Origin of the sequence: Corynebacterium sp. ACRPE (assembly GCF_022347435.1) — a bacterium.
Lineage (GTDB): Bacteria > Actinomycetota > Actinomycetes > Mycobacteriales > Mycobacteriaceae > Corynebacterium > Corynebacterium tuberculostearicum_D.
Genome location: NZ_JAKRNA010000001.1, coordinates 228,491 through 269,399 on the forward strand (window position 1 = coordinate 228,491; position 40,909 = coordinate 269,399).

At 58.8% G+C, this 40,909-nt stretch carries 38 protein-coding genes, 1 tRNA gene and 1 pseudogene (1 of these 40 only partly in view); 19 read left to right on the plus strand and 21 right to left on the minus strand.

Going from position 1 to position 40,909, the window contains the following annotated elements; translation table 11 throughout:
• The 7 genes from MHY13_RS01090 to MHY13_RS01120 all read right to left on the minus strand — a co-directional run.
• Positions 1 to 1,287, minus strand: partial view of a hypothetical protein gene (locus MHY13_RS01090; RefSeq protein ID WP_239280132.1) — the 5' portion only. It extends 585 nt beyond the left edge of the window; only the first 1,287 of its 1,872 coding nucleotides appear in the window; it begins with the start codon at positions 1,285 to 1,287; its stop codon lies beyond the left edge, outside the window.
• A gap of 13 nt (positions 1,288 to 1,300) precedes the next feature.
• The gene (locus MHY13_RS01095; protein ID WP_204609650.1) at positions 1,301 to 2,029 is read right to left on the minus strand and encodes a DUF3558 family protein; all 729 of its coding nucleotides are present in this window, start codon (positions 2,027 to 2,029) and stop codon (positions 1,301 to 1,303) included.
• Positions 2,030 to 2,393: 364 nt separating this feature from the next.
• Entirely contained in the window at positions 2,394 to 3,164 is a 771-nt protein-coding gene (locus MHY13_RS01100; RefSeq protein ID WP_204609652.1) for a Bax inhibitor-1/YccA family protein, read from the minus strand.
• Positions 3,165 to 3,339: 175 nt separating this feature from the next.
• Positions 3,340 to 3,416: transfer RNA gene (locus MHY13_RS01105), tRNA-Leu, on the minus strand.
• Positions 3,417 to 3,456: 40 nt separating this feature from the next.
• Entirely contained in the window at positions 3,457 to 4,422 is a 966-nt protein-coding gene (locus MHY13_RS01110; RefSeq protein WP_239280134.1) for a Ppx/GppA phosphatase family protein, read from the minus strand.
• Between the two features lie 10 nt (positions 4,423 to 4,432).
• Positions 4,433 to 4,981: a DUF501 domain-containing protein gene (locus MHY13_RS01115; protein WP_204609656.1), complete on the minus strand. Its 549-nt coding sequence runs from the start codon at positions 4,979 to 4,981 to the stop codon at positions 4,433 to 4,435.
• A gap of 8 nt (positions 4,982 to 4,989) precedes the next feature.
• Entirely contained in the window at positions 4,990 to 5,550 is a 561-nt protein-coding gene (locus MHY13_RS01120; protein ID WP_239280136.1) for a septum formation initiator family protein, read from the minus strand.
• Positions 5,551 to 5,648: 98 nt separating this feature from the next.
• Between MHY13_RS01120 and MHY13_RS01125 the strand changes: the two genes are divergently transcribed.
• The 3 genes from MHY13_RS01125 to MHY13_RS01135 all read left to right on the plus strand — a co-directional run bounded on the left by MHY13_RS01125 (position 5,649) and on the right by MHY13_RS01135 (position 8,091).
• The gene (locus MHY13_RS01125) at positions 5,649 to 6,179 is read left to right on the plus strand and encodes a ribonuclease (RefSeq protein WP_204609660.1); all 531 of its coding nucleotides are present in this window, start codon (positions 5,649 to 5,651) and stop codon (positions 6,177 to 6,179) included.
• A 35-nt stretch (positions 6,180 to 6,214) separates the two neighbouring features.
• Positions 6,215 to 6,799 carry a hypothetical protein gene (locus MHY13_RS01130; RefSeq protein WP_239280138.1) on the plus strand — a complete coding sequence of 195 codons (585 nt, stop codon included), beginning with the start codon at positions 6,215 to 6,217 and terminating at the stop codon, positions 6,797 to 6,799.
• Positions 6,800 to 6,915: 116 nt separating this feature from the next.
• Entirely contained in the window at positions 6,916 to 8,091 is a 1,176-nt protein-coding gene (locus MHY13_RS01135) for an HNH endonuclease signature motif containing protein (RefSeq protein WP_204609664.1), read from the plus strand.
• Here the strand turns inward: MHY13_RS01135 and eno are convergent.
• From eno to MHY13_RS01150, 3 genes are all read right to left on the minus strand, one after another.
• The gene (gene eno / locus MHY13_RS01140; RefSeq protein ID WP_239192666.1) at positions 8,081 to 9,358 is read right to left on the minus strand and encodes a phosphopyruvate hydratase; all 1,278 of its coding nucleotides are present in this window, start codon (positions 9,356 to 9,358) and stop codon (positions 8,081 to 8,083) included. The two genes, MHY13_RS01135 and eno, sit on opposite strands and share 11 nt — an antisense overlap.
• Before the next feature lie 90 nt (positions 9,359 to 9,448).
• Positions 9,449 to 10,210 (minus strand): lytic transglycosylase domain-containing protein, encoded by a 762-nt coding sequence (locus MHY13_RS01145; RefSeq protein ID WP_049379128.1) that lies wholly within the window; start codon positions 10,208 to 10,210, stop codon positions 9,449 to 9,451.
• Positions 10,211 to 10,221: 11 nt separating this feature from the next.
• On the minus strand, positions 10,222 to 10,809 hold the full coding sequence (locus tag MHY13_RS01150; protein ID WP_239280140.1) for a MazG nucleotide pyrophosphohydrolase domain-containing protein: 588 nt from the start codon (positions 10,807 to 10,809) through the stop codon (positions 10,222 to 10,224).
• 57 nt (positions 10,810 to 10,866) lie between these two features.
• On the opposite strand from MHY13_RS01150, the gene MHY13_RS01155 reads away from it, so the two are divergent.
• The gene (locus MHY13_RS01155) at positions 10,867 to 12,342 is read left to right on the plus strand and encodes an amino acid permease (RefSeq protein ID WP_239280142.1); all 1,476 of its coding nucleotides are present in this window, start codon (positions 10,867 to 10,869) and stop codon (positions 12,340 to 12,342) included.
• Here MHY13_RS01155 and mfd read toward each other — a convergent pair whose 3' ends face one another.
• From mfd to MHY13_RS01170, 3 genes are all read right to left on the minus strand, one after another.
• The gene (gene mfd / locus MHY13_RS01160) at positions 12,343 to 15,981 is read right to left on the minus strand and encodes a transcription-repair coupling factor (protein ID WP_239280144.1); all 3,639 of its coding nucleotides are present in this window, start codon (positions 15,979 to 15,981) and stop codon (positions 12,343 to 12,345) included. It lies immediately after the preceding gene.
• Positions 15,982 to 16,587 carry a TetR/AcrR family transcriptional regulator gene (locus MHY13_RS01165; protein WP_239192679.1) on the minus strand — a complete coding sequence of 202 codons (606 nt, stop codon included), beginning with the start codon at positions 16,585 to 16,587 and terminating at the stop codon, positions 15,982 to 15,984.
• A gap of 158 nt (positions 16,588 to 16,745) precedes the next feature.
• The gene (locus tag MHY13_RS01170; protein WP_239280146.1) at positions 16,746 to 17,462 is read right to left on the minus strand and encodes a trimeric intracellular cation channel family protein; all 717 of its coding nucleotides are present in this window, start codon (positions 17,460 to 17,462) and stop codon (positions 16,746 to 16,748) included.
• A 122-nt stretch (positions 17,463 to 17,584) separates the two neighbouring features.
• Here MHY13_RS01170 and MHY13_RS01175 point away from each other — a divergent pair, with 122 nt between their 5' ends.
• The 11 genes from MHY13_RS01175 (at position 17,585) to MHY13_RS01225 (ending at position 28,786) form a co-directional block, all read left to right on the plus strand.
• Complete coding sequence (locus tag MHY13_RS01175; RefSeq protein ID WP_204609677.1) at positions 17,585 to 18,781, plus strand: MFS transporter; 1,197 nt, start codon at positions 17,585 to 17,587, stop codon at positions 18,779 to 18,781.
• A gap of 67 nt (positions 18,782 to 18,848) precedes the next feature.
• Positions 18,849 to 20,294 carry a bifunctional UDP-N-acetylglucosamine diphosphorylase/glucosamine-1-phosphate N-acetyltransferase GlmU gene (gene glmU, locus MHY13_RS01180; RefSeq protein WP_204609679.1) on the plus strand — a complete coding sequence of 482 codons (1,446 nt, stop codon included), beginning with the start codon at positions 18,849 to 18,851 and terminating at the stop codon, positions 20,292 to 20,294.
• Between the two features lie 15 nt (positions 20,295 to 20,309).
• Complete coding sequence (locus MHY13_RS01185) at positions 20,310 to 21,284, plus strand: ribose-phosphate diphosphokinase (protein ID WP_239280148.1); 975 nt, start codon at positions 20,310 to 20,312, stop codon at positions 21,282 to 21,284.
• A 255-nt stretch (positions 21,285 to 21,539) separates the two neighbouring features.
• Positions 21,540 to 22,190, plus strand: coding sequence for a 50S ribosomal protein L25/general stress protein Ctc (locus tag MHY13_RS01190; RefSeq protein ID WP_239280150.1), 651 nt, complete (start codon positions 21,540 to 21,542; stop codon positions 22,188 to 22,190).
• Between the two features lie 92 nt (positions 22,191 to 22,282).
• Positions 22,283 to 22,813 carry an aminoacyl-tRNA hydrolase gene (pth, locus tag MHY13_RS01195; protein ID WP_239280152.1) on the plus strand — a complete coding sequence of 177 codons (531 nt, stop codon included), beginning with the start codon at positions 22,283 to 22,285 and terminating at the stop codon, positions 22,811 to 22,813.
• Positions 22,814 to 22,818: 5 nt separating this feature from the next.
• Complete coding sequence (locus MHY13_RS01200) at positions 22,819 to 23,679, plus strand: fumarylacetoacetate hydrolase family protein (protein WP_239280154.1); 861 nt, start codon at positions 22,819 to 22,821, stop codon at positions 23,677 to 23,679.
• Between the two features lie 76 nt (positions 23,680 to 23,755).
• Positions 23,756 to 24,643, plus strand: a complete 888-nt coding sequence (ppk2, locus tag MHY13_RS01205) for a polyphosphate kinase 2 (RefSeq protein ID WP_150851573.1) — start codon at positions 23,756 to 23,758, stop codon at positions 24,641 to 24,643.
• 29 nt (positions 24,644 to 24,672) lie between these two features.
• Positions 24,673 to 25,833 carry a sensor histidine kinase gene (locus MHY13_RS01210; protein ID WP_239280164.1) on the plus strand — a complete coding sequence of 387 codons (1,161 nt, stop codon included), beginning with the start codon at positions 24,673 to 24,675 and terminating at the stop codon, positions 25,831 to 25,833.
• Positions 25,834 to 25,843: 10 nt separating this feature from the next.
• The gene (locus MHY13_RS01215) at positions 25,844 to 26,503 is read left to right on the plus strand and encodes a response regulator transcription factor (RefSeq protein WP_239280166.1); all 660 of its coding nucleotides are present in this window, start codon (positions 25,844 to 25,846) and stop codon (positions 26,501 to 26,503) included.
• Between the two features lie 86 nt (positions 26,504 to 26,589).
• A complete protein-coding gene (locus MHY13_RS01220) occupies positions 26,590 to 27,303 on the plus strand; it encodes an ATP-binding cassette domain-containing protein (protein WP_239280168.1) in 714 nt (237 codons plus the stop codon).
• Positions 27,296 to 28,786: a hypothetical protein gene (locus MHY13_RS01225; protein ID WP_239280170.1), complete on the plus strand. Its 1,491-nt coding sequence runs from the start codon at positions 27,296 to 27,298 to the stop codon at positions 28,784 to 28,786. Before MHY13_RS01220 ends, MHY13_RS01225 begins: the two co-directional genes overlap by 8 nt.
• A gap of 134 nt (positions 28,787 to 28,920) precedes the next feature.
• Here the strand turns inward: MHY13_RS01225 and MHY13_RS01230 are convergent, their stop codons facing one another.
• Together MHY13_RS01230 and MHY13_RS01235 are read right to left on the minus strand one after the other, a co-directional pair.
• Positions 28,921 to 30,384 (minus strand): glyceraldehyde-3-phosphate dehydrogenase, encoded by a 1,464-nt coding sequence (locus tag MHY13_RS01230; protein ID WP_204609698.1) that lies wholly within the window; start codon positions 30,382 to 30,384, stop codon positions 28,921 to 28,923.
• 55 nt (positions 30,385 to 30,439) lie between these two features.
• Positions 30,440 to 31,423: a nitronate monooxygenase gene (locus MHY13_RS01235; RefSeq protein ID WP_239192704.1), complete on the minus strand. Its 984-nt coding sequence runs from the start codon at positions 31,421 to 31,423 to the stop codon at positions 30,440 to 30,442.
• A 35-nt stretch (positions 31,424 to 31,458) separates the two neighbouring features.
• On the opposite strand from MHY13_RS01235, the gene pth (MHY13_RS01240) reads away from it, so the two are divergent.
• The gene (gene pth / locus MHY13_RS01240) at positions 31,459 to 32,106 is read left to right on the plus strand and encodes an aminoacyl-tRNA hydrolase (RefSeq protein WP_239192708.1); all 648 of its coding nucleotides are present in this window, start codon (positions 31,459 to 31,461) and stop codon (positions 32,104 to 32,106) included.
• Here the strand turns inward: pth (MHY13_RS01240) and MHY13_RS01245 are convergent.
• Entirely contained in the window at positions 32,103 to 32,795 is a 693-nt protein-coding gene (locus tag MHY13_RS01245) for a TrkA family potassium uptake protein (protein ID WP_239280172.1), read from the minus strand. The two genes, pth (MHY13_RS01240) and MHY13_RS01245, sit on opposite strands and share 4 nt — an antisense overlap.
• On the minus strand, positions 32,788 to 34,140 hold the full coding sequence (locus MHY13_RS01250; RefSeq protein ID WP_239280174.1) for a potassium transporter TrkG: 1,353 nt from the start codon (positions 34,138 to 34,140) through the stop codon (positions 32,788 to 32,790). The genes MHY13_RS01245 and MHY13_RS01250 overlap by 8 nt, the downstream gene beginning before the upstream one ends.
• Before the next feature lie 81 nt (positions 34,141 to 34,221).
• Here MHY13_RS01250 and MHY13_RS01255 point away from each other — a divergent pair, with 81 nt between their 5' ends.
• Positions 34,222 to 35,058 (plus strand): SDR family NAD(P)-dependent oxidoreductase, encoded by an 837-nt coding sequence (locus tag MHY13_RS01255; protein ID WP_204609708.1) that lies wholly within the window; start codon positions 34,222 to 34,224, stop codon positions 35,056 to 35,058.
• A gap of 24 nt (positions 35,059 to 35,082) precedes the next feature.
• Positions 35,083 to 36,717, plus strand: a complete 1,635-nt coding sequence (locus tag MHY13_RS01260) for a peptide chain release factor 3 (RefSeq protein ID WP_179386259.1) — start codon at positions 35,083 to 35,085, stop codon at positions 36,715 to 36,717.
• Positions 36,718 to 36,789: 72 nt separating this feature from the next.
• Here the strand turns inward: MHY13_RS01260 and MHY13_RS01265 are convergent, their stop codons facing one another.
• Complete coding sequence (locus MHY13_RS01265) at positions 36,790 to 38,355, minus strand: TrkA C-terminal domain-containing protein (RefSeq protein ID WP_204609710.1); 1,566 nt, start codon at positions 38,353 to 38,355, stop codon at positions 36,790 to 36,792.
• 151 nt (positions 38,356 to 38,506) lie between these two features.
• Positions 38,507 to 39,376, minus strand: a complete 870-nt coding sequence (locus MHY13_RS01270) for a patatin family protein (protein WP_204609712.1) — start codon at positions 39,374 to 39,376, stop codon at positions 38,507 to 38,509.
• Positions 39,377 to 39,401: 25 nt separating this feature from the next.
• On the opposite strand from MHY13_RS01270, the gene MHY13_RS01275 reads away from it, so the two are divergent.
• Entirely contained in the window at positions 39,402 to 39,743 is a 342-nt protein-coding gene (locus MHY13_RS01275; protein WP_239280176.1) for a hypothetical protein, read from the plus strand.
• Positions 39,744 to 39,940: 197 nt separating this feature from the next.
• Here MHY13_RS01275 and MHY13_RS01280 read toward each other — a convergent pair.
• Together MHY13_RS01280 and MHY13_RS01285 are read right to left on the minus strand one after the other, a co-directional pair.
• Positions 39,941 to 40,418: pseudogene (locus tag MHY13_RS01280) on the minus strand (gluconokinase).
• A gap of 108 nt (positions 40,419 to 40,526) precedes the next feature.
• On the minus strand, positions 40,527 to 40,730 hold the full coding sequence (locus MHY13_RS01285) for a hypothetical protein (RefSeq protein ID WP_239280178.1): 204 nt from the start codon (positions 40,728 to 40,730) through the stop codon (positions 40,527 to 40,529).
• Positions 40,731 to 40,909 lie beyond the last annotated feature (179 nt).

The window sequence follows — 40,909 nt, forward strand, 5'->3', positions numbered from 1 at the left end:
GGATTGCGCTGTAGCTACCGGTGCCATCGCACCGCTGCTATTAAGTGCGCCTGCATGTGCTCCTGCGGCAACCGGATGCGCTGTACCACCAGGAACCTGCCCCATCGCCCCGTTAGCCGAAGCGACACTCGGCACGGACGCCCCTTGGGTGGACACCTCATTCCCACCGATGGCTACTTGGTCTCCCAGACCAAGCCTTTCCAGCGCATTCCTGCCGCTAGTATGCATCTGCTGGTGAAAATCATTAATTTCTTGTGGGCTCATCCCCACTGCTTCTAGCCCGTCCACATTGCCATTGACGACGTCGAAGTTCCCCGGCCCCAAATCACCGCGCGCTATCGCTTCCGCAATCTTCTTTGGCCATACCACGGCATCGGTGGTGTAGCGCTGCCCATCACCGTCAACTCCGGCAAGGCCCGCGTCGACACCGCCGCCTCCCGACGCCGGCGATTGTTCCATCAAAGCGTGCTGGTACGGCATTGCTTCTACCGCGAAGCGCTGCAGGTCAGGTTGCAACGCGGCCAATGCGGCCTTTTCCGCAATTTCGCGCTCGACCGGTTCTGGAATGGCCATCACTTCCATCGCCATGGCCATCGCAGTTGGCTGCATGCCCATCAGCTTGGCATGGAATCCGGTCAACTTCTCCCCCATGACCTTGGCATTTGCAACAAAGTGGCTTCCCGACGCCGCCACTTCCCTAATCTTGGCCGCCGCCCTCGACGTGGCTTCGCTGTCGTTCTCGCCTTCCAAAGACCCGGCTGCTTCCTGCAACCCGCTAACGATATCGTCGACTTCCGACGCCAACGAGCTCCACCGCGCATTCGCCTCCGACACATTCCAAATCTGCGTCGACATCAGGTCGGTAGCAAGCTTCACAATGTCCGTACCGACATTCACCACCGGCATGGAAAACCCAAATGGGCTGTACCCCGGCTCCGGCTGGTTCATAATCGGCATCGACTCAATGCCGATATCTCCACCCGCATCCGCGATCTCCATTCCCCGACTATTCGCGTCCTCCTGCGACTGAAACCCTCGGGCCTCCCGCCCCAAAGAATCAGACAGCCACTCGACCTGTGCCGCGAAATTCAATAGCGATTGCTTGGCTGATCCTGGGTCACTGTCCAACACACGTTCATGGACATCTCCTACGTGATCAATTCCTGGTACCGATGAAAAACTTGCATCTAACGGGCTATTGACATTGCTCCTTAACTCCTGTGATCTACGAAAAAGATCCCCGATGCTGCTCGTAGTTCTGCGAATGTTTGAAATGCTTACGCGCATTACTCCCCCAATTTTAGCTAAGCTGATTTATTAATGAGTCTGTAAGATTGCACCGCTCTTCAGTGGTTGACTGGCTACCAATATCATTTACGCTGACGATTACGGTTCCCCGTTCAGTTAACACGTATCCGTCACACTGGGTTCCTCCGAAAATTTCCGATCTATAGATCTGTATTTGTTTCCCTTCCACCCCATGACTTTTTTGCTGCAGTTCCTCATTCAAATTCAACGCATCTATTGAATCCGAATCACTGGCCATCGAGACAAGAACACCCGCCGAAAAGTTTGACCCACTCGATTCAAAGTTGCAGAAAGTGCTCCCCGAATCCCTACGATAATCAAGTGGCCTTGGCTTCAACCCAATACCTTCTATTTTGTTACTCGGAATCTCCGTACACGGATCAAAAAGCTCGAAGCTCGGGTCTGCCGGATCGAATTCCCCCAGTGGCGGTAGGACGCCGGAAGTGTCTTCCGACCCCGTGGCGCCGGCCTCCCCCGGTTGGCCGGCGCCGCCCGCATTCTCCCCGCCATTGGTGTGTGCCGTTTCCCCCTGATTGTCGTGCACATCATCCCCCGCGTCCCCGTTGGTTCCCCCTGCACCGTCGGTCGAACTAATGCCGCCAGCCTCGTCCACCTTGGTGGTCTCCTCTGACGCGCTCCTCGTACCGATGTCCGCAACGCAGCTGCTCAGCATAACGGTGCTGCCGACCATCAACGTTGCTACGGTGACCTGACGCTTCACAACAATCCTTCGCGCACTCACTTCCTGACGAGAGGAACAGGAAAAGTGAAACAGAGAACTTTTCACTTCATATTTCCCGTTCCGGTACACAGCATGCATGAGGCACCCAGATTTTTCTACGCAACCGCAAAGATTAACGGCAATTTAACAAAATTATTTGTCCCATATGTCACACCCATCACGTCTAAAGGGCGAAATTTCCTGCTCATGAGCTGTATCATCTCTTGGAGTGGTTTGGTAGACCAAATGAAGGTTAAACCCTCACTTTATCCCCCAGCACTACCCCAGAAATTACACGTTTGTAAGCGAATTTTCGGCAACAAAAAGGCCCACACCGAAGTGCGGGCCAATACAAAAGAGTCAGTTAGTCTCGCTGGAAGTAGCTCAGCAGACGGAGAATTTCAGTGTAGAGCCAGACCAAGGTCACAGCGAGGCCCAGAGCAACACCCCACGCGTTCTTAGCGGGAGCACCAGCGCGGATCATGCGGTCAGCCTGATCAAAGTCGGTCAGGAAGGACAGGGCACCAAGAACGATGCAGACCAGCGAGAAGATGATGGCAATCGGACCACCATCGCGCAACGGATTGAAATCAAAGAAAATCGCGCCCAAGAAGTTAACAAGCGCCATGACAGCAACGCCAGCGATCAAGCCGAAAAGGATCTTGGTGAACTTCGGGGTCACCTTCACTGCGCCAGTCTTATACACAATCAGCATGCCGATAAAGACACCGATGGTGCCGACAATCGCTTGACCAATGATGGCCATGCCGCCCTCGCCCTGGAAGTTGACATTGGCGAACATCAAGGAGAAGCCGCCGACAAATAGGCCTTCAAATACGGCATAAATCAGGGTGACTGCAGCAGAACCCCACTTCTTACCAAAAGAGGCAACGAGCACGGTAATGAAGCCACCGATACCACCGACCAGAGTCAAGGCCATGGCGATACCTGGGCTCACTAGCATTCCCAAGGCGAAGTTGATGGCTGCGGCGACAATGATGACGCCGAGGGTAATGCCCGTCTTGGTCACTACATCATCCACGGTCATGGGACGAGTAGATGCGTCCGCATAACCAGGATTTTGGCGGCTACTATTTTCGGTCAGAGAACTCATTACCGGATTGCTTGAACGCACGGTTGTCCTTTCTAAGAGAGGTGCAAATTAGCTATCTCACCTCATTCAACGAAACACCACCCCATAAAGTTCCACATTCTTACCATTTAGCTAGAAGTTTTGTGTGAAGCTTCCGCATAAATGCTGTGGAGACATGCTGACGACGCTTCCAAGAAAGACGTCTCGAGACTTCACATGGTGCCCCCAGTGGGACTCGAACCCACACTGAATCGATTTTAAGTCGACTGCCTCTGCCGATTGGGCTATGGGGGCAAGGCCAAGGAATATTTTAGGCCACCTCACCCCGCGGGAGTTAACGAGGGGTACCCTCCGCAGCCAGACCAGCGATAATGCCATCGAGAATGTCCTTTTCACTGATGAAAAAGCTGCGCGCATCGCAATTGCGCTCGATAAGCTGCATGATGCCTTCGACGGCTACGGCCCCACCGCCGATGACATCGGCACGGCCAGGGTGAATGACGGGGTTGAGGACGCGGACGTCGGAAGGCAGGCTAATAAGCTGCTGCAAAAGCACGCGCAGGGCATCGAAGCGGAGCTCAGACCCGTGAATGGCATCAGCGTCATAGCGCTCAAGTCCCTGAGCCAATGCAGAAAGAGTGGTAAAAGTGCCTGCGCAACCGACGATGGTACGGGCCTTAGAAATAGGTACTATCTTCTCTACTTCCGCCGTGCGCTCGCCGACGTACTCAGAAGCTATCTCAATCTCCGACTCGGTAGGCGGATCGGTACGCATGATGCGTTCGGTTAGCCTGACGCATCCCATGCGAGCCGAGTGGGTGCCCAAGATTTCGCCATCTGCGGTGCCTACGACGAACTCGGTCGAACCGCCACCCAAATCGATAACGCAGAATGGCCCCCGGTCTGGCTCCACATCGGCCACGGCGCCATTAAAGGACAACAAAGCCTCTTCCTCGCCCGAGACGACCTCAGCCTGTGCGCCAGGCTGAATTTGACCAAGCAACTCAGCGGTCATGTCGAAGAATTCCTGCTGGTTCTTGGCATCGCGAGTAGCGGAGGTAGCGACCATCCGCACGCGGGTGACCTTCTCAAACTTCATCTGACGTACGTAGCCTTCCAAGGCCACGCGGGCGCGGTCTAGGGCTGCAGGGGCGATTTCTCCAGTGGCATCGACTCCCTCTCCCAAGCGGATGATTTCCATGGTGCGGGTAATATCGCGAACTTTGCCGTCATCCTGAATTTCAGAGATGAGCAAGCGAATCGAATTGGTACCGCAATCAATCGCAGCAACGCGAGTCATAGCAGCCCTCCTATTCCGCGTTAGAGAAATCGAACTGGGCCAGGTCAATCCCCAGATCCTCTACGCTGGGCCAATCTTGCGGGATGGCAGAGCCTCGAAGCTTGCCATGGTCAGCGGCCATGGCAACCGCTTCAGTTCCCAACCGGAAATGCTGTGGGCCTTCAGCAAGCGCATACGCGATGAGCACATGCAGACATTTGACCCGATCGGGCATCCCGCCACCGGAGAAATCAGTGCCAAGGTCTTCGATGTCATTGCGCTTGGCCAAAAAGTATTCGTGGGCGCGCTGATAGTCGGCAGCCAATTCCTTGTCCTTACCCAAGCGGGCTTCCATCCACTTCATAACGTGGGCAACCTCCAAGCGTGAGGCTTCGGCCGTAAGCCGTGGGTCGGTGAGGTAGTAGAGGGTGGGGAATGGGGTGCCGTCGGCAAGCTTGGGCGCCGTCTTAATTACCGCGGGCTGCCCATCCGGCGTGCGATAAGAAACCTCTAGGACCCCGCGTGGAGTGCGGCCCAATTGCTCAGTTACTACAGCGATATCTGCATCAGTGACGGTCATGCGGACAATTATCGCACATCTGGATTCTCTTCCGGCGCCGGCTCAATCGGAAGATGATTTACCTGCTCGGACGGAGCTTCCTCCTCAGGGGGCTCAGCCACGGAGTCCCACAAAACCTCGTACCATTCGCGGGAATCTTCTTCCTTCTGACCATCTGTAGTGAGCTGGTCATCCGGCTTAATCTGCGGGTCAATGATGCGGTAGGCGGACTCGCCCTCATCGACGACCCCGAATCGGCGCCGCGCCTCCTGCTTGATGTACTCATCGGATTTATATCTATCAATCTTCTCCAGCAAAGCAGCTTTCTCATCCTGTTTGGCAGCGATTGACTCATTGAGGCGGGCAATTTCGGACCGGCCGTGGTAGTAATTGCGCAGCGGAATGGTAATAGCAAACAAAACAACAAGCACTATAGCTACGATTACGCCTACTCCGGCAATACTCATCCGGTCCGGCTTCTGTTTCTGCTTCAGCTGTGCACGCTGAGCTTTACGGATATCCGCAGCACGCGAGGCCACCGGAACCTTAGTGCGGCTCCGGTTTCGCTGCCTCTTCTTTTCGCGTGCCATAGGCCTCTAATCCTAGCGCCGTCACTCCTGTAACAGGGACGTGGCACGCGCAATTTGGATACACTAAAAGAAATTCTCCCTCCCAGGAAGGAAGTTTCATGTCCCTCAAGCGCCTCCTCCCCGTTCTCACCGCAACCCTATTCCTTGCCAGCTGCAGCCCTTCCGCCCAAGACGGCGAATACCCCGTCTACGGAGACGGCTACGACCTGAACACCAAAGACGGCATGGCCGACTATCTCAAGGAGTACAAAACCCTGCCGGATGATTACATCAACCACGATGCTGACCAGCTCGAGGGCGACGATCAGCCCGAGACCTTTGAAACCAACGCGGATTCCGTCAAGAAGGCCGGCGAAGCTACCTGCAAGAATGACGAGTTGCTCGACATTTCAAAGGAATATTTCCGAGGAAACACCGACAAATTTGGGGAAGCTGTTATGTCATCAGTCAGCGGCTCTGATGATAAATACAGTGATGTTTTTGAGGCACTGAACATCCCCGATGACGCACCAGACAATGACAAGATCATGGCTGCAGCGATGACCTCACTCGGTGCCGTGATGGCTTGCGGCGATGAATTCAGCGATGAGGAACTGGAAGAGGTCGCTGAGGCCATCCATTCCAGCTAAAACCTCGAACCAGATTCCCTACTTAAGGAATAGCTATGCCCCTCAAGCGTCTCCTCCTCCTAGCCGCCGTAGGCACCCTACTTACCGGGTGCAGCTCGACCGACCACAAAGAAGAAGCAGCCACCGAAGCTGAATCCCCCACTAGCGAAAGCCCTACCAGCAGCGAAACCCCCACCACCACAAGCAGACAACACGACCTCAATACCAAAAGCGGCTTCATTTACCATATAAAAGAACACGGCACTATCCCGGACTTTTACTTGGATGTGTTCGGCGCTGGGGCTTCCGAAGAGGAAGACGGACCTACAAGCTACGAGGTCAATGCCACGACACTGAAGAAGGCTGGATCTGTTGCCTGCGAGAATGAGCAGATCCTGGACGACGCCAAATATTTGCTAACCCATGGCGACAGCGCATTTGAAGAACTCGTCCCTAGCCTTGAGGAGTTCGATAGGAAATACGCTCCCATCTACGAAAAGCTTGAAATATCAGCGGCTTCTCCCGTCCTAGACAAGCTTTTTACCATGTACATGGCTGGCGTGGGTTCCCTAGCCACCTGCGGTGACAAATATGACGATAAGGAACTCGAAGCAGTAGCTGACAACGTTTTCAGTTACTAACCCCCGGAATTTCGCACACTCTTTCGTTTTACCCCTTGCGCACGCGGGAAAGGCAGCTTATACTAGGGGCAGAAATTCGATTGGGTGTGCGATTTATTCCAGAGGGGGAACTTTCCGTGACAGCCAGCGACGCACCACCAAAGAAAGCCTATTTTTCTACCAATAACCTCGACGATACGGTTTGCGTTTTGGGCATGCTCCAACGCATTCAATCCTGGCAGCTATACCAATCCGTGCTTCCGCGATTAGAAGACGATGTCGAATGTACTACCGCCGCTTTAGCTAATCGGGTGGGCTTGAGCTACTGGCGTGTCTTATCCGCACTGCGTTCTCACCTGCGCATGCGAGAATTGCCGTTAACCACGGCGGTACAGACCGAACATTGGATTCTCGACCTCCCGCGGCTGCACGTCATTGATGCCGAGCTTGCCCCGCTTGGCGACGACGCCGAGGGCATCCAACTAATCGATGCCGCCCTTGCAGACTTCCTCACCCCGAAGGAACCTGCTCAGCATGTGCCCACAGAATCTGAAATCCGTAGATTCTTGCGCGACTACATCGACGGCATTCTCAAACCAGATATTGAGAAGGAAATCGAGCGCTCCGTTTCCATTTCTTATTCCAAAGGCCAAGCCACCATCACTCTGAAGACGGATAAAGCAACCGCCAGTGCTATTTCACGGCACATCGATAAAGCAGCGCGAAAGAAGAACATCACTAAGTCAGAGGCTTTGGAGACGCTGATCTTTAATCGCACCCAGACAAAAGTAGTAATCAATACCTACGCAGCGGGTGACGATGCTTCTCGCGTATACATACCTTCGGCGGGATGGTGCGTTCTTACAGAACATTTAAGCAATTACTCGATGACTCGCGAGCTGTGCCCAGAAGAAACATCCTCCTACGTTCCCACCGAACAAATCAGGACATGGGTTCACGGTCGCGATGCCACGTGCCGTTGGCCGGGGTGCTCCATGCCGGCGCATTACTGCCAGCTTGATCATCGAGTGGAGTATGCCGACGGCGGACCGACGAGCGTCGATAATCTTGTCACTCTCTGTCAACACCACCACAACGTAAAGACCGATGGTAGGGCACGCTACATCATGGATCCCATCACTGGGGACGTTGCCTGGCTCTTTTCGGACGGCACCTTCGAAATTGACCGTGCCCAAGGGCCTTTAGCACCGCGGACCATGAATTGGAAGCAAACCTGGCAACAATACCTAGACATGCGAAAGCGCCCCCGCGGCAATGCGAGGGCGCTACGAAAGGAGGCGATTAAGCCTTAAAGCGCGGGAAAGCGGAGCGGCCGGCGTAAACTGCGCCGTCGCCAAGCTCCTGCTCGATACGCAGCAGCTGGTTGTACTTAGCTACACGCTCGGAACGAGCCGGTGCACCGGTCTTGATCTGGCCGCAGTTCAGAGCGACAGCCAGGTCCGCAATGGTGGTGTCCTCGGTCTCACCAGAGCGGTGGGACATCATGGTGCGGTAGCCATTGCGGTGAGCCAACTCGACTGCGTCGAAGGTCTCGGTCAGGGTACCAATCTGGTTGACCTTAACCAGCAGGGCGTTAGCAGCCTTCTTCTCAATACCCTCCTGCAGGCGGGCAGGGTTGGTGACGAAGAAGTCATCGCCGACGATCTGTACCTTCTCGCCAATTGCGGCGGTCAGGGCGGTGTAGCCATCCCAGTCATCTTCCTGCAGCGGATCCTCGATGGAGACGATCGGGTACTGGTCGATGAGGTCCTCGTAGACCTTGGACATTTCTTCAGCGGTGTGCTCGCCACCCTCGAAGTGGTACTTGCCGTCCTTGAAGAACTCGGAGGAAGCAACGTCGAGTGCCAGGGCTACGTCCTTGCCGGGCTCGAAGCCGGCCTTCTTGATGGCGTCCACGATGACGTCGAGAGCAGCCTTGGTGGAGTCAACGGACGGAGCGAAGCCACCCTCGTCGCCCAGGCCAGTGGACAGACCCTTGTCCTTCAGCACTGCTTTCAGTGCGTGGTAGACCTCGGCGCCCATGCGCAGAGCCTCGGCGAAGGACTCCGCACCAATCGGAGCGATCATGAATTCCTGAACGTCAACGCCGGAGTCAGCGTGTGCGCCGCCGTTGAGGATGTTCATCATTGGCACTGGCAGCACGTGAGCGTTTGGGCCGCCGATGTAGCGGTACAGCGGCAGTGCAGCGGACTCTGCAGCGGCCTTGGCTGCGGCGATGGAAACGCCCAGGATGGCGTTTGCGCCGAGCTCGGACTTGTTATCGGTACCGTCCAGCTTAATCAGTGCCTGGTCAATGAGGCGCTGGTCGTCGGCTTCGAAGCCGGCGATCTCATCGGCAATCTTCTCGTTGATGTTCTCAACAGCCTTCAGAACACCCTTACCCTGGTAGCGCTCGCCACCGTCGCGCAGCTCGTGAGCCTCGTGCACACCGGTAGAAGCACCGGAAGGAACGCCGGCAACACCGCGGGCGCCGTCATCAAGGAAGACCTCGGCCTCAATGGTTGGGTTGCCACGGGAATCAAGAATTTCGCGGGCGAAAGTGTGGATGATATCAGCCATGCTGTTTTTCACTCCTCATAAAAAAGTTCGCTCTGGACCAGCCGGCCCAGCTACGTTGTCAATTGTTGCAGAAAACTTTACTGTGTGACGCTACTTGGCACTTTGCGGAACCGAGTAAGCATTGGCGGCGTGTGCAACTTTATGCAAATACTCGCTGGACTGATTGTAATTTAGGACTGCTTCCTCCCACTGTTCTGGGTTAGAGAGATCTCTATCACCAAAACATAAAAGTCCGGCGGCGCCAACTGCGGCGTCGTCGATTTGGTTGGGGTCCGCCTTCCCATCGCCGTTGGCATCAGCGCCCACCGACTCCCACGTGGTCGGGATAAATTGCATCGGGCCGACGGCGCGGTCATATTCGGAATCCCCATCGATGTCGCCATTATCGGTATCTGGGGTGTGCGCCGTATTGTTTAGTCCATCGAGGGCGATGCCGTTGATGGGTGGTTGGGGGTAGCCGGCGTCGTCAAGCTTGGAGGGCTTAAACCAATTGCCGTTGTAGGTGCCATGGCGGGTCTCCACGTAGCCCAGCCCGGCAAGGGTATTCCAGCGCAGATGACAATTCGGCCATTTTTGCTGAGCGATGAGTTCGGCGTTGCCATAAGCGCGCAGGGCGGCCGGCGGGATGCCCGTCTGCTCAGCTAGGTCAGAGGCCCAGTAGGTAAGCTTATCCGCGGTGCGGCCGGGGGCGTTGACGTCAATATGCGCGACCTCTTTGCCTTCAACGGGCGGAATGTTCTCCGGTACGGGCTCCTGGGAAGTGCCGTGCCCCGTCAACAGCCATGCCACCAACGCGATGATCACGGCTACGGCCACCCCGCAGCCCCCGAATATCTGCAGGAGCCTCTTCATGAGAAGCCATCCTACATTCCCTTGCCTTCGCGCCACAGCCTCTCTTGCGTGTCAACGTCGACAATCTCCGTGGTGCCATCAAATAGGTATGGGGCGCGGGCGCGCATTTTGGTGAGGAAGCTCTGGGCGACGTCGTCAAGCGAAAAGGTGGAGATTTCCGCATGGAAGAGCACCTGGAGGAAGACATCCCCCAATTCCTTGAGCATCTCGCTTTCCGGTTCGCGATTGCGCACGGCCGCGGCGAATTCGGCGGATTCCTCCTCAAGATAAGGCAAGAGTGAGGTATGGGTTTGCTCGCGTTCCCACTCCCCGATGCGCCGCGCCGTGGCCATGGTCTGGCGCGCCTGCATGATGGGATCCGCAAGGGATTCGGCGCGAATAACAGGCTCGCCGCTAGCGAGGCGGGCGCGAGTTTCCGGATCGTGTTCGTCGGTGCTTACCAAGGTGCCGGTGGCGTCCTCCCCTACCAGCAGATCGGAGAAATTCCACCGTACGGACACGGGTACCTCACCCGTGAAGTAGACGGGGCCACGCAGCTTCCCGTGTGCCTGCATGGGGATCATGGTGGGCCAGCGTTCATCGAGCAACAGCACAGTCATGTGCACAAAGTCTAGCCCGAGTTCCCATTATGGGGCTATTCAAGGTATTTTAGGCCAATGACCTCCAGCCAGAATAAATCCCACTCCGTGACGTTGTGGACCCTCGTCGCGCTGATTATCGGTTCCACCGTGGGCGCGGGCATTTTCTCGCTGCCCCAAAACATTGCCTCCGTTGCCGGCCCAGGCGCGATGCTCATTGGCTGGCTGGTAGCGGGCATCGGCATGCTGTCTGTGGCGTTTGTTTTTCAGATTCTGGCCCGCCGCAAGCCGCACCTTGATTCTGGCGTTTATTCCTACGTGCGTGCCGGCCTCGGCGATTTTATTGGTTTTACCTCCGGCTGGGGCTACTGGCTGGGCTCCGTTATGGCGCAGGTGGGTTATGCCACCCTCTTTTTCAATACCTTGGGCCATTACCTGCCGCTTTTCGACGCCGACCATTACTGGACCTCCGCCATCGCCGTCTCCCTCCTATCCTGGGGCATTTTTGCGGTACTTGCCCGAGGCATTAAGCAGGCCGCGTTCATGAACCTCATCACCACAATTGCCAAGATTGTGCCCATCCTGGCCTTTGTGGTGCTCATTGCATTCCTCGGGTTCAGCTGGGATAAATTCACCTTGGATTTCTGGGGACGCGCTTCAGAGGCCAGCGTCTTTGAGCAGGTCCAGGGGATCATGCTCTTTACCGTGTGGGTCTTCATTGGCGTAGAAGGCGCATCCGTTTATTCCAAGCAGGCTTCTAAACGCACCGACGTCGGCCGCGCGACCGTCATCGGCTTCTTCTCCGTGCTGGCGCTGCTGGTTTCCGTGTCTACCCTGAGTTTTGGCGTGATGACCAAGGAAGAACTGGCCGCACTGCCGGATAATTCCATGGCCTCCGTACTCACCGAGGTCATCGGCCCCTGGGGCGGCGCGCTGGTGTCTATTGGACTGTGCTTGTCGGTTTTGGGTGCCTACGTCTCTTGGCAGATGTTGTGCGCCGAGCCCATCGTAATGATGGCCATCGACGGCCTCATTCCCCGCCGCATTGGCACCATTAACGTGGCGGGTGCGCCGTGGGTAGCGCAGCTGATTTCCACGATGGCCATCCAGCTATTCATCATCGTCTTCTACCTCAACGAGGCGTCTTATAATGCCATGGTGCAGCTGGCCACCATCATGTACTTGCTACCCTATATCTTCTCTTCCCTGTACCTGCTGCTCTTGGCGCTGCGGGGCAAGGGGCTGTCTCACCCGCAGGCGGGTATCAAATTTGACCTTTCAGGGCCAGAGGTAAGCCGCAAGGAAAACCGCAAGCACCTAGCCATCGCTTTGCTCGCGTTTATCTATTCGCTGTGGCTAATTTATGCGGCCGACCTCGTCTACGTCCTACTCGGCGCATTGGCCGTGGTACCGGGACTTATTCCGTATGTCGGCACCCGGTTGTGGAAGAAGGAACGCATCTTCAACACCTTCGAGTGGTGCGTGGTGGCCATTGTCTTTGCCGGTGCCGCCACCGCCATTTGGGGCTTGAGCACCGGCTGGCTCACCCTCTAGCTACTCCCCTACGCTGACCACGTTCGAGGTGGGCTGGGCGCCGCTGACGTTGATGGGGCCGACGTCGAAAAGCGCGCTTAGGAAGTCCGCCGCCCACTGAATGAGCTCGGTATCGCGCAGCTTCGGCGAGGTGACATTGCGGCCTGCCTTGGGGAACGGCACGTTGATTGCCTTCGCCGCCGCACGGAAGCTGGAGCCCGGATATAGGCGCTTGAGACGCACCTGCTTGGAATCCGGCAGCTCCACGGGGTGGAACTTGACGCGGGTGCCCTGAACGGTGATATCGGAGATGCCGGCGCGGCGCGCCTGGTGGCGCAGGCGAGCAACGGAAAGCAGGCGCAGGACCTCCTGCGGCAGCGGGCCGAAGCGGTCTTTCATTTCCTCGATGACGGCCTTGAGATCATCGTCATTCTGCGAGGCCGCAAGCTTGCGATAGACCTCTAGGCGCAGGCGCTCGGAGTCGATATAGCCTTCCGGAATATGCGCGTCCACGGGGAGATCGATGCGGATTTCCTTCGGGCCCTCATCAGTAACGGTGGGGGCCTCGCCGCGGGCGAGCGATTTGAAGGTCTCGACCGCCTCGCCAACGAGGCGCACGTAAAGATCGAAGCCCACACCGGCAATGTGGCCGGACTGTTGGGCGCCAAGGACGTTGCCGGCACCGCGCATCTCCAAGTCCTTCATGGCTACGGCCATGCCGGCACCAAGGTCATTGTTTTGCGCGATAGTTGCCAGGCGGTCATAGGAAGTTTCCGTGAGCGTGGCCCCCTTGGGGTACAGGAAGTAGGCATAGCCGCGCTCGCGGGAGCGGCCCACGCGCCCGCGCAGCTGGTGCAGCTGGGACAGGCCCATATGGTGGGCGTTTTCCACAATGAGGGTATTCGCATTAGCGATATCCAGGCCGGTTTCCACGATGGTGGTACATACCAAAACGTCGTACTCGCGGTCCCAGAAACCCTGGACGGTCTGCTCGAGCACCTCCTCGTTCATCTGTCCATGCGCGACGACGACGCGGGCCTCCGGCACCAGGTCGCGCAGCTCGCGGGCCTTCTTTTCGATATCAGAGACTTTGTTGTGGATGAAGAAGGTCTGACCATCGCGCAGCAGCTCGCGGCGGATGGCCGCGGCTACCTGCTTGTCTTCGTAAGCGCCGACATAGGTCAGCACCGGGTGGCGGTCTTCCGGCGGGGTCAGGATGGTGGACATCTCGCGGATGCCAGCCATGGACATCTCCAAGGTGCGCGGAATAGGTGTTGCGGACATGGTAAGCACATCCACGCTGGCCTTGAGCGCCTTAATGTGTTCCTTGTGCTCCACGCCGAAGCGCTGCTCCTCGTCCACGACGATGAGGCCGAGGTTCTTCCAGTGCACACCGGTCTGGAGGAGGCGGTGGGTGCCGACGACGATATCGACGCTGCCATCGGCCAGGCCCTTGAAGATGTCCTTCGCTTCCTTCTTTGAGGTAAAGCGCGAAAGCACCTCAATCTTGACGGGGAAGCCGGTCATGCGCTCGCTGAAGGTATCAAAGTGCTGTTGCGCCAGCAGCGTGGTGGGCACGAGGACGGCCACCTGCATACCGTCTTGCACGGCCTTGAAGGCGGCACGGATGGCCACCTCGGTCTTGCCGTAGCCCACATCGCCGACGACCACGCGGTCCATCGGCACCGTGGACTCCATATCGTGTTTGACGGCGTCAATAGCCAGCATCTGGTCTTCGGTTTCGACGAAGGGGAAATTATCCTCCATCTCCGCCTGCCACGGATTATCCGGGGAGAATTGGTGCCCCGGCGCGGCCTGGCGCTTGGCGTAAAGCTCGACGAGCTCGCCGGCGATTTCGCGTACGGCGGCGCGCGCCTTCTTCTTGGTGTTCTTCCAGTCGGAACCGCCCATCTTGGACAGGTGGGGCGATTCGCCACCGGTGTACTTGCTGAGCAGATCCAGCGAGTCCATGGGAACCCAGAGCTGATCGGCGGGTTGACCACGCTTGGAGGGCGCGTACTCGAGCACGATGTATTCGCGGCGGCTGGTTTCATCGCCGGACTGGATGGTGCGCTCGGCCATCTTGAGGAACTTGCCGATGCCGTGAGTCTCGTGCACCACAAAATCGCCCTGCTTGAGGGCGAGCGGGTCAACCTTATTGCGGCGTTTGGCGGGCCGGCGCTTCGCTTCGGCGATATCGCCAACGCGGTTACCGGTCAGATCCGTCTCGGTCACAACGACCAGCGGGAGGGCTTCGGCATCCTTAGGCTTTTTCACCTTAGGAAATACCAGGCCGGCGTGGCTTAGTGCTTGGTAGAGGGTGACTTCACCGGCGGTGGGTTCCCAGCCAGGGGTGGCTACCTTGGTGCGGATGCCCTTTTCTGCAAAGCGGTCCACCATGCGCTTGATGGCACCTTGCGCCGGCGCGATGAAAGCTGCCCGGCCGCCGGCGTTGGTGTGCGCGAGGAGTTGGGCCATCATGGCGTCGATTTCTTCGATATTGCCGCGCGGGGTGGGCCCTGGTTCGAATTCGAGCGGGAGGGTCTCCTCTTCCGGGGCGGCGAGCATTCCCGGTGGGGAGAAAGTCCACAAAGGCAAGCCGGACTCGCTGATGGAGACCTCGAGCGACTCATAGGAGCGATAGCTGGATGCCTCGGTATCGAGTCCTTCGGTAGCCAGCGGGCCATCGGCACCCATGGCCGCGGCCTCCCAACCGGCGGCGAGGAACTCCGCATCGGTCTTTTCTAGATCTGCCACGCGGCGGCGAATCTTTTCCGGGCCGACCATCACCACGTGGGTGGAGGGGCGCAGGAATTCGGGGAGGGTGATCATGGGGGCGTCGGAAAGCGCGGGCAGGAGCGCCTCCATACCTTCGGCCGGGATGTGCTCGCTTACCTTGGTCAGCAGCTCCACCAAGGCGGGATTGCCGGGGTGATTGACGGCGAGATCGGCCGCACGCTTGGCAATGGCGTCCGTAATAGGCAGCTCGCGGGCCGGGAAAATGTCTACGCGGCCCACCTCGATTTCAGGGATGGTGCGCTGGTCAGCTACGGAAAATTGGCGGATATCGGTAATCTCATCGCCCCAAAACTCCACGCGGACCGGATAATCCAGCGTGGTGGGGAAAATATCGATGATGCCGCCGCGCGTAGCGTACTCGCCGCGCTTAGCCACCATGTCTACGTGCTTATAGGCGCGGAACTCGAGCTCGCGGACTACCTCATCGAAGTCATATTCTTGATCTTCTTCGAGGTGGACGGGAGCGCGGCCCTCCACCTCCTGGAGGATGGGCTGGGACAGGCCGCGGGCGGCGGTGACGATGACCTGCAGGCTATCGAGATTGTGCAGAACTTCAGCGCGGCGGCCGATGATGTCTACGCCGGGGCTCAGTCGCTCGTGCGGCAAGGTCTCCCAGGCGGGGAACATGGCCACCTTCTGCCCCAGCATCGCCGTAAGCTCCGCCGTGAGGTCCTCGGCCTCGCGGCTCGTAGCGGTTACCACGAGCACTGGGGCATGATGAGCCAAGGTGCCCAAGGCCCACGGCCGGGACTGATCCAAGCCTGTGATGTGGAGGTCTTCGCCCACATGAGAAATCATGCCCTTGAGCTTGGGATCCGAGGCCGCTACCTTGAGCAGGCCGGCCAGCATTGGGGTCGCCATCTATTTGCCTCCTAGCTTGGGCTTTACTTCCATACCGGACAAACCATTCCAGCATAGATTGACAATATGCGTGGCGACGACTTCCTTGTCCGGGTTGCGCTCATCCAGCCACCATTGCGCAGTGGTCGATACCATTCCCACCAGCGCTTGGCCGTAAATATCCGCCAAATCCGGGTCGATGCCACGGTGCTCAAATGCTTCGCTCAAAATATAGGAAACCTGGCCCACCGCGGAATTCAACAACGTGGAGAAGCTGCGTTCGTCGCCGGGCTTGGCATCGCGCACCAGGATGAGAAAGCCATCAGTTTCTTCCTCGACATAGGTCAAAATGGCCATGACAGCCTGCTCGATGCGCTCGCGCCAGCTGCCGGTCTCCAAGGAATCAGTAATGACCTTTTCCAGGGCCAGCATCTCGCGGTCAACAACCACCGCATAAAGGCCTTCCTTGCCCCCGAAGTGCTCATAGACAACGGGTTTGGATACCCCGGCGCGTGCCGCGATCTCTTCGACGCTGGTTCCTTCAAAGCCTAGTTCCGCGAATGCAGCGCGTCCGATGGAAATGAGTTGTTCGCGGCGTTCCCGGCCGGTCATCCTTTGTCGAGCCATGCCCTCCACCCTATCCTTTGCCCCGCAATTTGTGATTTACCCGGGGGTGTCAGGTACGCTATGCCTACGGCTTTTGCTGTGTTTCCCCATGGTGTAATCGGCAACACTACGGTTTTTGGTACCGTCATTCTAGGTTCGAGTCCTGGTGGGGAAGCTTTTTAGTTTTTCTTCCTGCCGCGGCGAAAGCCTCTGAGCTCGGCTTTCTTCGCAATCGCCGCCACTTGGGCGGCGGTGTAGTTAACGGGGGCTACACCGGCGCGGGGCAGGACCCAGCCGCGCCAATAGGACACGATGGCCATGCCACTGCCGACGATCGGCGCGACCACCATGCCGAGTGCAAACTGTCCGTAACCGGCAAAGGTAACCATGACGATGCCGGTGAGGATAGAAGGCACGGCATACAGGGGGCTGCCGCCAAAGATGGACGGGATTTCCCCCGAAGCTATATCGCGGACCATTCCTCCGCCCACCGCGGTAAGCACGCCCAGAAAGACACAGGGAATAAGTGGCATGCCGTGGGTGAGCGCTTTAACGCAGCCGGTGGTGGACCACACGCCGAGAATGATGGCGTCGCCATGTTCGCGGAATAGCTCCCACGCCTTGCCCTTGAGATCGATGAGGAATGCGATGAGTGCACCGCAGCAAGCAAGGCCGAGGTACCACGGGTCTGAGATCGCTGCCGCTGCTCCATCCCCGATGAGCATGTCACGGATCATGCCACCGGCCAGCCCAGAAAAGAGGGCGAGGAACACGAAGCCCACGATGTCGAATTCACGGCGGCGGGCAAGGGTGCCGCCAATGATGCCGTTCAAAACCACGCCGAGAAGATCGAAGGCTTGGTACAGCGAATTGATGAGGGGATCGACATCGTGCATGATTCTTAGGCCTCCTGCCGCGCGGGTAGAATTTCGGCGTGACTGCGGCCGTGTTTTACTCTCCGGCGTGTCAGCATGGCTCTTATTTAACCAACTCGTTTCTCTGAAAGATCGCATTTCTCATGTCTAAATCCAATGCCCGGTATTTCATCTGGTCCAACGGCCTGCAAAATTTGGGCGATCAGATTGTTGCCGCCAAGACGGTGCTGCCCGCGCTCTTTAGTGCGGCCGGAGTGCCTGCGTTCTTTACCGGCCTACTCACCCCTATCCGCGAGTCCGGTTCGATGTTGCCGCAGGCGGCGCTGACTCCGTGGGTGACTACCTATAGGGCCCGCAAGCGCTTGTGGATTATCGGCTCTTTGGGCCAAGCGGTATCCGCCGCGGTCATCGCGCTCGCGGCATTTTTTACCCGCGGGGCTGTATTGGGCGTGGTGGTGCTGGTGGCCTTGGCGTCACTTTCCCTCTTCCGCGCGCTGTGCTCGATTGCGGGCAAGGACGTGCAGGCGCGCACGATTTCTAAGGGCGCACGCGGCCGGGTGACCGGTAGCGCGGCAGCCCTCGGTGGCGGTGCTACTTTGCTGACCGGCATTATCCTCTACTTTTTGGGCGAGCTCAGCATTCCCATGATGGGCACGGTCCTCGCCATTGGTGCGTCCACCTGGGCCATTGCCGCGTGGGTCTTTTCGCACGTGGATGAGCCGGTGCCAGAGGAAGCCGAAGGGGGCATCGATAAGCGCTGGTGGCAAGATACCTGGCAGCTTTTTACCAGCGACGGCCAATTTCGTAACTTCGTCATCGTCCGCGCGCTCCTGCTCGTTTCGGCGCTATCGACCTCTTTTATTGTGCTGCTCAGCAGCAACCTTTCTGGGCTCTACGGATTCGTGCTAGCTTCCGGCCTAGCCTCTCTGGTGGGCGGGCGCATCTCCGGTGTGTATTCGGATAAGTCCTCTAAGAACACCATGGCCGTGGGCGCGGCCGTGGCCTCCGTCGTGCTGGTGCTTTTGGTCGCCAGCTCGCACTGGGCACCGGATGCGGTCAATGCCTGGGTCATGCCGATTGGCTTCTTCGCCGTGAACCTGGCGCACACGGCCATTCGCGTGGCGCGTAAGACTTACGTGGTGGATATGGCCGGCGGCGATAAGCGCACCCAGTACGTAGGTGCGGCCAATACGATGATGGGCATTATCTTGCTTATCGTCGGTGGCATCTCCTCCGTGGTGGCACTGGCCGGACCTGAGGCGGCGCTGCTCTTCCTTGCCCTCATTGGTTTCCTCGGTGTGTGGCGCGCCCGCGGCCTGAAAGAGGTTTCTCACACATAAATCGCACTCGGGCTATAGGATGTAGTCCGGATAAGAATCAGACTCGACCCCAGGAGTTCAATAACCCGTGGTAGCAACAACCTCGTGTGCTGTCGTCGTCCTTGCGGCTGGCGCCGGCACCCGCATGAAGTCCACCAAGCAGAAGACCTTGCATGAGATTGGCGGGCGCACTTTGCTCGGCCACGCTCTGCATGCTGCGGCCGGGATCAACCCGGAGCGCATCGTGACGGTGGTGGGCCACCAGCGCGATCAGGTCTCCCCCGCCGTGGATGCCATCGCCCAGGAGCTGGACTGCGAGGTACTGCAGGCGGTACAGGAAGAGCAGCTGGGCACCGGACATGCCGTGGCCTGCGGCTTGGAGCCGCTTCCGGACTTCGAGGGCACCGTCATTGTCACCAACGGCGATGTCCCTCTGCTGACCCCAGAGACCATCGAGGGCCTGCGCGCCACCCACACCGAGCAGGGCAACGCGGTCACCGTGCTCTCGATGCGCCTCGATGACCCGACCGGTTACGGCCGCATCATTCGCGCTGAGGACGGCAGCGTGTCTGCCATCGTTGAGCAAAAGGATGCCACCGAAGAGCAGCGCCAGGTCGATGAGGTCAACTCCGGCGTCTTTGCCTTTGATGGGCGCGTGCTTGCCGACGCCCTCCAGAAGCTCGACTCCAATAACGCCCAAGGCGAGCTGTATATCACTGATGTGCTCGAGATTGCCCGCACCGCAGGACACGGCGTCGGCGCGCACGTAGCAGCGGATCCGGCCGAACTCGCAGGCGTCAATGACCGCGTGCAGCTCGCCGCTGCCGGCCGTGAGCTCAACCGCCGCATGGTAGAAAAGGCGATGCGCGGCGGCGCCACCATCGTGGATCCGGAGACCACCTGGATTGGCGTCAACGTCACCGTGGGCTCCGATGTCATTATTCACCCGGGCACCCAGCTGTGGGGCGCTACCAGCATCGCCGATAACGCCGAGATTGGCCCCGACACCACCTTGACCAATATGCAGGTGGGCGAGGGCGCTTCCGTCGTGCGCACCCATGGCAGCGATTCCGTCATTGGTACCAACGCTAAGGTCGGCCCGTTTACCTATATCCGCCCGAAGACCGTGGTGGGCGAGGACGGAAAGCTCGGCGGCTTCGTAGAGGCAAAGAACGCCCAGATTGGCCGCGGCTCCAAGGTTCCGCACCTGACCTATATCGGCGATGCCACCGTGGGCGAGCAGTCCAACATCGGCGCCTCCTCCGTCTTCGTGAATTACGACGGCGTGAACAAGCACCACACCACCATCGGCAGCCACGTGCGCACCGGTTCTGACACAATGTTTATCGCTCCGGTCAATGTCGGTGATGGCGCATACTCCGGTGCGGGTACAGTAATTAAAGACGATGTTCCTGCGGGAGCACTCGCAGTCTCCGGTGGCAAACAGCGCAACATCGAGGGCTGGGTTCAAAAGAAGCGTCCGGGTACTCCCGCGGCTGAGGCCGCAGCCCGTGCGCAGGACAACGAAAAGTAAGGGGCATATTCTCCCATGACTGGCAAGGTAACTGGTAGCAGCAAGAACATGAAGCTCTTCTCTGGGCGTGCACACCCAGAGTTGGCAGAGGCTGTGGCTAAGGAGCTCAAGACCGATCTGGTTCCTACCACCGCCCGCGACTTCGCCAACGGCGAAATCTTCATCCGCTTTGAAGAGTCCGTGCGTGGTGCCGACTGCTTCGTAATGCAGTCTCATACCCAGCCGCTCAATAAGTGGCTGGTAGAGCAGCTCATCATGATCGATGCTCTCAAGCGCGGCTCCGCTAAGCGCATCACCGCCATCCTGCCCTTCTATCCATATGCACGCCAGGATAAGAAGCACCTGGGCCGCGAGCCAATTTCCGCCCGCCTGGTGGCAGACCTTCTGCAGGCTGCTGGTGCGGACCGCATCGTGTCCGTGGACCTGCACACCGATCAGATCCAGGGCTTCTTCGATGGCCCGGTCGATCACATGCACGCTCAGCCCATCTTGACCGATTACATCAAGTCCCAGTACGCCACCGATAACATCACCGTGGTCTCCCCGGATGCTGGCCGCGTGAAGGTCGCGGAAAAGTGGGCCCACGACTTGGGTGATGCCCCGCTAGCCTTCGTGCACAAGACCCGCTCCAACACTGAAGCCAATAAGACGGTGTCCAACCGCGTGGTCGGCGATGTAGAGGGCAAGGACTGCGTGCTTCTCGACGACATGATTGACACCGGCGGCACCATCGCTGGCGCCGTACGCGTGCTCAAGGATGCGGGCGCCAAGAAGGTTATCATTGCCTGCACCCACGGCGTCTTCTCTGACCCTGCCCGCGAGCGCCTCTCCGAGTGTGGCGCGGAGGAAGTTATCACCACCGATACCCTGCCGCAGTCCACCGAAGGCTGGTCCAACCTCACGGTGCTGTCCATCGCGCCGCTGCTGGCACAGACTATTCACGAGATCTTTGAGAATGGTTCCGTGACCACCCTTTTCGACCGCGCCTAAACATGTTCTACTATCACTAGCCGCCGAGAATTTACTTCGGCGGCTTTTGATTTGTTACCGGCACACGTGCTAATCTAACTCAGTCTCGGCGAGGGCGACCTCAGGATGAGGAAGCCGTTATCGACGCGATTGAAGTTAGAGCATGTTGCTTTTTATATACGCCTGCGATGACTCGTCCAAGACGTCCATCGGCAGGCTTTCGTCGTTTTTATCGCGTTGGCCGCGCCGCACTACTTTAACTAAGGAGAATGAAGCATGGCACAGCGCCCAGTAATTAAGGCTGAAGCACGTACCGAATTTGGCAAGGGTGTCGCACGCCGCCTGCGTCGCGAGTGGAAGGTTCCAGGCGTCATCTACGGTTCCCACCAGGAGCCGGTCCACTTCGCAGTTCCGCTGCTGGACATCCAGTCCCTCGTCCGCAACAACGGCGTCAACGCCGTTCTGGAGCTGGAGATCGACGGCGAGCAGTACCTGACCATGGTTAAGCACGTTGACCAGAACGTCCTGACCTTCGACATCGACCACGTTGACCTGCTGGCTATTAAGCGCGGCGAGAAGGTTGAGGTTGAGGTTCCGGTCACCCTGACCGGCGAGCCGGCCCCAGGCACCATGCACATCCAGGATGCTGACGTACTGCTGGTTGAGGCAGACGTACTGAACATTCCGGAGGAGATCGAGGTTTCCATCGAGGGTCTCGAGGACGGCGCAGTTATCACCGCCGCCGACGTCACCATGCCGGAAGACACCACCCTGGTGGCAGAGGAAGACACCGTTATCGTCTCCATCTCCCTGCCTGAGGTTGATGAGGAGCTCGAGGAGGCAGCTGAGGCTGCTGAGGAAGGCGGCGCTGACGCTGGCGCCGAGTCCGTCGACGAGGGCGAAGAGTCCTCCGACTCCAAGGAGTAATCTCCTCCCCTTCACACGCATAGGCCGCCGTGAGATTCGCTTCTCGCGGCGGCCTTGCCGTTTTTCTCTCTGCCTATGAGACAATTGAGCGCGTGACTCCACTTCTCGTAGTAGGCCTTGGCAACCCCGGCCCCAAGTACGCAGGCACTCGGCACAATATCGGCTTCGATGTGGCAGATGAACTCGCAGGAGAGCTCATGAGCAGCTTTTCTGTACACAAGAAGACCAACACCGAAGTCGCCGAGGGCATAGCTGGCGGCCGCAAGATTATCTGCGCAAAGCCACGGTCCTTTATGAACCTTTCCGGCGGGCCGATCAAAGCTTTGGCCCAATACTTTCATCTCTCCGCCGCCGACATCATCGTTGTTCACGATGAGCTAGAGCTCGATTTCGGCACCATTAAGCTCCGCCAAGGTGGCGGCGACCATGGCCACAATGGGTTGCGTTCAACCACAAAGTCCCTGGACACCAAAGACTATCAACGCCTTTCGATAGGAATCGGTCGCCCACCGGGGCGCATGGACCCAGCGTCGTTTGTGCTTAAGCCTTGGGCAAAGCAGGAAAAGGCAGAAATCCCCGTCCTTTGTGCCGACGCGGTCGAGGAAATCTTGCGCGTAGGATAGTCGCCATGAAATTGGCTACCCTACGCACTGGCTTTGGAACTTCCGCTATCCGCATCGACGGCGATAACGTGGGCGTTGAGTTGGATTATGAGGACGTGGGCCAGCTACTGCGCAGCGAGGATTGGCGCAAAGCCGCCCAGCTTTCCGGCGAGCCCGTGGTCTTTGACCACGCTGATTTGGAAGCCGTCGTACCAACTCCCGGCAAGGTCATCTGCGTGGGGCTCAATTACGCCAAGCATATTCGCGAGATGGGACGCGAATTCCCCGAACATCCCACCTTGTTCATCAAGTTCGCCGATGCCCTCACCGGCCCCTATGATGATGTCTTCATTCCCGAATATGGCACACAGAAGCTGGATTATGAGGGAGAATTAGCGGTCATCATCGGCGAGCGCGCCCACCGTGTCAGCCGCGACGAGGCGCTAGATTTTGTGGCCGGCTACGCCATCATGAATGACTACACGCTGCGTGACTTCCAGCGCCAAACTAGCCAGTTCCATGCCGGTAAATCCTTATATCACACCGCCGGCTTCGGTCCGTGGCTTACCACCGCGGATGAGTGGTCACCGGGGTCCGGAGCCGTCCTCACCACTACCGTAGACGGTGAGGAAAGGCAGCGTGATAATACCGATGACCTCATCTTTTCCGTAGCTGAGCTCATTGAGTTCTGCTCGCAGCTCTATCCACTCAATCCGGGCGACGTCATCGTTACCGGCACGCCGGAAGGTGTGGGCTTTGCACGCACCCCGCAGCAATTTATCGAGGATGGCCAAAACGTCACCATCGCCATCGAAGGCTTGGGGCAAATTTCTAATACCACCCGCTATGGAGAGCCCGGCTGCGGCCCCGGCTGTACTTGTTCCTAAGCTGTGCCGAGGTTCTCACTCCAAAGTGGGCGGTCCCGTTTTCCTCCCAGCCGCTTGTGCCGGTTAAGCTGGATTAATGAGCACAAAAAGCAGTAAAGCCCCTAAGAAACTCAACAAGAAGGCCTACGAGAAGGAGCTCGAGCGCCTCCAAGCAGAGCTCGTGGACATGCAGCAGTGGGTCGTTGAAACCGGCGCCCGCGTAGTCATCATCATGGAGGGCCGCGACGCCGCCGGCAAGGGCTCCGCGATTAAGCGCATCACCCAGTACCTCAATCCGCGAACCTGCCGCATCGAGGCGCTGCCCGCACCGAACTCTCGCGAACAGGGCCAGTGGTACTTCCAGCGCTACGTGGAAAAGCTGCCCACCAAGGGCGAAATCGTCATCTTTGACCGCTCCTGGTACAACCGCGCCGGTGTCGAGCGCGTCATGGGCTTTTGCACCGACCAGGAGTATGTCCGTTTCCTCCACCAAGCACCCACCTTTGAGCAGATGTTGGTAGAAGACGGCATCATGCTGCGCAAGTACTGGTTCTCCGTCTCCGATGAGGAGCAGATCAAGCGCTTTGAATCCCGTCGCAACGATCCGCTGCGCCGTTGGAAGCTCTCCCCTATGGATTTGCAGTCCATTACCCGTTGGGAGGACTACTCCCGTGCCAAGGATGCGATGTTCATCCACACCGATACCCCAACCGCACCGTGGTACACCGTGGAATCTGAAGACAAGAAGCGCTCGCGTATCAACGTCATCTCGCACCTGCTGAGCACCATTCCATACGAGAAGATCGAGCGCGAGATGCCGGAGATCCCGCAGCGCCCAGATTCCGATGGCGAAACCTATGAGCGCCCCGCCCGCGAAGAGTTCCGCTACGTGCCGGACGTCGCCGCCAAGCTGGAGCGTAAGTCCGAGCAGAAGACGGCGAAGAAGACGTCCAAGAAGGGCAAGAAGAAGGATAAGAAGAAGTAGCAGCAAGGGCTGTATTACTATCTTCCTTTATGAGCACTGACACCGTCGCGCAAGCGCGCTTAGGGGATAAAATCCTCACCGCGGTGGCGGTGCTCATTGCGCTGTTTTATGTGATTTCTGCCGCGAAGAATCCCAACATAATTGAGATTATTCAGGCGGGACTATCGTTGCTATTCCTGCCATTTATGTGGATCTGGCGGAGCCGTCCCGTGCTCAGCGCCACGGGTTTTATTGTGCTGCTCGCGGCATGGGCCGTGGCTTGGATGAGCCAGCTGCCCACCAATCTAGGGCTTACCCCTTGGGCCCTGACTGCCCCCATGGCGGTGTATGCGACCTCCCGCTACGTGGGGCGCCGCATTATTCCCCGCACGGTGCTGGCGCTGACGATTCTTGGCTCCTTCATCTCGCCCGTCATGTGGCGCATTGATCCGGAGTCATTCCTGCTGCACTACCAGATAGACCGCCGTTATCTGGCCATGGTGGTGGTGCATTGGGCGGTTTTGGGCAGCACCTACTTCATCGCCGCACGCTACTTTGACTTGGCGCGCCAGCGCGAGCGGCTAGACCAGGAGCGTTTCCACCAAGCCCAAGAAGAAGAGCGCCTGCTCATTGCTAGGGAATTGCACGATGTACTCGCGCATTCCCTAACTTTGATCAAGGTTCAGGCGAATGCCGGGATCATTGCCGGGCGTGTAAATAGTGAGGCTGCCCAGGATGCTCTGGCCGCTATCCGTGATGGCGCGGATTCTGCATTGGAAGAGGTTCGCGGCATCGTCACGGCACTGCGGAGCACCGGTCCTTCCGCTCTCAAGCCGACAGAGCAGCTAGAGCACCTCGAGGGCATTATCGATGGTTTCCGCGCAGCGGGCCTAGAGATTGCAGCGGACTTACCAGAGACCTATGAGACGCCTGCACTGACGCAATTGGCCTTGGTACGCATCATTTCTGAAGGCCTGACCAATGCTCTGCGCCACCAAGGCCCCGGCACGCAGGTAGAAGTAGAGCTCGCGCTTGCCGACGCCGCCCGGATCACCCTAACCTCTACCAATCCCTCCCCGACTCCCAGCGAAGTTACTGGCAGCGGAGTTGGCCTCATCGGCGTCGAAGAGCGCGCCCACGCGCTGGGTGGAAGACTAGAGTGCTCGGGTGATGCAACAAAGTTCATCCTGCATGCCGAACTACCCTTGTAGAAGGAAAGCCGTGTCTAAGATTCGAGTCCTACTCGCCGATGACCAAGCGATGCTAGTTGCCGCATTGTCTACCATCCTTAACGCTCAGGATGACATTGAGGTCGTGGCCACCGCCAATACCGGCTCCGAAGCCGTCACCGCAGCGTTGAGCCACCGCACTGACGTAGCCATCCTAGACATCCGAATGCCGGGAATGGACGGTATCGCTGCGGCCCAAGCGATCCTTTCCCGCGTCCCCGAGTGCCGAATCATCATGCTCACCACGTTTAATGAAGAAGAATTGGTGGCTCAATCTATCGCCGCCGGCGCGCATGGGTTCCTGCTCAAAGATGCAGATCCGGAGGTGCTAGTGGGAGCAGTCCGGGACGTCGCCAAGGGCGAATCGGTGCTGGCCTCTCAGGTCACCGGACCAGTTTTGGAGGCCTATCGCACCGCCCTTACCCGCGGCCAGTTGAGCGCGCAGGAGCGCCAAGGGCTCAGCCTGGTGACCCGGCGCGAAATGGAGGTCCTTTCGCTCATTGCGCGCGGTGCCACAAATTCCGAGATCGCCGCCGAGATGGTCATTGCGGAAACGACGGTGAAGACGCACGTCTCTTCGCTCATGTCTAAGCTCGCGGCGCGCGACCGCGTGGCGATGGTCCTGGTGGCCCAGCGCGCTGGAATTGCCTAGTCTCCTACTGCAGTAGGAGACATTCACTGCGAAGTCCGTCTTGCAGGCGGAAGATTTTCGCGCCCCAGCACGCGAGACTTCACAGTATGAACTATGACATCTCTTTTGAGCACGTCTCGAAGTCTTTTGGCCCCCACACAGTCTTGCGGGACGTAGATTTTCGCATCACCCCTGGTCGCGTCCATGCTCTTTTAGGGCGAAACGGTGCCGGCAAATCTACGCTCTTTTCCATCTTTCTAGGCCTGCTTACCGCCGATTCCGGGACTATTCGCGTGGCTGGTGCGCCCTGGTCACGCGGGGTTCTCGACCACGTGGGGGCTTCCGTCAACGGTCCAGCTTTTTATGGGCACCTTTCTGCAGCAGCCAATCTTCGCGTCCATACGCGCTTGCTCGGTCTACCAGAATCCGAGATAGAGCGAGCGCTTGCCATCGTGGGCCTCAACGGGGCTGGGAAGAAAAAGGCTAAGTCATTTTCTACTGGCATGAAGGCACGGCTCGCCCTAGCCCAAGCACTGCTTGGCGATCCCGAAATCCTCGTTCTCGATGAACCACAAAATGGCCTTGATCCACAGGGCATCGTAGAGCTTCGTGAGCTCCTGCAGAAGCTGGCTGGCGCCGGTCATACCGTAATCGTCAGCTCCCACCAGCTCGGTGAGATTGTCCACTTAGCCCAGGACATCACCATCCTTGCCGAGGGCACCATCCGCTATTCTGGTTCGCTTAAGAATTTGGCTCCCAGTGGTCAGCTTGAAGCCGAATTTTTCCGGCTGACCTCCCCGGATGGTGAAGCTCATGTTTAAGCGTTACCTTTCTGCCGAGGTCCTTCGCAGCCGCGGGAGCGCACTGCAATGGCTCCCTCTACTGGCCGTACCATTAGTGGTATTGACAGCGTTGTTTTCCGCGCTGGCTTCTCCCGCGCAGGACGCCACCGGCGTTTTGGGATGGCAGTCCATGTTCATCACGGGCATGTATGCACCTCTCATCGCGCTCTTTGCCGCCATTCCCGAGCGCCGAGAAGTCCGTACTCGCGGCGGCGGTACGCTGTGGCGCCGGATCAATGCCCACTATGAACAGGCCTCGCGCTATCTTGCCGTCCTTTCTAGCTTGGCGATCTTTCATGTCCTCAATTTCGGTCTTTCTTGGGCAATAGTGGCTCTTCAGGGCCGTGCCAACCATCAACTATTAGTGGTGGCTGGGCTCTATTCCTTCCTAGGGGCTATCGGGATCGCCGGACTCGCTGTAGGGTGTTCGCGCCGCTGCGGCCTCGTCGCCGCGTTGGCTGGAGGCATTGTCTGGCAAGAAATTGGAACTCTACCGAGCACTGTCGAGGGCAATGCGTGGTGGGCATTCCCGCCTGCATGGCCGATGAGATTAATGCTTCCTGCCCTGCGGATCCATCAAAACTCTGTTCCTCTCGATCCAGGTGATCCGCTACTGCAAGAAGGTCCACTGCCTGCCGCACTGCTGTGCCTGGTTCTAGCGGCTGTAGGTACGTGCGCGGCAATCTTTACTCCTCGCCGCATACGCCCTCTTAGGTTGCGTCTGCGCCAGGGCGGTACCGCTGAAGATACGGCCGCAATCACCACTGGTGGGGTGTGGACCCCAACTGCTACACCGAGAGTTGCCGCTCGCTCCACACTACCTGGCGCGCTGAGCGGGCTGCACCGTGCGGCGTTGAGCCCGTCGTTCATAGCATGTCTAGTACTGAGCATCGTGGCTTTAGCCGTCATTGCCCTCACCTACCCTGCCGATTATGTCCACGGCTTCTTCGTCTTTGCGCTACTTCCTGTGGGTGCGGGAGTCCTCCCTTGCATAGTGTGGCCACTGCTAGCGGCGGCGTGGCCGCTAAGCTACAGCGAATCACGTCATAGCCCTAACGCCCTTCTCATCTGGATCTTTGGGGCAATAGTATTCGTGTGCACGGCTGCATCGCTCGCTTCAATCAGCGCCGGTACTTCTGCTCCTGCTGTATTGGGACGACTGCCGCTGGCCGTAGGTGTGGGTTTCAGTATTGCGGTGTTTTCCCTGTGCATCGTAGTGCGCTTCGGGATTATAAGTGCACTCGCCCTCACCATCATGGGCACCATTGTTTCCGTAACTCTCGGCGGTGATGTCCTCGCCAAGACTTACCTGTGGTTAGTTGCCTTTTCGGCGTGGCCAATGAATGCCGATACTCCTGCACGCTACGCTGTCGCAGCGTTCTTAACACTGCTCATCGCCGCCGTTGGTTCGTGGATGGCGAAACAACTGCTGCGGACGAAGGCACTGCAGCCAACGGATTAACCACATAAAGCGGCCACGTTTCAACTCCATTGGCGTGCTTCCAGGCCGATAGCGTGGCTGCTTTCGGGGTGGGGTGATTGGAGCAGGGAAAACGGCAAAAGCCCGCGGAAACCGCGGGCCAGAGCTTTATGAGCTTAAAGCTCAGACGGAGATACGCGCTTCGGCAGAACAACCGGGCGGGTGTGCGCCAGCTCTTCTACGATGCGTACTACCTGGTTGGAGTAGCCATACTCGTTGTCGTACCACACGTAGAGCACCAGGTGCTTGCCGGAGGCGATGGTAGCAACGCCGTCGACGATGCCGGCGTGGGTATTGCCGATGAAGTCAGAGGAAACGACCTCTGGAGAGGCAATGTAGGAAATCTGCTGGCGCAGGTCGGAGTGCAGGGAAACGTTGCGGAGGAAGTCGTTGACCTCATCGCGCTCTACTTCCTTGGACAGCTCGAGGTTGAGCACGGCCATGGACACGTCCGGGGTAGGAACGCGGATGGCATTGCCGGTGAGCTTGCCCTCAAATTCCGGTAGAGCCTTGGCCACAGCCTTGGCTGCGCCGGTAGCGGTAAGCACCATGTTCAGGCCTGCGGCGCGGCCGCGGCGATCGCCCTTGTGGTAGTTATCGATGAGGTTCTGGTCATTGGTGAACGAGTGCGCGGTCTCCACGTGACCGTGGGTTACACCGTAGCGGTCATTGATGACCTTAAGAACCGGGGTAATGCCGTTGGTGGTGCAGGATGCAGCGGAGAGAATCTGATCCTCATCGCTGATGTTGTCGTTATTGATGCCGTAGACGATGTTCTTGATATCGCCCTTGCCCGGTGCGGTCAGCAGCACGCGGGAGATGCCCTTGGCCTTGAGGTGCTGAGACAGGCCCTCGCGGTCGCGCCATGCGCCGGTGTTGTCCACCAAGATGGCGTTATTGATGCCATAAGAGGTGTAGTCAATCTCGGCGGGATCGTTGGCGTAGATCATCTGGATCTTGGTGCCGTTAGCCCAGATAACCTCGTTTTCCTCATCTACAGAGATGGTGCCGTTGAAAGCACCGTGGACGGAATCGCGGCGCAGCAAGGAAGCGCGCTTGAGGATGTCACCGTCGCCCTTCTTGCGCAGGACAATGCCACGCAGGCGAACGCCACCGTAAGCTGCCTCGCGGGCGACGAGCAGGCGGGCCAACAGGCGGCCGATGCGGCCGAAGCCGTAGAGGACGACGTCGGTGGTCTCTAGGTCAACGCCAGCACCGACGATCTCGCACAGCTCGCCTTCCAAGTACATGCGGAGGTTTTCCTCGTTGGATTCCTCCCACCCGAGGACCAAGCGGCCGAGGTCGACGCTTGCGGCGCCCAGGTTCATGTCTGCCAATTCCACCAGGATAGGCAGGGTCTCCGCCGTGGACAGGTGGCGCTGCGCGATGCGGCGGCCATAGCGGTGAGACTTGATGATGTCGATATCGGTCTGGCCCACCAGTGGGCGGCCGAAGATGGTGGTGACAACGTTATTGTTGCGGTGTAGCTGGTGGATGAGCGGAATCATCTGCTGCGCCAGCTCGAGGCGCTCGTTCCAATCATCATGGCCAACATGTGCGTTCGCAGTCACGTAATTCATTCCTTTTCTGTCACGGGGGTGGCATTAAATCTTCAAACATAAATATTAGCGCCTACTACTGTGGGTTTTGGCATAGTTGGTTCAGGATGTTGGCCACAGTACCCCCGTTTATTTTCTCCACTTCGGTTCCTACGAGGCAGTAGGCTACGGCATCATCGTGCTGCGCACGGCGTTCCTTAAGTACAGGGTTCAAGAGCGGATAAACCGGTGGAAGGTTGGGGTGGCTGCGGGTGTACTGAGTTTCTAGTCCACGGGCAAAGCGGCCCGAGAAAGCACGGGTAGACACGGTCTGCCCACCACGGCGCAGTAGCTGCCGGTTGTAGTCACTCGTTCCCGCCTCTTCGGTGAGCAAAAATGCGGAACCGCAGGAACAAGCGGCGACGCCATCCCAGGACATAGCGGTGGCTATATCTTCTGCAGTGCGCAGGCCGCCAGCAGCGATCAGAGGCAGATCAGGGGCTGCGGTATGCACGTCGGACACTAGCTCTTCCAGATCCCGGGAATCGGGAGTCGCGGCTAAGTCCCAAGTTCCACGATGGCCGCCGGCGGCCGGGCCTTGGACGCAAAGCACGTCGACGCCCCGACGTGCGGCCACGGTTCCCTCCGCAGGGGTGGTGACGGTGGTCCAGGCCTCTGCGCCCGCGGCGTGGATTCGCTCTATCTGTTCGGGTGTGAAGGTTCCAAACATGGACCACACCACGCGGGCGCCACCGCGCAGCGCTAGATCCAGCTTCTCTTCGAAGCCAAAGGAGTAATCGGGATCAGGCAGTGGCTGGTTTTCTGCCTGCGCCAGCTCGCGTGCGGCTGCTAGGTGCGCCTCGGAAAGCGGCTGCTGTGGGCAAAAGAGATTTACTCCAAACGGAATGCCGCCACACTGGTCAATCTGTGTGCGGGCAGCGTCTATGCTGGCAGAGCCCACACCTAAGGTGCCAAAAGAGCCGGCGGCATGGGCAGCGCGCACTAGTTCCGGGGTGGTGGGACCGCCGGCCATCGGCGCGGGGATTACGCTACGGGAAAGGGAGCTTATAACCTGACTCATAGCACCCCACCTTACTGAGAGAGGAAGCTAGTGCAGTGGCACCTTTAGGAGATTTTTTCGCGCGGTTCTTTGGCTCGAAGAATAAACCCACGCCAGGTCTCAATCCGGACGAGCTAGAGGCGGAGTGGCTTATTGTGGGCTTGGGCAACCCCGGCGCGAAGTATGCCGCTACCCGCCACAATGTGGGCTATATGGCCATCGATGATCTGTTAGCCGCAGGGGGAGACGTACTCGAGCCGGTACGTGGGATGGATGTACAGGTCGCGCCACTTAGCTGGGCGGGACAGAAAGTACTTGTCGTGCGTTCGGGCACGTTTATGAACCTTTCTGGCGATCCAGTAGCGCCGCTGGCACAGCAGCTAGGCATCGCCCCAGACCATGTGATTGTTCTCCACGATGAACTGGACCTTCCGGCCAATAAGATCCGGATCAAGCAGGGCGGAAATGAAAACGGGCACAACGGCCTCAAGTCGCTCACCGAGCGCTTGGGCACCCGCGACTATCTGCGCGTGCGCATTGGTATTGCCCGGCCGCCCAAGGGTTCGTCCATTCCGGATTACGTATTGGGCCCCGTGGATGCGGGCGCAGGCTTTGATGACGCCATCGCCACCGCGGCCGAGGCCGCCCGCCTCATCGTGACGGACGGGCTAGGCAAGGCCCAGAACCAGATCCACTCACGCTAGCACTGGGAGAATTTTTCCAGCGCCTTGGGGCTGCCGGCGGCGACGATGAAATCGGTGGGGGTGAGCTCGGTGGCGTCGGCAAGCGGGGCCCACTCCCCTTCCGCGCGGCGCACAGAGACCAATTGCACGCGGTGCGTGCGCCAGATGGCAGACAGGTCGAGCGGCCGGCCCACCAATGAAGTAGGCACGGCCATCTGGGTCACGCCATAATCGGTGGCAATCTCCGCAAAATCACGGAAACGCCCGCCCAAAAGGTAAGCCACGCGGCGGCCGGTATCACGCTCTGGCCGGATGACATGGTGGGTACCAATCTGGCTGAGAATACGCGCGTGTGCCTCCGAATCAGCCTTGGCCCAGATGTCTTTGACCCCCAACTCCACCAGATTGGACGCAGTGAGAATGGAATCTTCCAAATGGGAGCCGATGGCGACGATGACGCGCTCGACCTCCTCCACGCCCAGCTGGCGCAAGGCCTCTGGGTCGGTGGTATCGGCCGCGATGGTCTCGGTGAGGTAGGGCGCTTCTTCGCGCACGCGCTTTTCACTGGAGTCGATGCCGAGGACCTCAACGCCATTGGCCATCAGCTCATGCGCAAGCGAGGAGCCAAATCGGCCTAATCCAATAACGACGACGGGTGGAATATCGATGCCGGCGCGGGAGCGTCCCAACGCCTTGAGAATATTAGCCAAGGAACGGCCTTTCTTCGGGGTAGCTAAAACGCCGGCTAACGGATTTTGCCGCCAACGCCGCTACCAGGGTGGTTGGGCCAACGCGGCCCAGGTACATGATGAGGCACAGCACTATCTGCGAGGGCGCAGACAGGCTTGCGGTAATTCCGGTGGACAAGCCCACCGTAGCGAAAGCGGAGAGCACTTCAAAGGACACCTGATCACCGCTAAACTCCGGATCAAAAAAGCGCAGGACCGCCACGCCCAACGTGACCACCAGAACCCCGGCAAAGCTCAGCGCCAACGCCTGGCGGGTCACCGAGCGCGGAAGGCTGCGGTGGCCGATGGTGGTGGTTTCCCGGCCCGTAAATTCCGCGGCCATGGCAGCCAAAAGCACGCAGGCGGTGGTGACCTTGATGCCGCCGGCCGTACCGGCAGAGCCACCACCGATGAACATCAAAATATCGGTACCCATCAGCGTAATGGGGTGTGCCTGCCCATAATCAATGGCGTTAAAGCCCGCCGTGCGCGGGGACGCGCTGGCAAAGAAAGAGTTGAGCAGCTTATCCCCCAGCGACATGGAGGATAAAAGCCCGGTCCACTCCATACACGCGAAAAAGACGCCGCCGGCGAGCAAGAGCACCATTGTGGCCGTTAGGGTCATGCGGGCAGTAATGGAAATGCGGTGGACCACATGGCGATCGCGGCGTACCAACCGCGCCAACTCCGCCCACACCGGAAAACCTAAACCGCCACCAATCAATGCGGCGGCCAAGGGCAGCAAAATCCAGGCATCAGAAACAAAGGGCACCAGGTTATCGCTATTGGTGCTAAAGCCGGCATTGTTAAACGCAGATACCGCATGGAAAATGCCCTCCCACACCGCGCGCGGAAAGGAGTGCCCATAGCCAATCATCAAGCGTGCGGCCACAATGACAGCGATGATGGTCTCAGCCACCGCGGTAAATGCGAAGGTAAAAATCAGCGTCTTGCGGATTCCGCCGGGGGCGATGGGGCGCCCCTCATAGGCACCGGTTTTGCGCGCCTTGAAGCTAATCCGGCCGGTAAAAAGCAGGCCCGATAGCGAAGCGAGCGACATGATGCCCAGGCCGCCTAGTTGGATCAGCGCCAAGATGATGACCTGGCCGGCCGGGCTCCAAAAGCTGCCGGTATCCACTACGATAAGCCCGGTCAGCGAGACCGCAGACGTGGCGGTAAAAAGGGCAGACAAAAAAGAAGCGCGGGCGGTGCCGGCCTCTGCGAACGGCAGCATGAGCAAAACCGTTCCCACCAAAATCAGCACGAGGAAGCCAGCTGCGGTCAATCGCGCCGGGCCCCACTGCCGTATGGAAAGCAGGTGTTTCACCAGCGGAAGTATAGACCTGTTTTCAGCGCAAGGAAACTGCTGGCCGGCGCCACCCCTCCATGGGAGGTTAGGATTGGTGCTATGACTCCGCCAAATACCACTGCCAAGACCATTGTGATTACCGGCGCATCCGGCGGGTTGGGCGCCGCGGCTGCTCGTCAGTTGCACCGCACCCGGCCACAAGACAACCTGGTTATCATCGGCCGCAATCCGGAAAAGACCCGCGCGGTGGCCGAGGAAGTCGAAGGCCAGTACTTCCTAGCGGACTTCGAATCCCTGGGCCAGGTACGCCGCTTGGCACAGGATTTGGAAGGCTTAGAGCACATCCACGCCCTGGGCAATAATGCCGGCGGCATTTTTGACGGCCCGTCCACCACCGCCGATGGATTTGAGCGCACCTGGCAGGTCAACGTGGTCGCGCCTTTCCTGTTGACCTCGCTGCTACGCGACAAGCTGCGCGCGGATAACGCGAACGTGGTGCAAACGGCTTCCCTAGCTAATTTCCTTATGTCTAAGTTCGACCTCAGTGATCCCACTACGCTGGAGCACTTCAGCCCCGAGCGCGCCTACGGCAACGCCAAGCTGGGCGATATCCTGCTCACCCGTTATTTTGATGCCCACGGGATTAACGCGGTGTCCTTCCACCCTGGCGTGCTTGCCACGGATTTTTCCAAGTCTTCTACTGGCCTAATGTCCAAGATGTATTCCGGGCTGATTGGCAAGACCTTTGGCAAGCCTGCCGACGGCGGCGATAACCTCGCCTACTTTTTGACGGGCACCGAGGGAATCCACTTTGAATCCGGCGAATACTACAACGACAAGCGCAAACCTGGCCTGCAGCGCCCCATTGCGAAGAAGCTGTCGGTGGCTCGCCGCGTCTTTGATGATTTGGGGCGCCGCCTCAATGTGGAGTGGTAGCGCGAAACCACTAGACTATGGCGCATGAGTTCTGTCGTTTCTGAGGCCTCGCGCCGCCGCACGTTTGCCGTTATCGCCCATCCGGATGCTGGTAAGTCCACGCTGACGGAGGCGCTGGCGCTGCACGCACACGTTATTAATGAGGCCGGCGCGGTCCACGGCAAGGGCAACCGCAAGTCCACCGTGTCTGACTGGATGGATATGGAAAAGGACCGCGGCATTTCCGTGGCTTCCTCGGCGCTGCAGTTCGAGTATGCGCCGGAGGGCCACGAGGGCGAACCCTACATGATTAACCTGGTCGATACCCCGGGCCACGCGGACTTCTCAGAGGATACCTACCGCGTGCTCACCGCGGTGGATGCGGCAGTCATGCTTATCGACGCCGCCAAGGGCCTCGAGCCCCAGACCCTCAAGCTCTTCCGCGTGTGCAAGGCCCGCGGCCTGCCTATCGTTACCGTCATCAATAAATGGGACCGCGTGGGCCGCGAGCCCTTGGAGCTTGTCGATGAAATCGTCAACGAAATTCAGCTGCAGCCCACGCCCCTGTACTGGCCGGTAGGCATTGCCGGTGACTTCCGCGGCCTGGCACATATCAACGATGATGGCGAGGCCGATGAGTACATTCACTTCATCCGCACCGCTGGTGGTTCCACTATCGCCCCGGAAGAACACTTCGATCCGGATGCCGCCGGTGAGAAGGAAGAAGACGTGTGGGAGACCGCTGTCGAGGAAGCCGAGTTGCTTGCCGCCGATGGTGCCCTGCATGACCAGGAGCTCTTTGAGCAGTGCGTGACCTCCCCACTCATCTTCGCTTCCGCCATGCTGAACTTTGGTGTGCACCAGATTTTGGACACCCTGTGCGCCATTGCCCCGGCTCCGCACTCGCGCGAATCCGATCCCAAGGCAGTTGAGGCAGCCACCAGCGCCATTGATGAGGTCCGCGAGGTTAGCGATGACTTCTCGGGAGTCGTCTTCAAGGTCCAGGCAGGCATGGACCAAAAGCACCGCGATAACCTGGCCTTTATGCGCGTGGTCTCCGGTGAATTCGAGCGCGGCATGCAGGTCAACCACGCCCAATCTGGCCGCAGCTTTTCCACCAAGTACGCCCTGACTGTCTTTGGCCGCACGCGCGATACCGTGGACACCGCCTATCCGGGCGATATTGTGGGTTTGGTCAACGCTGGCTCGCTTGCCCCTGGTGACACCATCTATTCCGGTAAGAAGGTGCAATTTAAGCCCATGCCACAGTTCGCACCGGAAGCCTTCCGCATTCTGCGCGCGAAGTCGCTGGGCAAGTACAAGGCCTTCCGCAAGGGTCTGGAGCAGCTGGCGGCCGAGGGCGTGGTCCAGATTCTCAAGAACGAGGCGCGTGGCGATGCCTCCCCGGTCATGGCGGCGGTGGGCCCCATGCAGTTCGAGGTCATGCAGGCCCGCATGGAGTTCGAATACAACGTGGAAACCGTCACCGAGCCTATCCCCTATTCCGTGGCTCGCCGCACCGATGCCGAATCCGCCCCAGAGCTCGGCCGTCAGCGCGGCGTGGAAATCTTTACCCGCCAAGATGGCGAGCTCATCGCGCTCTTTGGTGATAAGTGGAAGCTCGCCTTCATTGAGAAGGAACACCCAGAGCTCACCATGGAAACCCTCGTGGCGGATTAGAAACCACACAGCTTCACACGGCAGAGAAAAAGGCCGCTTCCCAGAACGGGAAGCGGCCTTTTCAGTTGCGTGTTAAACCATCAACATCACAGGGACAACGGCAATTTTGACCACCTGCGCCACCACAATGGTGGCCGCATAACCGGTCATGATGCGCGAGTCGGAGCTCAGCCCCGTGGCGTAATTGACCACGGCCGGCTGAGCAAAGATGCCAGAGTGTCCGCCGGCGGTACGAGTTTCGGACTGACCCATGAAGCGATTCGCTACAGCGAATAGGACCGCAACCACCACGGTAACAATGGCGGCGAGGATCATGCACTTCAGGCCCATCCAGGAGAAGGCGGTGGACAGGAATGCCTCGCCGGACGAGAGGCCCACAGAGGCCAAGAAGATGACGAGGCCCCACTGCTGGAAGGCAGTATTAATGGAGGCCGGCACCTGCCACGGAATGCGGCGGGTCCGGTGCAGCGCACCGAGGATAAGGCCGGTAATCAGCGGGCCGAGCGCGAAGCCCAGCTCGAAAGAAGCGCCACCCGGCATCGGTACCACGACCTGGCCCAGCAGGTAACCCAGGAACAGGCCACCACCCAAGGCCACCCAGTTCAGCTCGGAGTAGGACTTAATTGAGTCACCGAAGTAATCCTTGATGTCGCCCAAGCGGTCAAACTTCACGATGAGCTCCAGCATATCGCCAGAAGCCAAGTGGGTTTCATTATTGGCCAAGAATTCCTCATCGCCGCGCTGCACGCGCACGATGCGACCACCATAGCGGGAGAACAGGTTGAGCTCCTCAACGGTGCGGCCGGCGATATCTTGGTTAGAAATAGCCACGTTTTCGATGACCAGGCGTTTATCCACGAACGGAGTTTGCGGCTGACGCTTGCCCAGCATTTGGGTCAGTTCACGGGCCTTAGCCTTGGTGACCATAACGCGCAGGATATCGCCCTTGTGCAATTCGGGGCGATCGCCGGCAACCCGGACCTTATTACCGCGGCGAATGGTAGCGATAACAAAGTGATCCTTGAACTGTTCTTCCAAGTCGTCGTAGTTCACGTCTTTGGTAACGCGAATGGTGCGGGAGCGGAAGATCTTGGAGGCCGAATTGTCCTTATCGTGCTTGGCGGGCCAATTCTGCTTAAGCAGGAATGCCACGACCAAAATGGCCACCGCCACACCCACGGGATAGCCCAGCGAGTAGCCCACAGCCGGTAGCTCTTCACCGGTTTGCTGTTGGGCAACTGCCAGCGACGGCGTCGAGGTCGTGGCGCCGGCGAATACACCAACGGAAGCCAGGGTATCCAGCCCCAGCATGCCGCCAAAGAGGAGGGCTGCGCCCGCGGCCACCACAATCGCAATGGCCGCCGTGAGCATGTGCTTCATCTGCTTGGAAAAGCCCTTGAAGAAGCGCTCACCGGCGGACAGGCCCTGCATATAAATAAAGAGTCCCAATCCCAGCTCTTGCAGGGAGCTTAAGATGTCTTTATCCAGATCAATAGACGAGCCGAAGGCCAAGCCCATAAACAGCGTGCCCGCCGCGCCAAAGCGCAGCGGACCGAAGGGGATCATGCCAAATAGCGTGCCGAGCAGCACTATGAAAAAGATGCTCAGCCATATATTTCCATCAAAAATTGCTAACACGCTGGAATAGTTTAGGCATTTCTCAAGAAAGCGCCACGTGAAAGGCTTTTCCAAGCCCTGGCCTTCTGGCATTTACACTGGGCACACCACTTTCCCAGCCGAGACCCCACCCCCAGCGGCGGTACATCTCACAGGAAACGCCCATAGTGAACTAATCGAGGAGGAATTCCTTCCACCGTGGCCACTCCGTATAGGTCTGGGCTTTACCCGCCTGATAGTTTGCCCGCAGCTTGTGTACGTTGCGTTCGGTAGAGGCCACCTGCATATCTTCCGGAAAAAATAATTGCGCTTTGCCTTGGCGCTCCAACTCCAAAAGCCGGTCTTTGGCCGCGTTATAGAGGGCGGGGCGGGCTATGAGGGCGTCGGCAATAGCGGGGTACCTGCGGAAGACGCGGCGGACAAAGGCTGGGCGCGCAACCGCAGGGCGCACGTACCCGCGCGGCTTAGTCCCGATAAACAGGAACTTCTCGTATCCAGCCTCTTCTGCTTGCGCAATGGTAATGCCACCGGAAGAGCCCAAAGCGCCGTCCACGTACGGCGCGCCGTCGATAAATCGCATCGGCATTATCAGCGGCAGCGTGGAGGAAGCGCGCACGCGCACGAAGAGATCTTCCGGGGTGTGGATGTCCTCGCGCGTCCAATAAACAGACTCGCCGGTATCGGCGCGCGCTGCAGCGAGCACCATATCGGCAGGATGCTCGCGGTAAGCCTGCCAATCAAAGGGCAGATCCTTGTCCGCGGCGCGCTCATAGATGTACTCGGCATTGAAATACCCGGTACCCCGCACCAGCGAACCCACTCCGCCGAAGCTGGGGCTTTGAGCAAAGTCCGTAAAAGACTCTTCTGCGCGCCGGGCATCGCGCGACAAGTAATTAACGGTATGCGATGCCCCGGCGGAGACGCCGCCTACCCAGCCAAAGTCCACGCCCTCTTCGATGAGCTTGACCATGCAGGCGGCCGTATAGGAATTGCGCATGCCGCCGCCTTCAATAACGAGTGCGGTGTTGCTGGCGTCAATCATGGTGCCCCATACTACGCTGGGCCCAATGAAGCGTATTTTCCGGCAATTACTCGCGGACGAAGAAGGCACCTTCGATATCGAAACCGGCCAGCAGCCCCGCACCGGGTTTGCCTATAACCCCACCGGGAAAGCGCTGCTGCGGGTGACGGAGCCTACCCCAGCCGCGGTGAGCAAGGCCTTGGCCTTAGCCAAGGAACACGGCGCGCGGTATCTCGGCACATGGCGCCAGCCGGATGGTCCGCTCGTCTTCCTCGCTACGGCCGTAACCCACGATGAGTCCGTGGCCCGCGCACGCGTTGCCGCCACCGGCCAACGTGCCTATTTCGACCTGGAGCGCTGCCGCACCATCACTGTGAGCGCTCACTAGACTGGGCTCCCATGGGATCAAAAGATGCACTTGCCCGGCTAACCGGCACGCAGTCCCCGCGCTTAGCGCGCCCCGATTCCACCTGACTTAGGCCACTTTAGTGCGGAACAATCCCACCCCACCGCCAAATACCACCAGGTAGCAGTGTCGAGAGAAACGTTTCTCACCCACACATGACCTAAGTCGGGAAGCGCCAGCTAACCCCGTAAGTATTCGGCCGCCGCGGCGGCAAGTTCCTCTGGGACCTCGCTGAAATCCAGCACGATGCCCGCTTCCCCCGGCTGCAGTTCCTCGAGTGTCTCGAATTGCGAGTCCAGAAGGACGACCGGCATGAAGTTGCCCAGAGCGCTGACTCATGCGCTCCTTGAGCAGCTCATAAGAGCCGTGCAGGCCTACAAAGATCGTATCGATGATGTCGCGGTGGGAGCGCTTGAGCGCGGAGCAGCCCACAATGGCACCGGCGTCCTGGTCCGCAAGAAAGCGGCCTAAGGACTCGAGCCAGGGCTTGCGGTCGGCGTCGTCAAGGGCCTGCCCCGAGGCCATCTGCTAGATGTTCGCCGCCGGATGCATATCGTCCCCATCCCGAAAAGGCAGGCCGGTGCGCTGCGCCAGCAACTCCCCGACCGTGGACTTACCGCAGCTCGAGACTCCCTTGATCACCACGTGCTTGCGCATCATCCCTCCTTGCAGCATTCCACCAAATCGAACGCGCTGCGCACTGCCTGACGCAGCGCGATTCAACGCAACATGACGCAACCACCGTGCGGCTCGATAAAGCGCGGTTTAACCCAGCGGCGCGTACATGAGGTTCGCGCGCTGCACCTCGCCACGTGTGGTCGGGTCAAAGGTCGCGCACAGGGCGGCCGCCACGTAGCGCACGCCACCCTCCGGAGCAGAGGAGCCGACCCGCTCGGCGCAGTTCTGCAGGGCCGGCAGGCCGATGTCGTCGCCCGGCGAAGTCATGGAGAAGAAGGACGCGGCCATCATGGTGTCACCATCGGCACGCACATACTCGGAAGAGCCCTTGATGGCCTGCCAGGCAATCGGGGTTAAGTAGCAAAAAGTGTGTCTGAGTTACAGTGATCTTGCTGCTCAGGTTGGGTAAATCGGGCGGATATAAGGTCTTGGTGCTTATATCCGCGCGTTTCGTGTTCAATCCATCGGAA

Excerpts from the sequence above, each read along its gene's own strand:
- MHY13_RS01200 (WP_239280154.1), top strand. The coding sequence starts at position 22,819 with ATGAAATTGGCTACCCTACGCACTGGCTTTGGAACTTCCGCTATCCGC.
- MHY13_RS01260 (WP_179386259.1), top strand. The coding sequence starts at position 35,083 with ATGAGTTCTGTCGTTTCTGAGGCCTCGCGCCGCCGCACGTTTGCCGTT.
- MHY13_RS01170 (WP_239280146.1), bottom strand. The coding sequence starts at position 17,462 with ATGCACGATGTCGATCCCCTCATCAATTCGCTGTACCAAGCCTTCGAT.
- MHY13_RS01220 (WP_239280168.1), top strand. The coding sequence starts at position 26,590 with ATGAACTATGACATCTCTTTTGAGCACGTCTCGAAGTCTTTTGGCCCC.
- MHY13_RS01165 (WP_239192679.1), bottom strand. The coding sequence starts at position 16,587 with ATGGCTCGACAAAGGATGACCGGCCGGGAACGCCGCGAACAACTCATT.
- MHY13_RS01110 (WP_239280134.1), bottom strand. The coding sequence starts at position 4,422 with ATGACTCGCGTTGCTGCGATTGATTGCGGTACCAATTCGATTCGCTTG.
- MHY13_RS01210 (WP_239280164.1), top strand. The coding sequence starts at position 24,673 with ATGAGCACTGACACCGTCGCGCAAGCGCGCTTAGGGGATAAAATCCTC.
- ppk2 (WP_150851573.1), top strand. The coding sequence starts at position 23,756 with ATGAGCACAAAAAGCAGTAAAGCCCCTAAGAAACTCAACAAGAAGGCC.
- MHY13_RS01235 (WP_239192704.1), bottom strand. The coding sequence starts at position 31,423 with ATGAGTCAGGTTATAAGCTCCCTTTCCCGTAGCGTAATCCCCGCGCCG.
- MHY13_RS01115 (WP_204609656.1), bottom strand. The coding sequence starts at position 4,981 with ATGACCGTCACTGATGCAGATATCGCTGTAGTAACTGAGCAATTGGGC.
- MHY13_RS01255 (WP_204609708.1), top strand. The coding sequence starts at position 34,222 with ATGACTCCGCCAAATACCACTGCCAAGACCATTGTGATTACCGGCGCA.
- MHY13_RS01230 (WP_204609698.1), bottom strand. The coding sequence starts at position 30,384 with ATGAATTACGTGACTGCGAACGCACATGTTGGCCATGATGATTGGAAC.
- MHY13_RS01155 (WP_239280142.1), top strand. The coding sequence starts at position 10,867 with ATGACCTCCAGCCAGAATAAATCCCACTCCGTGACGTTGTGGACCCTC.
- mfd (WP_239280144.1), bottom strand. The coding sequence starts at position 15,981 with ATGGCGACCCCAATGCTGGCCGGCCTGCTCAAGGTAGCGGCCTCGGAT.
- MHY13_RS01185 (WP_239280148.1), top strand. The coding sequence starts at position 20,310 with ATGACTGGCAAGGTAACTGGTAGCAGCAAGAACATGAAGCTCTTCTCT.
- MHY13_RS01285 (WP_239280178.1), bottom strand. The coding sequence starts at position 40,730 with ATGATGGCCGCGTCCTTCTTCTCCATGACTTCGCCGGGCGACGACATC.
- MHY13_RS01190 (WP_239280150.1), top strand. The coding sequence starts at position 21,540 with ATGGCACAGCGCCCAGTAATTAAGGCTGAAGCACGTACCGAATTTGGC.
- MHY13_RS01270 (WP_204609712.1), bottom strand. The coding sequence starts at position 39,376 with ATGATTGACGCCAGCAACACCGCACTCGTTATTGAAGGCGGCGGCATG.
- MHY13_RS01275 (WP_239280176.1), top strand. The coding sequence starts at position 39,402 with ATGAAGCGTATTTTCCGGCAATTACTCGCGGACGAAGAAGGCACCTTC.
- eno (WP_239192666.1), bottom strand. The coding sequence starts at position 9,358 with ATGGCTGATATCATCCACACTTTCGCCCGCGAAATTCTTGATTCCCGT.
- MHY13_RS01145 (WP_049379128.1), bottom strand. The coding sequence starts at position 10,210 with ATGAAGAGGCTCCTGCAGATATTCGGGGGCTGCGGGGTGGCCGTAGCC.
- MHY13_RS01150 (WP_239280140.1), bottom strand. The coding sequence starts at position 10,809 with ATGACTGTGCTGTTGCTCGATGAACGCTGGCCCACCATGATCCCCATG.
- MHY13_RS01225 (WP_239280170.1), top strand. The coding sequence starts at position 27,296 with ATGTTTAAGCGTTACCTTTCTGCCGAGGTCCTTCGCAGCCGCGGGAGC.
- MHY13_RS01175 (WP_204609677.1), top strand. The coding sequence starts at position 17,585 with ATGTCTAAATCCAATGCCCGGTATTTCATCTGGTCCAACGGCCTGCAA.
- MHY13_RS01120 (WP_239280136.1), bottom strand. The coding sequence starts at position 5,550 with ATGGCACGCGAAAAGAAGAGGCAGCGAAACCGGAGCCGCACTAAGGTT.
- MHY13_RS01130 (WP_239280138.1), top strand. The coding sequence starts at position 6,215 with ATGCCCCTCAAGCGTCTCCTCCTCCTAGCCGCCGTAGGCACCCTACTT.
- MHY13_RS01125 (WP_204609660.1), top strand. The coding sequence starts at position 5,649 with ATGTCCCTCAAGCGCCTCCTCCCCGTTCTCACCGCAACCCTATTCCTT.